This is a genomic window from Vibrio sp. 1F255 (assembly GCF_041439145.1).
Lineage (GTDB): Bacteria > Pseudomonadota > Gammaproteobacteria > Enterobacterales > Vibrionaceae > Vibrio > Vibrio crassostreae_C.
Genome location: NZ_JBGONQ010000008.1, coordinates 1 through 57671 on the forward strand (window position 1 = coordinate 1; position 57671 = coordinate 57671).

Annotated in this window: 46 protein-coding genes (1 of these 46 running past the window's edge); 17 read left to right on the forward strand and 29 right to left on the reverse strand. The window is 45.9% G+C overall.

The features are described 5' to 3' along the window. The first annotated feature begins 285 nt into the window (after positions 1 to 285). From secE to rpoC, 8 genes are all read left to right on the forward strand, one after another. A complete protein-coding gene (secE, locus tag ACED41_RS06770; RefSeq protein WP_010435558.1) occupies positions 286 to 663 on the forward strand; it encodes a preprotein translocase subunit SecE in 378 nt (125 codons plus the stop codon). Positions 664 to 676: 13 nt separating this feature from the next. After that, positions 677 to 1225: a transcription termination/antitermination protein NusG gene (gene nusG / locus ACED41_RS06775; RefSeq protein ID WP_010435556.1), complete on the forward strand. Its 549-nt coding sequence runs from the start codon at positions 677 to 679 to the stop codon at positions 1223 to 1225. 213 nt (positions 1226 to 1438) lie between these two features. Continuing rightward, positions 1439 to 1867: a 50S ribosomal protein L11 gene (gene rplK / locus ACED41_RS06780; RefSeq protein WP_010435555.1), complete on the forward strand. Its 429-nt coding sequence runs from the start codon at positions 1439 to 1441 to the stop codon at positions 1865 to 1867. Between the two features lie 4 nt (positions 1868 to 1871). Continuing rightward, a complete protein-coding gene (gene rplA / locus ACED41_RS06785) occupies positions 1872 to 2576 on the forward strand; it encodes a 50S ribosomal protein L1 (protein ID WP_017060523.1) in 705 nt (234 codons plus the stop codon). A gap of 250 nt (positions 2577 to 2826) precedes the next feature. Next, positions 2827 to 3321, forward strand: a complete 495-nt coding sequence (gene rplJ / locus ACED41_RS06790; RefSeq protein WP_017060524.1) for a 50S ribosomal protein L10 — start codon at positions 2827 to 2829, stop codon at positions 3319 to 3321. 57 nt (positions 3322 to 3378) lie between these two features. After that, on the forward strand, positions 3379 to 3747 hold the full coding sequence (gene rplL, locus ACED41_RS06795) for a 50S ribosomal protein L7/L12 (RefSeq protein ID WP_017060525.1): 369 nt from the start codon (positions 3379 to 3381) through the stop codon (positions 3745 to 3747). Between the two features lie 235 nt (positions 3748 to 3982). Then, positions 3983 to 8011 (forward strand): DNA-directed RNA polymerase subunit beta, encoded by a 4029-nt coding sequence (rpoB, locus tag ACED41_RS06800; protein ID WP_017065638.1) that lies wholly within the window; start codon positions 3983 to 3985, stop codon positions 8009 to 8011. Positions 8012 to 8103: 92 nt separating this feature from the next. Then, positions 8104 to 12306, forward strand: a complete 4203-nt coding sequence (gene rpoC / locus ACED41_RS06805) for a DNA-directed RNA polymerase subunit beta' (protein ID WP_017060527.1) — start codon at positions 8104 to 8106, stop codon at positions 12304 to 12306. A 330-nt stretch (positions 12307 to 12636) separates the two neighbouring features. On the opposite strand, the gene ACED41_RS06810 is transcribed toward rpoC, so the two are convergent. After that, entirely contained in the window at positions 12637 to 13134 is a 498-nt protein-coding gene (locus ACED41_RS06810; RefSeq protein ID WP_032546263.1) for an Rsd/AlgQ family anti-sigma factor, read from the reverse strand. A gap of 165 nt (positions 13135 to 13299) precedes the next feature. Here ACED41_RS06810 and nudC point away from each other — a divergent pair, with 165 nt between their 5' ends. Together nudC and hemE are read left to right on the forward strand one after the other, a co-directional pair. Next, positions 13300 to 14109 (forward strand): NAD(+) diphosphatase, encoded by an 810-nt coding sequence (gene nudC, locus ACED41_RS06815; RefSeq protein WP_371724702.1) that lies wholly within the window; start codon positions 13300 to 13302, stop codon positions 14107 to 14109. A gap of 299 nt (positions 14110 to 14408) precedes the next feature. After that, on the forward strand, positions 14409 to 15476 hold the full coding sequence (hemE, locus tag ACED41_RS06820; protein WP_017060530.1) for a uroporphyrinogen decarboxylase: 1068 nt from the start codon (positions 14409 to 14411) through the stop codon (positions 15474 to 15476). 103 nt (positions 15477 to 15579) lie between these two features. On the opposite strand, the gene ACED41_RS06825 is transcribed toward hemE, so the two are convergent. Continuing rightward, complete coding sequence (locus ACED41_RS06825) at positions 15580 to 16173, reverse strand: uracil-DNA glycosylase family protein (protein WP_017062697.1); 594 nt, start codon at positions 16171 to 16173, stop codon at positions 15580 to 15582. Continuing rightward, a complete protein-coding gene (locus ACED41_RS06830) occupies positions 16173 to 17099 on the reverse strand; it encodes a D-2-hydroxyacid dehydrogenase (RefSeq protein WP_017062698.1) in 927 nt (308 codons plus the stop codon). Before ACED41_RS06830 ends, ACED41_RS06825 begins: the two co-directional genes overlap by 1 nt. A 71-nt stretch (positions 17100 to 17170) precedes the next feature. Here ACED41_RS06830 and ACED41_RS06835 point away from each other — a divergent pair, with 71 nt between their 5' ends. After that, complete coding sequence (locus tag ACED41_RS06835) at positions 17171 to 17758, forward strand: YjaG family protein (RefSeq protein WP_017062699.1); 588 nt, start codon at positions 17171 to 17173, stop codon at positions 17756 to 17758. A gap of 104 nt (positions 17759 to 17862) precedes the next feature. Here the strand turns inward: ACED41_RS06835 and ACED41_RS06840 are convergent, their stop codons facing one another. Beyond that, positions 17863 to 19014 carry a CNNM domain-containing protein gene (locus ACED41_RS06840; RefSeq protein WP_371724703.1) on the reverse strand — a complete coding sequence of 384 codons (1152 nt, stop codon included), beginning with the start codon at positions 19012 to 19014 and terminating at the stop codon, positions 17863 to 17865. 270 nt (positions 19015 to 19284) lie between these two features. On the opposite strand from ACED41_RS06840, the gene hupA reads away from it, so the two are divergent. Then, positions 19285 to 19557 carry a nucleoid-associated protein HU-alpha gene (gene hupA, locus ACED41_RS06845; protein WP_004729753.1) on the forward strand — a complete coding sequence of 91 codons (273 nt, stop codon included), beginning with the start codon at positions 19285 to 19287 and terminating at the stop codon, positions 19555 to 19557. A gap of 47 nt (positions 19558 to 19604) precedes the next feature. Next, the gene (locus ACED41_RS06850) at positions 19605 to 20303 is read left to right on the forward strand and encodes a DUF1481 domain-containing protein (protein WP_017063655.1); all 699 of its coding nucleotides are present in this window, start codon (positions 19605 to 19607) and stop codon (positions 20301 to 20303) included. Positions 20304 to 20484: 181 nt separating this feature from the next. Here ACED41_RS06850 and purD read toward each other — a convergent pair whose 3' ends face one another. Next, on the reverse strand, positions 20485 to 21774 hold the full coding sequence (gene purD, locus ACED41_RS06855) for a phosphoribosylamine--glycine ligase (protein ID WP_017062702.1): 1290 nt from the start codon (positions 21772 to 21774) through the stop codon (positions 20485 to 20487). A gap of 133 nt (positions 21775 to 21907) precedes the next feature. Further along, entirely contained in the window at positions 21908 to 23518 is a 1611-nt protein-coding gene (purH, locus tag ACED41_RS06860) for a bifunctional phosphoribosylaminoimidazolecarboxamide formyltransferase/IMP cyclohydrolase (RefSeq protein WP_371724704.1), read from the reverse strand. A 325-nt stretch (positions 23519 to 23843) separates the two neighbouring features. Here purH and zntR point away from each other — a divergent pair, with 325 nt between their 5' ends. Then, the gene (gene zntR, locus ACED41_RS06865; RefSeq protein WP_017062704.1) at positions 23844 to 24284 is read left to right on the forward strand and encodes a Zn(2+)-responsive transcriptional regulator; all 441 of its coding nucleotides are present in this window, start codon (positions 23844 to 23846) and stop codon (positions 24282 to 24284) included. Between the two features lie 88 nt (positions 24285 to 24372). On the opposite strand, the gene fis is transcribed toward zntR, so the two are convergent. The 9 genes from fis to ACED41_RS06910 all read right to left on the reverse strand — a co-directional run bounded on the left by fis (position 24373) and on the right by ACED41_RS06910 (position 34161). Then, on the reverse strand, positions 24373 to 24669 hold the full coding sequence (fis, locus tag ACED41_RS06870; RefSeq protein WP_004729744.1) for a DNA-binding transcriptional regulator Fis: 297 nt from the start codon (positions 24667 to 24669) through the stop codon (positions 24373 to 24375). Positions 24670 to 24692: 23 nt separating this feature from the next. Then, positions 24693 to 25661 (reverse strand): tRNA dihydrouridine synthase DusB, encoded by a 969-nt coding sequence (gene dusB, locus ACED41_RS06875; RefSeq protein WP_032546269.1) that lies wholly within the window; start codon positions 25659 to 25661, stop codon positions 24693 to 24695. A 140-nt stretch (positions 25662 to 25801) separates the two neighbouring features. Next, positions 25802 to 26689 (reverse strand): 50S ribosomal protein L11 methyltransferase, encoded by an 888-nt coding sequence (gene prmA, locus ACED41_RS06880; protein WP_017055901.1) that lies wholly within the window; start codon positions 26687 to 26689, stop codon positions 25802 to 25804. Between the two features lie 170 nt (positions 26690 to 26859). Continuing rightward, on the reverse strand, positions 26860 to 28203 hold the full coding sequence (accC, locus tag ACED41_RS06885) for an acetyl-CoA carboxylase biotin carboxylase subunit (RefSeq protein WP_017062706.1): 1344 nt from the start codon (positions 28201 to 28203) through the stop codon (positions 26860 to 26862). Between the two features lie 15 nt (positions 28204 to 28218). Continuing rightward, positions 28219 to 28671: an acetyl-CoA carboxylase biotin carboxyl carrier protein gene (accB, locus tag ACED41_RS06890; protein ID WP_017062707.1), complete on the reverse strand. Its 453-nt coding sequence runs from the start codon at positions 28669 to 28671 to the stop codon at positions 28219 to 28221. A gap of 74 nt (positions 28672 to 28745) precedes the next feature. After that, positions 28746 to 29195 (reverse strand): type II 3-dehydroquinate dehydratase, encoded by a 450-nt coding sequence (gene aroQ / locus ACED41_RS06895; protein ID WP_010435475.1) that lies wholly within the window; start codon positions 29193 to 29195, stop codon positions 28746 to 28748. A gap of 322 nt (positions 29196 to 29517) precedes the next feature. Further along, positions 29518 to 31467, reverse strand: a complete 1950-nt coding sequence (acs, locus tag ACED41_RS06900; RefSeq protein ID WP_371724705.1) for an acetate--CoA ligase — start codon at positions 31465 to 31467, stop codon at positions 29518 to 29520. 218 nt (positions 31468 to 31685) lie between these two features. Beyond that, the gene (locus ACED41_RS06905) at positions 31686 to 32318 is read right to left on the reverse strand and encodes a 3'-5' exonuclease (protein WP_371724706.1); all 633 of its coding nucleotides are present in this window, start codon (positions 32316 to 32318) and stop codon (positions 31686 to 31688) included. Between the two features lie 10 nt (positions 32319 to 32328). Then, a complete protein-coding gene (locus tag ACED41_RS06910; protein ID WP_371724728.1) occupies positions 32329 to 34161 on the reverse strand; it encodes a DUF294 nucleotidyltransferase-like domain-containing protein in 1833 nt (610 codons plus the stop codon). 232 nt (positions 34162 to 34393) lie between these two features. Here ACED41_RS06910 and ACED41_RS06915 point away from each other — a divergent pair, with 232 nt between their 5' ends. Together ACED41_RS06915 and ACED41_RS06920 are read left to right on the forward strand one after the other, a co-directional pair. Then, positions 34394 to 35590, forward strand: a complete 1197-nt coding sequence (locus ACED41_RS06915) for a 3-phenylpropionate MFS transporter (RefSeq protein WP_017062710.1) — start codon at positions 34394 to 34396, stop codon at positions 35588 to 35590. Between the two features lie 118 nt (positions 35591 to 35708). After that, positions 35709 to 39140 (forward strand): PAS domain-containing hybrid sensor histidine kinase/response regulator, encoded by a 3432-nt coding sequence (locus ACED41_RS06920; RefSeq protein WP_136974344.1) that lies wholly within the window; start codon positions 35709 to 35711, stop codon positions 39138 to 39140. Positions 39141 to 39257: 117 nt separating this feature from the next. Here the strand turns inward: ACED41_RS06920 and ACED41_RS06925 are convergent, their stop codons facing one another. From ACED41_RS06925 to ACED41_RS06940, 4 genes are all read right to left on the reverse strand, one after another. Next, on the reverse strand, positions 39258 to 40643 hold the full coding sequence (locus ACED41_RS06925) for a lyase family protein (protein WP_017062713.1): 1386 nt from the start codon (positions 40641 to 40643) through the stop codon (positions 39258 to 39260). Positions 40644 to 40655: 12 nt separating this feature from the next. Beyond that, positions 40656 to 41042, reverse strand: coding sequence for a hypothetical protein (locus ACED41_RS06930; protein ID WP_371724707.1), 387 nt, complete (start codon positions 41040 to 41042; stop codon positions 40656 to 40658). Between the two features lie 200 nt (positions 41043 to 41242). After that, complete coding sequence (locus ACED41_RS06935) at positions 41243 to 42946, reverse strand: sodium:solute symporter family protein (protein ID WP_017062715.1); 1704 nt, start codon at positions 42944 to 42946, stop codon at positions 41243 to 41245. A gap of 10 nt (positions 42947 to 42956) precedes the next feature. Then, positions 42957 to 43223 carry a DUF4212 domain-containing protein gene (locus tag ACED41_RS06940; RefSeq protein ID WP_010435433.1) on the reverse strand — a complete coding sequence of 89 codons (267 nt, stop codon included), beginning with the start codon at positions 43221 to 43223 and terminating at the stop codon, positions 42957 to 42959. Between the two features lie 448 nt (positions 43224 to 43671). Here ACED41_RS06940 and ACED41_RS06945 point away from each other — a divergent pair, with 448 nt between their 5' ends. After that, a complete protein-coding gene (locus ACED41_RS06945) occupies positions 43672 to 45423 on the forward strand; it encodes a potassium/proton antiporter (protein ID WP_229647413.1) in 1752 nt (583 codons plus the stop codon). Here the strand turns inward: ACED41_RS06945 and ACED41_RS06950 are convergent. The 10 genes from ACED41_RS06950 to ACED41_RS06995 all read right to left on the reverse strand — a co-directional run. Beyond that, on the reverse strand, positions 45420 to 46049 hold the full coding sequence (locus ACED41_RS06950) for a response regulator transcription factor (protein WP_017062717.1): 630 nt from the start codon (positions 46047 to 46049) through the stop codon (positions 45420 to 45422). The genes ACED41_RS06945 and ACED41_RS06950 overlap by 4 nt on opposite strands. A 212-nt stretch (positions 46050 to 46261) precedes the next feature. Continuing rightward, positions 46262 to 48109, reverse strand: a complete 1848-nt coding sequence (locus tag ACED41_RS06955) for a protein-disulfide reductase DsbD (RefSeq protein ID WP_102333892.1) — start codon at positions 48107 to 48109, stop codon at positions 46262 to 46264. 175 nt (positions 48110 to 48284) lie between these two features. Continuing rightward, complete coding sequence (locus tag ACED41_RS06960) at positions 48285 to 48773, reverse strand: arginine repressor (protein WP_017063664.1); 489 nt, start codon at positions 48771 to 48773, stop codon at positions 48285 to 48287. A 327-nt stretch (positions 48774 to 49100) separates the two neighbouring features. Beyond that, positions 49101 to 49565: an aspartate carbamoyltransferase regulatory subunit gene (gene pyrI / locus ACED41_RS06965; protein WP_059021942.1), complete on the reverse strand. Its 465-nt coding sequence runs from the start codon at positions 49563 to 49565 to the stop codon at positions 49101 to 49103. 15 nt (positions 49566 to 49580) lie between these two features. Further along, positions 49581 to 50510 (reverse strand): aspartate carbamoyltransferase, encoded by a 930-nt coding sequence (gene pyrB, locus ACED41_RS06970; protein WP_017063665.1) that lies wholly within the window; start codon positions 50508 to 50510, stop codon positions 49581 to 49583. Between the two features lie 476 nt (positions 50511 to 50986). Continuing rightward, a complete protein-coding gene (locus ACED41_RS06975; protein WP_017062722.1) occupies positions 50987 to 51997 on the reverse strand; it encodes an ornithine carbamoyltransferase in 1011 nt (336 codons plus the stop codon). A 141-nt stretch (positions 51998 to 52138) separates the two neighbouring features. Next, positions 52139 to 53050 (reverse strand): carbamate kinase, encoded by a 912-nt coding sequence (arcC, locus tag ACED41_RS06980; RefSeq protein WP_017062723.1) that lies wholly within the window; start codon positions 53048 to 53050, stop codon positions 52139 to 52141. Positions 53051 to 53123: 73 nt separating this feature from the next. Beyond that, positions 53124 to 54347: an arginine deiminase gene (gene arcA / locus ACED41_RS06985; RefSeq protein ID WP_017062724.1), complete on the reverse strand. Its 1224-nt coding sequence runs from the start codon at positions 54345 to 54347 to the stop codon at positions 53124 to 53126. 805 nt (positions 54348 to 55152) lie between these two features. Beyond that, positions 55153 to 56601: a YfcC family protein gene (locus tag ACED41_RS06990; protein WP_017062726.1), complete on the reverse strand. Its 1449-nt coding sequence runs from the start codon at positions 56599 to 56601 to the stop codon at positions 55153 to 55155. A 510-nt stretch (positions 56602 to 57111) separates the two neighbouring features. Continuing rightward, on the reverse strand, positions 57112 to 57671 hold the end of the coding sequence (locus ACED41_RS06995; protein WP_016767972.1) for an anaerobic C4-dicarboxylate transporter. Its footprint extends 748 nt past the window's final position; the window shows 560 of its 1308 coding nt (coding positions 749–1308); the start codon falls outside the window, past its right edge — the gene reads right to left on this strand; its stop codon occupies positions 57112 to 57114.

Below are 57671 nucleotides of genomic sequence, written 5' to 3' on the forward strand. Positions count from 1 at the left end.
TCGCAATCCGCGAAGGTGGCCGTACAGTTGGTGCTGGTGTTGTAGCTAAAATCTTTGCATAAGATTTGACGAACCACTAGTAAAAAGGGCATCATTTGATGCCCTTTTTCTGCGCTAAAAAAAGAGTTGGATGTTTTGACATCGATTTTTGCTCTTAGCAAAGAATTAAACGGTCTTTTTGACTAAAATGACTGTTAGATGTGTTGTTTTGCAACGCAAAGGAATGTGCCCTGCAACAGCGGGGTTATTGTCGTCTATATTTAAGACTTATCACAGGTTGGTTTTATGAAAGCAAACGCTGAAACTCCTGATAGCTCAGGTGCAGCAGATACAATGAAGTGGATTGTCGCTTTTGTTCTGTTGGCTGCTGCTGTTGTGGGTAATTACCTGTATGGTGAATTGTCTGTTGTAATTCGCGCTGCAGGTGTAGTTGTGCTGATTGCTGCCGCACTAGGCGTTGCAGCAACAACAACTAAAGGTAAAGCTGCGATCGATTTTGCAAAAGAATCTCGTATGGAGATTCGTAAAGTTGTTTGGCCTACTCGCCAAGAAACTATGCAAACTACATTGATCGTTTTAGCTGTATGTATTGTTATGTCTCTAGTGCTTTGGGGAATTGACGGCATTATGGTCCGTCTAGTTTCTCTAGCAACTGGGGTGTAGAGGGTTCTGATTCATGAGTGAAGCTCCAAAAAAACGTTGGTATGTAGTTCAAGCCTTTTCTGGCTTTGAAGGTCGTGTTGCACAGTCGCTACGCGAGCATATTAAAATGCACAACATGGAAGAACTATTTGGCGATGTGCTAGTACCTACTGAAGAAGTAGTGGAAATGCGTGCAGGCCAACGCCGTAAAAGTGAACGTAAATTCTTCCCTGGCTACGTATTAGTTCAAATGATCATGAATGATGAATCATGGCACTTAGTACGCAGCATTCCGCGTGTTATGGGCTTCATTGGTGGTACCTCTGATCGTCCTGCACCAATCACTGATAAAGAAGCTGATGCTATCTTGAACCGTCTAGAGAAAGCGAGCGAGTCTCCACGTCCTAAGACAATGTTCGAAGCTGGTGAAGTGGTTCGTGTGAACGATGGTCCATTTGCTGACTTCAACGGTACTGTTGAAGAAGTAGATTACGAGAAAAGCCGCATTAAGGTATCTGTATCGATCTTTGGTCGTGCAACACCGGTTGAGCTTGAATTTGGTCAGGTTGAAAAACTGGACTAATACTCTTACCTTTTGAGCAAGTTGTGGATAAATAGTTCATAAGCTGTTCAAAATTAAAGAGTATAAAAAATCACCTTTTTAGGGTTGTTAAAGGCGCGAATTATGATTATAATTTCGCGCCTTTTTGCTTCTGTGGAAGTAAAAAAGAGTTAATTGAAATTATGGGGAGCTCGCCTTACGGCTGGCGCATGTACCCAAATATTAGGAAATATCATGGCTAAGAAAGTTGAAGCTTATATCAAACTGCAAGTTGCAGCTGGTATGGCAAACCCAAGTCCACCGGTTGGTCCTGCTCTAGGTCAACACGGCGTGAACATCATGGAATTCTGTAAAGCGTTCAACGCAAAAACAGAATCTGTTGAGAAAGGTCTACCTACTCCAGTAGTTATTACTGTTTACAACGACCGTTCTTTCACGTTCGTAACTAAGACTCCACCTGCTGCTGTTCTTCTTAAGAAAGCTGCTGGCGTTAAGTCTGGTTCAGGTCGTCCAAACACTGAGAAAGTTGGTACTGTTACTGACGCTCAAGTTCAGGAAATCGCAGAAACTAAAGCTGCTGATATGACTGGTGCTGACATCGAAGCAATGAAACGTTCTATTGCTGGTACTGCTCGTTCAATGGGCCTAGTGGTAGAGGGATAAGATCATGGCTAAACTTACTAAGCGTATGCGCGTAATCCGCGACAAAGTTGACTCAACTAAAGAATACGAAATCAGCGAAGCTGTTGCTCTTCTTAAAGAACTAGCGACTGCTAAATTCGTTGAGTCTGTAGATGTTGCTGTTAACCTAGGCATCGATGCTCGTAAATCTGACCAAAACGTTCGTGGCGCAACAGTGCTACCTCACGGTACTGGCCGTGACATCCGCGTTGCTGTTTTCACTCAAGGTGCAAACGCAGAAGCTGCTAAAGCTGCTGGCGCAGATATCGTTGGTATGGAAGATCTTGCTGAGCAAGTGAAAAAAGGCGAAATGAACTTCGACGTAGTTGTTGCTTCTCCAGATGCAATGCGTGTTGTTGGTCAACTAGGTACAATCCTAGGTCCACGCGGCCTTATGCCAAACCCTAAAGTTGGTACTGTAACTCCTAACGTTGCTGAAGCGGTTAAGAACGCTAAAGCTGGTCAGGTTCGTTACCGTAACGACAAGAACGGCATCATCCACACTACTATCGGTAAAGCATCTTTCGAAGCTAGCCAGCTTCAAGAGAACCTAGAAGCTCTTCTAGTTGCTCTTAAGAAAGCTAAGCCTTCTTCAGCTAAGGGTTCTTACCTGAAGAAAGTAAGCATCTCTACTACGATGGGTGCTGGTGTTGCTGTTGATCAAGCTAGTCTTGATACTCAAGCAAACTAATTTGCTTAGGCGCAGATTTAGTGTATACTTCTGCGCCTAATATTTGTGGTTGGGTGGTTTTAAAGCAATTTGAAATCATCTATCCCAAGACCGTAGGCGCTGTCGATTTTCATTAGATTATTGATAGCTTAATAAAACCTACGTAGGCGATGTTGTGGTTTGAAGTGGATTTATTCACTTTTAAATAACATCGTAAACGCTCAATACATTTTGTATTGGGTGCTGTAATCACAACCAGAGGTTAATCCAAATGGCTTTAAATCTTCAAGACAAAAAAGCAATTGTTGCTGAAGTCAACGAAGCTGCCAGTGGTGCACTTTCTGCAGTTGTAGCTGATTCTCGTGGCGTTGAAGTTGGCGCAATGACTTCTCTACGTAAACAAGCTCGCGAAGCGGGTGTTTACATGAAAGTTGTTCGTAACACACTAGCACGCCGTGCGGTTCAGGGTACAGACTACGAGTGTCTAGTAGACACTTTCACTGGTCCAACTCTGATCGCGTTCTCTAACGAGCACCCAGGTGCTGCAGCGCGTCTTTTCAAAGACTTCGCTAAAGAGAACAAAGATTTCGAGATCAAAGCTGCTGCATTTGAAGGCGCAGTTACTGATGCTGAAGTACTAGCGACACTACCAACTTACGACGAAGCTATCGCACGCCTAATGATGTGCATGAAAGAAGCTTCTGCTGGCAAGCTGGTTCGTACTATCGCTGCACTACGTGACCAAAAAGAAGAAGCAGCGGCTTAAGCCTTGCTTTTCACTGGTTGCAAATTAAACTTATTGTTGACTTAAAAGAGAATTGTTATGTCTATTACTAACGAGCAAATCCTAGACGCAGTTGCAGAAATGTCTGTAATGCAAGTTGTTGAGCTTATCGAAGCTATGGAAGAGAAATTCGGCGTTTCAGCTGCAGCTGCAGTTGTAGCTGGTGGCGCAGCTGGCGGCGACGCTGCTGCTGAGCAAACTGAATTCGACGTAATCCTAACTGCTGCTGGCGCTAACAAAGTACAAGTTATCAAAGCTGTACGTGGCGCAACTGGCCTAGGTCTTAAAGAAGCTAAAGGTCTTGTAGACTCAGCTCCTGCAGCGCTTAAAGAAGGCGTTGACAAAGCTGAAGCTGAAGCTCTTAAAGCACAGCTAGAAGAAGCTGGCGCTTCTGTTGAAATCAAGTAATTATTACTTAATTTCATAGCCGCAAGGCTAATGGCTGGTGGTTTATTAACCACCGGCCTTTTTGCGCTGTAGGGCTATGACGAAATTTCCGCTGTTTAACCGTCATAATCCGAGCAAAAAAACAGTCATTTTTTCGAAATGATTGTTCACTACCACTAAACAGCTGTTTGTCACCACCCCCTCTGAAGAGTGTTTTGGGTGGTTTGGGTCACTTATCAGCGAGCTGAGGAACCCCATGGTTTACTCTTATACCGAGAAAAAGCGCATCCGTAAGGATTTTGGTACTCGTCCACAAGTTTTGGACATTCCATACCTGTTATCGATCCAGCTTGATTCTTTCGACAAATTCATCGAACAGGATCCAGAAGGTCAATACGGTCTTGAAGCTGCTTTCCGTTCTGTATTTCCAATTCAGAGCTACAACGGCAATTCTGAGCTGCAATACGTTAGCTACCGTCTTGGTGAGCCAGTTTTTGACGTTAAAGAATGTCAAATCCGCGGTGTTACTTACTCAAAGCCACTACGCGTAAAACTACGTCTAGTTATCTTTGATCGAGATGCACCAGCAGGTACTGTAAAAGACATTAAAGAACAAGAAGTCTACATGGGCGAAATTCCGCTTATGACAGACAATGGTACTTTCGTAATTAATGGTACCGAGAGGGTTATCGTATCCCAGCTGCACCGAAGCCCAGGCGTGTTCTTCGACAGTGATAAGGGTAAGACCCACTCATCAGGTAAAGTTCTTTATAACGCACGTGTAATTCCTTACCGTGGCTCATGGTTAGACTTTGAGTTCGATCCTAAGGATAACTTATTCGTACGTATCGACCGTCGTCGTAAGCTACCAGCATCGATTATTCTTCGTGCACTTGGTAAATCGACTGAAGAGATCCTAGATCTGTTCTTCGACAAGGTGAACTTCGAAGTTAAAGACCAAACTCTTCTTATGGAGTTGGTTCCTGATCGTCTACGTGGTGAAACTGCGTCATTCGACATCGAAGCAAACGGAAAAACTTACGTTGAGACTGGTCGTCGTGTTACTGCTCGTCATATCCGTCAACTTGAAAAAGATGGCGTTGAGCACATCGAAGTACCAGTAGAGTACATCGTTGGTAAAGTTGCATCTAAAGATTACATCAATGAAGCAACTGGCGAGATCATCGTTGGCGCGAACCAAGAGATTAGCCTAGAAGCACTTGCTAACCTGTCTCAAGCAGGTCACAAGTCTCTACAAACTCTGTTCACGAATGACCTAGATCACGGTCCATTCATGTCAGACACTCTACGTGCAGATAGCACAGTAGATCGCATCTCTGCATTGGTAGAAATCTACCGCATGATGCGTCCTGGCGAGCCACCAACGAAAGAAGCTGCAGAGTCTCTATTCGAAAGCCTATTCTTCTCTGAAGAACGTTACGACCTATCAACTGTAGGCCGTATGAAGTTCAACAGCTCTATCGAGCGTGAAGAAGAAGAAGAGCGCGGTACTCTGGATGAATCAGACATCATCGAAGTGATGAAGAAACTGATTGGTATCCGTAACGGTATTGGTGAAGTGGACGATATCGACCACCTTGGCAACCGTCGTATCCGTTCTGTAGGTGAAATGGCAGAAAACCAATTCCGTGTTGGTCTAGTTCGTGTAGAACGTGCCGTTAAAGAGCGCCTAAGCCTTGGTGACCTTGATGCAATCATGCCTCAAGATCTTATCAACGCTAAGCCGATCTCTGCTGCAGTTAAAGAATTCTTTGGCTCTTCACAGCTTTCACAGTTCATGGACCAAAACAACCCATTGTCAGAAGTTACGCACAAACGTCGTATCTCTGCTTTAGGTCCTGGTGGTCTTACTCGTGAGCGCGCAGGCTTCGAAGTACGTGACGTTCACGTAACTCACTACGGTCGTCTATGTCCGATCGAAACGCCTGAAGGTCCAAACATCGGTCTAATTAACTCACTATCTGCGTTTGCACGTTGTAACGATTACGGTTTCCTAGAAACTCCGTACCGTCGTGTAGTAGATGGTGTAGTAACAGAAGAAGTTGATTACCTGTCTGCAATCCAGGAAGGTCAATTCGTAATCGCGCAAGCAAACACCATTCTTACTGAAGAAGGTACGTTTGCAGATGAGCTAATTACAGCTCGTCAAAAAGGTGAATCTGGTCTTCACCCACGCGATCACGTTGACTACATGGACGTTGCGACAAACCAAGTAGTATCTATCGCTGCTTCGCTTATCCCGTTCCTAGAACACGATGATGCGAACCGTGCATTGATGGGTGCCAACATGCAACGTCAAGCTGTACCAACACTTAAGGCTGATAAGCCTCTAGTAGGTACTGGTATCGAACGTAACATCGCAGTTGACTCTGGTGTTACAGCGGTTGCTAAACGTGGTGGTCAAGTTCAGTCTGTAGACGCTTCTCGTATTGTAGTTAAGGTTAACGAAGATGAATTGGTACCTGGCGAAGCTGGTATCGATATCTACAACCTAACTAAGTACACGCGTTCGAACCAAAACACATGTATTAACCAACGTCCAACTGTACTTCCTGGTGAACCAGTTGCACGTGGCGATGTTCTTGCTGATGGTCCTTCAACAGACCTTGGTGAACTAGCTCTTGGCCAAAACATGCGTATCGCATTCATGCCTTGGAACGGTTACAACTTCGAAGACTCGATCTTAGTATCTGAGCGCGTAGTTCAAGAAGACCGTTTCACGACAATCCACATCCAAGAACTATCTTGTGTGGCTCGTGATACTAAGCTGGGTTCTGAAGAGATCACAGCTGATATTCCAAACGTAGGTGAGTCTGCTCTGTCTAAACTAGACGAGTCAGGTATCGTTTACATTGGTGCTGAAGTTAAGGGTGGCGACATCCTAGTTGGTAAAGTAACCCCTAAAGGTGAAACTCAACTGACTCCTGAAGAGAAGCTACTACGTGCTATCTTCGGTGAGAAAGCATCTGATGTTAAAGATACTTCTCTACGTGTACCAAACTCTGTTTCGGGTACTATCATCGATGTACAAGTCTTCACTCGCGATGGCGTAGAGAAAGACAAGCGTGCACTTGAAATCGAACAGATGCAGCTTAAAGAAGCTAAGAAAGACCTAACTGAAGAGTTCCAAATTCTTGAGGGTGGCCTTCTTAACCGTGTTAAAGCTGTACTTCTGTCTGGTGGTTACTCTGAAGCTAAGCTTGATACTATCGGTCGTAAGCAATGGCTAGAGCAAGTTCTAGAAGACGATGCGCTACAAACACAGCTTGAGCAACTTGCTGAGCAGTGGGATGAGCTAAAAGCAGACTTCGATAAGAAGTTTGAAACTAAGCGTCGTAAAATCACTCAAGGTGATGATCTAGCGCCTGGCGTTCTTAAGATTGTTAAAGTTTACCTAGCGGTTAAACGTCGTATCCAGCCTGGTGATAAGATGGCCGGTCGTCACGGTAACAAAGGTGTAATCTCTAAGATTAACCCTGTTGAAGACATGCCATACGATGAGAAAGGTCAGCCTGTAGACATCGTACTTAACCCGCTGGGTGTACCATCGCGTATGAACATCGGTCAGATCCTAGAAGTTCACTTAGGTTTGGCTGCGAAAGGTATCGGTGACAAGATCAACCAAATGGTTAAGGAACAACAAGAACTGCATAAGTTCCGTGAGTTCCTACAGAAGGTTTACGATCTTGGTGATACTCGTCAGAAAGTTGATATTGCTGAACTGTCTGATGATCAAGTTCGTACACTGATCAAGAACCTACGTGGCGGTCTACCGATTGCTACTCCTGTGTTCGACGGTGCTTCTGAGTCTCTAATCAAAGAACTACTTAAACTGGGTGATCTGCCAGAATCTGGTCAGCTTAAACTGTTTGATGGTCGTACTGGTGATTCGTTTGAGCGTCCTGTAACTGTTGGTTACATGTACATGCTGAAACTGAACCACTTGGTTGATGACAAGATGCATGCTCGTTCAACTGGTTCTTACAGCCTAGTAACTCAGCAACCACTTGGTGGTAAAGCTCAGTTCGGTGGTCAGCGTTTCGGTGAGATGGAAGTATGGGCACTAGAAGCATACGGTGCTGCATATACTCTACAAGAAATGCTAACAGTTAAGTCAGATGACGTTAACGGCCGTACTAAGATGTATAAGAACATCGTAGACGGTAACCATAGCATGGAACCTGGTATGCCTGAGTCGTTCAACGTACTGTTGAAAGAGATTCGCTCGCTAGGTATCAACATCGAGCTAGAAGACGAAGAGTAATCCCTCCTTCTTTTTAAAAGAAGATAGGATTATTTGGTAAAAGGGAGCTTGCTACAGCAGTGAGCTCCTTTAACTCCTTACAGGAGCTGAATGTGAAAGACTTATTAAACTTTCTAAAAGCACAGCATAAGACCGAAGAATTTGATGCAATCAAAATCGGTCTATCTTCACCAGACATGATCCGTTCATGGTCTTTTGGTGAAGTTAAAAAGCCGGAAACAATTAACTATCGTACGTTCAAACCTGAACGTGATGGTCTGTTCTGTGCACGTATTTTTGGTCCAGTTAAAGACTACGAATGTCTTTGTGGCAAATACAAGCGCCTGAAGCACCGTGGTGTTATCTGTGAGAAGTGTGGCGTTGAAGTTACACAAACTAAAGTTCGTCGTGACCGCATGGGCCACATCGAGCTAGCTTCACCAGTTGCTCACATCTGGTTCCTAAAATCACTGCCGTCTCGTATCGGTCTACTAATGGATATCCCTCTACGTGATATCGAACGTGTTCTTTACTTCGAGATGTACGTAGTAACTGAACCTGGTATGACTGATCTAGAAAAATCTCAGATGCTTACTGAAGAAGAGTATCTGGATCGTCTAGAAGAGTGGGGTGACGAATTCACTGCTAAGATGGGTGCTGAAGCGATCAAAGATCTGCTTGCAACAATGGACCTTCATCAAGAAGTGGAAGAAATGCGCGAAGAGTTAGAAACGACTAACTCAGAAACTAAGCGTAAAAAAGTTACTAAGCGCCTGAAGCTAGTTGAAGCGTTCATTGCATCGGGTAACGATCCGCAATGGATGATTCTGACTGTACTTCCGGTTCTGCCGCCAGATCTACGTCCTCTAGTACCACTAGATGGCGGTCGTTTTGCGACTTCAGATCTGAACGACCTTTACCGTCGTGTGATCAACCGTAACAACCGTTTGAAGCGTCTTCTAGAGCTAGCTGCTCCGGACATCATCGTACGTAACGAAAAGCGTATGCTGCAAGAGTCTGTTGATGCACTTCTAGATAACGGTCGTCGCGGTCGTGCTATCACTGGTTCTAACAAGCGTCCTCTGAAATCTCTTGCTGATATGATCAAGGGTAAACAAGGTCGTTTCCGTCAGAACCTTCTAGGTAAACGTGTAGACTACTCTGGCCGTTCTGTAATCACAGTAGGTCCATACCTTCGTCTACATCAGTGTGGTCTTCCTAAGAAGATGGCACTTGAGCTATTTAAGCCGTTCATCTACAGCAAGCTAGAAACTCGTGGCATGGCTACGACAATCAAAGCTGCTAAGAAGATGGTAGAGCGCGAAGAAGCTATCGTTTGGGATATCCTGGACGAAGTAATCCGCGAACACCCAGTACTGCTTAACCGTGCACCTACACTTCACCGTCTAGGTATCCAAGCGTTTGAACCAGTATTAATCGAAGGTAAAGCGATTCAGCTTCACCCACTAGTGTGTGCGGCATACAACGCCGACTTCGATGGTGACCAAATGGCGGTACACGTGCCTCTAACTCTAGAAGCACAGCTTGAAGCACGTACACTGATGATGTCGACGAATAACATTCTGTCGCCAGCGTCAGGTGATCCGATCATCGTACCTTCTCAGGACGTTGTATTGGGTCTTTACTACATGACACGTGACAAGATCAACGTGAAAGGCGAAGGTATGTACCTTGCTGGCCCTGCTGAGGCTGAAAAGGCATACCGTACTAAGACTGCTGAGCTACACGCTCGCGTTAAAGTACGTATCACCGAAACTGTAGTAGACGAAGATGGTAACAGCACTACTGAAACGAAGATGGTTGATACAACTGTCGGCCGTGCAATGCTATGGCAAATCGTTCCAGCTGGCCTACCGTACAGCATCGTTAACCAAAAGTTAGGTAAGAAGCAGATCTCTACTCTTCTTAACGAGTGTTACCGTAAGCTTGGTCTAAAAGATACAGTAGTATTTGCTGACCAAATCATGTACGCAGGTTTTGCATACGCTGCACTTTCTGGTGTTTCTGTAGGTATCGACGATATGGTTGTACCTCAAGCGAAATACGATGAAATTGAATCTGCTGAAGAAGAAGTTCGCGAAATCCAAGAGCAATTCCAATCTGGTCTTGTTACTGCGGGTGAGCGTTACAACAAAGTTATCGATATCTGGGCATCTACGAATGACCGCGTTGCGAAAGCAATGATGGATAACCTATCTTCTGAAACAGTTATCAACCGTGACGGCGAAGAAGAACAGCAAGAATCGTTCAACAGCATCTACATGATGGCCGACTCGGGCGCACGTGGTTCTGCAGCTCAGATTCGTCAGCTAGCAGGTATGCGTGGTCTGATGGCGCGTCCAGATGGTTCAATCATCGAAACGCCGATCACAGCGAACTTTAAAGAAGGTCTAAACGTCCTTCAGTACTTTATCTCAACGCACGGTGCTCGTAAGGGTCTTGCGGATACAGCACTGAAAACAGCAAACTCGGGTTACCTAACTCGTCGTCTAGTAGACGTTGCTCAAGACGTTGTAGTACACGAACATGACTGTGGCACGCATGAAGGTATCGACATGATGCCTCACATCGAAGGTGGTGACGTTAAAGTTGCACTTTCTGAGCTTGCTCTAGGTCGTGTAGTAGCTGAAGACGTTCTTAAGCCTGGTACTGAAGATGTACTGATTCCACGTAATACTCTGATTGATGAGAAGTGGTGTCAAATCATGGAAGACAACTCAGTAGATAGCATGAAAGTGCGCTCTGTTGTTACCTGTGATGCAGACTTCGGTTGTTGTGCACAGTGTTACGGTCGTGACCTAGCACGTGGTCACCTAGTGAACCAAGGTGAAGCAGTTGGTGTTATCGCTGCACAATCTATCGGTGAACCGGGTACACAGCTAACGATGCGTACGTTCCACATCGGTGGTGCGGCATCTACTGCAGCAGCAGAGAACAGCATCCAAGCTAAGACAACTGGTACTGTGAAACTTCACAATGCTAAGTTCGTAGTTAACAAAGATAAGAAACTGGTTATCACTTCTCGTGCATCTGAGATGACGATTATTGATGAATTCGGCCGTACTAAAGAGAAGCACAAACTTCCTTACGGTTCGATGCTAACCAAAGGCGACAACGCAGCAGTTACTGCTGGTGAAGTTGTAGCTAACTGGGAAGCGCATACCATGCCAATCATCACTGAAGTGGCAGGTCGTATCCAATTCGTAGATATGATCGATGGTATTACAGTTTCTCGTCAAACTGACGATCTAACGGGTCTTTCTTCAAGTGAAGTTACAGACGCAGCAGCTCGCCCAGCAGCAGGTAAAGATATGCGTCCAGCTATCAAACTTGTTGATGAGCAAGGTAACGACGTAATGATCCCTGGTACTGATATGCCAGCTCACTACTTCCTACCTGGCAAAGCGATTGTAAACATCGAAGATGGCGCTGAAGTTGGCATCGGTGACACACTATCTCGTATCCCTCAAAAATCGAGCGGAAACAAAGATATCACCGGTGGTCTACCACGCGTAGCTGACCTATTCGAAGCTCGTAAGCCTAAAGAGCCTGCGATCCTTGCTGAGCACACAGGTACTGTGTCTTTCGGTAAAGAAACGAAAGGTAAGCGTCGTCTAGTAATCACTCGTGAAGGCGGTGACGCTTACGAAGAGATGATTCCTAAGCATCGTCAATTGAACGTGTTCGAAGGTGAGAAGATTGAACGTGGTGATGTAATCGCCGACGGTCCTGAGACTCCACACGATATCCTGCGTCTACGTGGTATCCACGCAGTAACTCAGTACATCGCGAACGAAGTTCAAGAAGTTTACCGCTTACAAGGCGTAAAGATTAACGATAAGCACATCGAGACTATCGTTCGTCAAATGCTACGTAAGTGTACAATCACTCATTCTGGTGACTCTCCGTTCCTACCTGGCGAACAAGTTGAGTACCACAATGTTAAGATTGCTAACCGTAAGCTAGAAGCTGAAGGTAAAGAACTAGTACGTTTCGAACGTGATCTACTAGGTATTACTAAAGCATCTCTTGCAACTGAGTCATTCATCTCAGCTGCATCGTTCCAAGAAACGACTCGCGTACTAACAGAAGCTGCGGTTTCTGGTAAGCGTGATGACCTTCGCGGTCTGAAAGAGAACGTAATTGTTGGTCGTCTGATCCCAGCTGGTACTGGTTTCGCATACCACCAAGAGCGTCAAAAACAACGTGAAGAAGAGCAAGAAGGTCCTTCAGCTGAACAAGCTACTGACAATCTAGCAGCACTTCTAAACGCTGGTTTCTCTTCAGAAGAGTAAGCTCTACGAGTAGTCTCTAAGAGATAAGAAAAAGGCACCTTCGGGTGCCTTTTTTGTATCTGGCGTATTGGTATTTAGCTATGACTTATAAAGTGATAGGTGTGCTTATCTAGCTGGTGAGGTTGGATTTATGTCCTGAAGAGTGCTCTTTGAGGCCAGTAAGATAAAGGGTAGAGATGACTAGGCTGATTAGGGCTGTAACCATATGCTTATGGCTAAAGGTCAGGGCGAGCGAGTAAGCTCTGTCTGAAAGGTTCTGGGTAGTTTGGATAACCTTACAGACAAAACAAAAAGCTTGCACAGAGGCAAGCTTTTTAAGGATTCGGCTAACTAAGCGCCTGGTGGAATCGCTAAACTGTCTGCAATAAGCTGGATAAGATTATCTTCTACTTCAAAACGTAGTTCGAGTAGTTCACCTACTTTGGACATATCTCCTTCGAAGTTAGGCAACTCATCGTCTGCATTTACTTTAACGTACTTATCATTGAATTCTAGAAGCGGCTCGGTTGTAAGTACGATCTTCGCGTAAGTTGTATCAATCTCGTCATTGGTTTTAAAGCCTGTTGCTTGCCATTTTTTCATGACCATATCGTAGATCTTAAAATGACCCTCTGAGATATAATCGACAACATGATCACAGAATGAGCTTATTTCTTTAGGGGAAGGGAGTTCAACAACGTTTGATTGCCCGTTGCTAGCTGGCTGCAAGGCACCTAGCTTACAATACTCAACGATTAGAGACTGTCGAGTTTCGAGCCAATGATCGATGACCTCATTAGAGCCACCCCATTGTTCTTGTATTTGTTTGAATTTATTTAGCATGACCATGTCCTCATGATCTGATCACAACCTTGTGATCAAGTAATTGCCTAAGCAGGGTCCGTTTTATTGGTAGCTACTAAAAGTAATAGCTTGAAATATTCTCTGCTACAACTCTAGTATGAAATTAGATTGCCAGTAAAATGAACGAACTGCAAGCAATGAGGCATAGGGATGTTTAAAAAAAGTGATAACAAAATGACAGAGCAAGCTTATTGGTGCGTCGTTTCTGGTAGTGATATTTGGGTTAATAATGATCAGTTTCCGTTTGGCTCTGCTGAAGAGCTTGGGCTGAGTGTGGAGCATGCAATCTGTATTGGTCAGCATCAAGGTCGCAAGGTGTATTGGCTCAACGATTGTGATGTGGAGAATGAGCTGAGCATGGTCAGCCTAAGAGAGTTACTGCACTGGCCTGAAGTGAGTTTCTTGACTGCAAGCAAAGCCATCCAATATGGGCATATGACTCAAAGTATGCGTTTTTGCCCTCAGTGTGGTGGTCGAAATCATCTCAACCATAACCAGGTGGCGATGCAGTGTGGAGATTGCCGCACACTTCATTATCCTCGTATCTTCCCGTGCATCATTGTCGCTGTACGAAACGACAACAAGATATTGCTTGCGCAGCACCCAAGACATAAGACAGGTATGTATACCGTGATAGCGGGCTTCCTAGAGGTCGGAGAGACCTTAGAGCAGTGTGTGGCAAGAGAAGTCAAAGAAGAAACGGGTATCGATGTCGATAATATTCGTTATTTTGGCAGCCAGCCATGGGCGTTTCCATCGAGTATGATGATGGGCTTTCTCGCAGATTATGCTGGTGGTACGCTCAAGCCTGACTACAGCGAGCTATCGGATGCTCAATGGTTTGACGTAACAAGCCTGCCTGATGTTGCTCCTGTTGGAACCATTGCGAGACAGTTGATTGAGAAAACCGTTGATGACGTGATGAAAGATGGTGTGACTGAGCAGATACTAGAGCACTAATTTGCCTGTGATAGTATTTGGCCTATGGGTGATCAAAAGCTAAAAAAAACCCTCCACAAGTGGAGGGGGTAAGTAAGATGTCGTTATGAGATGCTGAGTAGTGACTACTCAGATGTTATAATTGTAATTTTCGCTAGCGAACAAATTTTTAACATGCTCCCGTAATTGGGTGCAAATTAAGCATTGATTTAAAAGTTAATAACTTGATCTAGGTTGCAAAGCACAAAGCTTTTACCCTTCAATCAGTGTTAGAATACTTGCCATCAAAACTAGACAAGATTGAATTGGAATTTAACGGAATGACCGAATTAAAAAACGATCGCTATTTACGCGCACTTTTAAAACAGCCTGTTGATTACACACCGGTATGGATGATGCGCCAAGCTGGCCGCTATCTTCCTGAATACAAAGCAACGCGCGCTGAAGCGGGCGATTTCATGTCTTTGTGCAAAAACGCGGAACTGGCATCAGAAGTAACACTTCAACCTTTACGTCGTTTCCCGCTTGATGCGGCAATCTTGTTCTCAGACATCCTAACTATCCCTGATGCAATGGGCTTAGGTTTGTACTTTGAAACAGGTGAAGGTCCTAAGTTTGAGCGTCCTATCACGTGTAAAGCTGACGTAGAGAAGATTGGCCTACCTGATCCAGAAGGCGAGCTTCAATACGTAATGAATGCCGTTCGTCAGATCCGTAAAGACCTGAAAGGCGAAGTGCCACTGATTGGTTTCTCTGGTAGCCCATGGACTCTAGCGACATACATGGTTGAAGGTGGAAGCTCTAAAGCATTCACTAAGATCAAGAAGATGATGTACGCAGAACCACAAACGCTGCACCTGCTTCTAGACAAGCTGGCTGACAGTGTTATCGAATACTTGAACGCGCAAATTAAAGCGGGTGCTCAATCGGTAATGGTATTTGATACATGGGGTGGTGTACTGACTCCTCGTGACTACAACCTATTCTCACTGCAATACATGCACAAAATCGTTGATGGCCTAATCCGTGAAAACGAAGGTCGTCGAGTACCGGTTACTCTGTTCACTAAGAACGGCGGCATGTGGCTTGAGTCTATCGCAGCAACAGGTTGTGATGCGGTTGGTCTAGACTGGACAATCAACATCGCAGATGCAAAAGCTCGCATCGGCGACAAAGTTGCTCTGCAAGGTAACATGGATCCTTCAATGCTTTACGCTCAACCTGAACGTATTCGCGAAGAAGTGGGCAGCATCCTTGAAGGCTTCGGTGACGGTGGTACAGGTCATGTATTTAACCTAGGCCACGGTATCCACTTAGATGTACCGCCAGAGAATGCTGGTGTATTCGTTGACGCTGTTCACGAATTGTCTAAGCCTTACCACAAGTAATTCTGAGTAAGATTATTGAAAGCGCTGTTGGGAAACCAACAGCGCTTTTTTATTGCCTGAAATTGGCATTTGATGGCGGTTTAATCTTGTTGTGTGCAGTTAATTAGGTATTTGGATCATGGTAGGCCAAATGCTCAGAGATGTGTTTCCTGATATAAGGAATGACTTCACTTTCAAACCAAGGGTTCTTCTTGAGCCAGATATTATTGCGTGGCGAAGGGTGGGGTAATGGCAAAAACTCAGGCGCCCACCTTTGCCAATCACGCACGGTTTCGGTCAATGTGCTGGTGGTTTTGTTTGTTAGGTAATGGTTTTGTGCGTACTGGCCAATCAGCAGTGTCATTTGAATATTGGGTAGAGATTGCAGCACTTTGTTGTGCCAAAGCCCCGCGCACTCTTTGCGTGGTGGGAGATCGCCACTTTTCCCTTTCCCCGGATAACAAAACCCCATAGGCACAATCGCGACTTTTTGCTCGTCGTAAAAAGTATCGCTATCTACCCCTAACCATTCTCTTAGTCGTTCACCACTGGCGTCATTCCAAGGTATCGACGACTCATGCACCTTGATACCCGGCGCTTGGCCTATGATCAGCAAGCGCGCGTTTGGATGCGCTTGAATCACCGGGTTGGCACCGTGTGATAGGTGAGGCTTACAAGCTCGGCATTGTCGAATCTCTTTAAGTAACGAAGAGGACATCAGTAACCTTTTTCAAAATCGATGACATGATTAAGTGTAAAGCCATCTCGCCACTGTTTGTAATTCTCTGCGAAGATCTCGACTACTTGTCTTGGCTCACTGAGTGCAGCGATGTGTGGAGTGATGGTGACTTGCGGTAGTTTCCAGAAAGGATGTTCCTGAGAGAGGGGTTCACTTTCAAACACATCTAAAAATGCGTGTTCTACCCATCTGTTTTTTATGGCGAGCAACAAGGCTTTATTGTCGATGCTTTCCCCTCGACCGACATTAAACAGCAACACATTAGAGCAGTAACCTAACGTGGTTTGGTTCAACAGCTGATAGGTTTCAGCGGTTGATGGCAAGGTGTTGACCACAATATCGGCCTGCTTAAGGGCAGCCTCTATCTCATTGATGTGGAAAGTCTCTTTAAAGGTTTCTTGTTTGGATGGGATGCCGGTACGGTTGACACCTATGGTATGAATACCAAAAGCCGCCGCGGTTTTTGCCAAATGACTGCCGATTGAACCTGTTCCTAAAATCACCATAGTTTTGTCAGTTAGGCTAGTATAAAGCTGTGGCTGCCAGTTTCGTTGTTGTTGATGCTGGTGGTAATGAGGGAAGTGTCTACAGTGACTGATTGTGTAACCCAATACGTATTCTGCGATAGCCGGACCAAAGATGCCTTTGACGTTGGTTAGCGTATAGTCCTGACGCAGATCTGGCTGAGTGAGTTTATTGATTCCGGCATAGGTACTCTGTACCCAGTCTAGCTCTTTAAACTCGCCGAGGCGCTCTGCGATTAGAGGTGGTGACGCCAAGACAATCTGTGCTGATTTGGGGTTTTGAGTGATTTCTAGGTCGGGTAAATCCTGGTTTAGAATCAGTTGCGTATAGGTATCGTCATGCTCAGTAAGAATATAGAGCTTATTCGTAAAATTGTTCATCGGCTTACCTTTTCCCCCCAGGGTTTATCAAGTACACTTTCGCTGTCTTTTTCTGCAATTATTGAGTGACTATGCTTCAGAATCCACTGCAGGTTCGTCTTGAAAAGTTAGAACCTTGGCAACAAATTACCTTTATGGCGTGTCTATGTGAGCGTATGTACCCTAACTATGCCATGTTTTGTGAGAATACAGAATTTGCGGAAGCTCGAATCTATCGTGATGTTTTGGATAGCATTTGGGAAATCCTGACGGTTAAAACAGCAAAGGTGAACTTTGAGCGTCAACTTGAGAAGGTTGAAGAGCTATTCCCTAGCGGTGATGATTTTGATTTTTATGGTGTTTACCCAGCAATGGACGCATGCCAAGGCCTAGCAACGCTAATTCATGGTCTGCTTGACCGTGAACATATGTTGGAAGCGGTAATTAAAGTGAGTCAACAATCGGTGAAGACGGTTGCTGAGCTTGAGTTTGCTCAAGGCGCTGAAGAAGTGACGAACGAAAACCAGAAAGAAAACGAAGCGGTGTGTGAAGAGTGGGACGTTCAGTGGGCCATTTTCCGACCTCTACGTGAAACGACTGAGCGTGACTTAGAGCTGATCAAAGACCTACGCCACGAACTGCGTGAAGACCCAGTCAGTAACATTGGTGTTGCGCTATAATTCGCAATTGCACCAAGGTACGAATAAAAACAAAGGCTCCCTAGGGAGCCTTTGTTGTATCTGACGGTATCAAATTTAGATTAAGCGTCTTTTTTGTCTTCGTTCTACACTTTGTCTTTTGATGCCTTATCTTTTGATGCGTCGTCGTCATTCGTTGATTTTGCATCTGAAGAGTCGTTGTCTGCTGGAGTTTCTTCCTCGTCCTCGTCATCGCGGTTTTCGATAACACCGTGTGTCTCTTTCCACTTCTCCCAGCGTTGGAACGCCAGTTCTTGCATGTCAGTCGTCTTATCCGCTTCGTCGACAATCTCTTCGCCCACTAGGTGCTCAAAGATGTCTTCTAGGGTGATGATGCCCTGAATAGTGCCGTATTCGTCCACAACTAAAGACAGTTGCAGGCGGTTTGCCATCATCTGGTCAAAGGCTTTAGCCAAGCCCATGTTGTTCAGCAACACGTGGATAGGGCGCATTACTTCACCCAGAGCTTTCTCACCACAACCGGCTTGCTGCAATCTAAACAGCTCTAAGCGGTGAACAAAACCGATGATGTTGTCACTCTGCTCGCTGTAAACCAGCGGGCGTGAGAATGGCGTGTCTTTATGTTGTTCTAGGAAGGTATTGACACTCATTTCCGCATCAACACGGAATACCACTGGGCGCGGCGTCATTATTTGAGTCACGGGTACATCTTGAATACCCAGTAGGTTGCTCAGGATTTTTGATTCGCCTTCTGCAAACTCGCCGCTCTCTTTTGCCAAAATCGCCATTGCAGATAGCTCATCACGCATTTTTGGTGCTTGGTGGCCACGAGCAAGACGTTTGGTGATCTGTTCTGAGAACCAGACAAACGGTGTTAGGAAGAACACCATCCAGCGCAGCACGCTTGCCGAAGCAGGGGCAAGTTGACGCCAGTAGGTTGCACCAATGGTCTTTGGAACAATCTCAGATAATACCAAGATACCTAGCGTTAGCACGGCAGAGAAGACACCTAACCATTGGCTACCAAAAACGACAGCCGCTTGTGCACCTGCTGTCGCAGCACCGATAGTATGGGCGATGGTGTTGAGCGTTAAAATTGACGCAAGCGGGCGGTCAATATCTGTTTTCAGTTTGTCTAAAGACTCTGCTGCAGGGTGCCCATTTTGTTTTAGTTGAGCAATGTAGCTCGGACTAATACTCAAAAGTACAGCTTCCAAAACAGAACAAATGAAAGAAACTCCAATAGCAATGGAGACGTAAATAGATAGCAGCAGCATGTTTGCCCTTAAATTAAATTGTACGCTTTAGCAGCGATTCAGCGTGGATTATAGTGAAAAAGTAGTGGCTAGGTCATCATTAATTTTGCTCTCAGCCCCTTTTAAACAAGGGCTTGCTTAATAAAATCAGTAACAAATTGTGAGTTATTACTCATATTATGGCTAAAACTACGGCATTAGAGCTAAAGATCGACGACAAACCTTTGCCAGATGGGGCATTTATGTTTTAGAGTGAATTGAATTCAAAAATACAAAGAAGGGAAACCTAAAATGAACAAGACTCAATTAATCGACTTTATTGCTGAAAAAGCGGACCTTTCTAAAGCACAAGCTAAAGCTGCTCTAGAAGCGACTCTTGGCGGTGTTACAGATGCTCTTAAAGATGGCGATCAAGTTCAGCTAATTGGTTTTGGTACTTTTAAAGTAAACCACCGTGCAGCTCGCACTGGTCGTAACCCAAAAACTGGTGATGAGATCCAAATCGCTGCTGCAAATGTTCCAGCATTTGTTGCAGGTAAAGCGCTGAAAGATTCAGTGAAATAATCTAAACTGTACCGAGGTAGTCGTATTCCACCTCGGTACAGGTTTTTATGAAAAAAGCATTTCTTCTCGTTTCACTATTATCTACATTTCTTATTGGCTGTTCTTCAACAAGCCCTCGCAAAAACCTAGAGCAATTTGAAACTCACACTGGCGGCCAAGTCATGGGCGACGCGACGAGTTTCTACTGGGTTACAAACAAGCTAACACAACCTCATACTTCAGCTGACTACGTCACTGTCGGCGATTACGGCTGGTACCAAACTGATTATGCTTGGTCAGAAGGCGTGCTTCGTGAATTCATTCGTGAAGGCGAGCAGCGTAACTCTTCTAATGAGCTGGTTCCCTATCGAGTCCATGTGCGTTTCAATAAGTCAGGCGAAGCTGTGTATCAACAGTATCGTATTGATAGCAAAATCTTACCTATCCAAGCCAAGCAGCTTGAAAACTATCAGAAAGAAGCGACGTCGGTTCTAGAGACCACAACGAAGCAGCATGATGAAGGGCTTAGGCTGATTCAGGGTTACTGGAATGGCAGCTCTTTTAAAACGTGCGCTGGTGGTGAGTTTGATCGCATTGAATTTAACCAGACCTTGCCAGGCTTCGTGATTGACCGATTGGCGTCTGTGGAAAGCTATGCGGCGTTTCTTGGCAGTGATTCACTGGGTAAGATGAGCGTGGAAGAGTTACTGATGCTGGCTGAAGACAGCCATGATTGTGTCGTTAGGCCATCATTGTTGAAAGAATAGCGAGTAATCAAAGGATTGAGAGTATTTGGCCTACTGTAGGCCAAGTGCCTATTTGTCTGTACAAATACAGATTCTTGTGTAAATGAGATAATAAAAGGCGCCTATTGAGGCGCCTTTTTCTGTTATTCACTTGCTGTCATTTGCTTACTGTTATTGGAAAGTAAGCGAGCAACAAGATTGTTTACTGCTCTTGTTCGCGCGCAATCGCACGGTAACCAATATCATTGCGGTGGAACATACCATTCCAGCTAACTTGCTTCGTCAACGCGTAAGCGCGCTCTTGAGCCTCAGAAACCGTATTGCCCAGTGCTGTTGCACAAAGTACACGACCGCCGTTTGTCACAACGTCGCCAGCTTCATTATTTGTCGTACCCGCGTGGAAAACCTTTTGGCCTTCAACTTCGCTTGTTGGTAGTGAAATAACGTCACCTTTTGCGTAGTCAGCAGGGTAACCGCCAGCCGCAAGAACAACACCGATAGAAGCGCGTGGATCCCACTTCGATTCTGCTTCGTCGAGCTTCTCGTCGATAGCCATTAGGCAAAGTTCAACAAGGTCTGACTCCATACGCATCATGATAGGTTGCGTTTCAGGGTCGCCAAAGCGGCAGTTGTATTCGATAACTTTAGGTGTGCCGTCAGCATCGATCATTAGGCCAGCGTAAAGGAAACCTGTGTAAGGTGCGCCTTCTGCGTCCATACCACGTACCGTTGGGTAGATAACTTCCTCAAGGATACGGTTGTGGATTTCTGGAGTTACAACCGGCGCAGGAGAGTAAGCACCCATGCCGCCCGTGTTTGGCCCAGTGTCTTTGTCGCCAACACGTTTGTGATCTTGGCTGGTGGCCATAGGAAGCACGCTAGAGCCGTCAACCATTACGATGAAGCTTGCTTCTTCGCCTTCGAGGAACTCTTCGATAACAACGCGGCTGCCTGCTTCGCCAAAGGCGTTGCCCGCTAGCATGTCTTTGATTGCGTCTTCTGCTTCTTCAAGGGTCATCGCAACGATAACGCCTTTACCTGCCGCAAGACCGTCAGCTTTCACTACGATAGGAGCGCCTTGCTCGCGAACGTAAGCGATAGCTGGCTCAATCTCAGTGAAGTTTGAGTAGTAACCTGTTGGGATATCATGACGAGCTAGGAAGTCTTTAGTGAATGCTTTAGAGCCTTCAAGCTGTGCTGCAGCTTGAGTAGGGCCGAAGATTGGCAAACCTACTTCGCGGAATGCATCAACCACACCGATAACCAATGGTGCTTCAGGGCCCACGATAGTCAGTTCGATTTTTTTATCTTGAGCAAACGCGACTAAACCAGCGATGTCTTCAACGCCGATGTTTACGTTCTCTAGTTTTGGCTCAAGTGCAGTGCCTGCGTTACCTGGAGCGATGAATACTGTTTCAACGTTTGGGTTTTGTGCTGCTTTCCAACCTAGTGCATGCTCACGACCGCCAGCACCAATAATCAATACATTCATGTTTTAAACCTTCAATCAAAATTGATAGTAGTAGAACTAAAAAATGTCTGAGCAACACTAAATGATAGTGTTGCTCATCTCGGAGCGCAGCGTTCTCGTTTCCCGTAGCGAAGCGCTCTCGTATCTTTTCTTTCTAGTGGCGGAAGTGACGCATGCCCGTAAAGATCATCGCCATGCCGTGTTCGTCTGCTGCTGCGATAACTTCGTCATCACGCATAGAGCCGCCCGGTTGGATAACACACTTGATTCCAGCCTCTGCAGCCGCGTCGATACCGTCACGGAATGGGAAGAATGCATCTGATGCCATCACACAGCCTTCAACCTGTAGACCTTCGTCTTCAGCTTTGATGCCTGCAATTTTCGCAGAATAAACGCGGCTCATTTGGCCAGCGCCAACACCAATTGTCATGTCGCCTTTCGAGTAAACGATAGCGTTAGATTTAACGTATTTCGCTACTTTCCAGCAGAATAGAGCATCTTTCAATTCTTCAGCTGTTGGTTGACGCTTAGAAACCACTTTCAGGTCATCTTCAGACACCATGCCTTGATCGCGGTCTTGAACTAGCAAGCCACCGTTAACGCGTTTAACGTCAAAGCCAGTCGTCTTAGTTGTCCACTCACCACACTCAAGTAGACGAAGGTTTTTCTTAGCCGCTACGATTTCTACTGCCTCAGCAGAAACTGATGGTGCAATGATAACTTCAACGAATTGACGCTCAGTGATAGCCGTTGCTGTTGCTGCGTCTAGTTCACGGTTGAAAGCGATGATGCCGCCAAATGCAGACGTTGGGTCTGTTTTGAATGCACGGTCGTAAGCTTCTAGGATGTCTTCACCTAGTGCAACACCACATGGGTTAGCGTGCTTAACGATCACACATGCTGGCTGGTCGAACTCTTTCACACACTCAAGTGCTGCGTCGGTGTCAGCGATGTTGTTGTAAGAAAGGGCTTTACCTTGAATTTGGCGAGCAGTAGAAACAGATGCTTCTTCAGGGTTTGCTTCAACGTAGAATGCGGCTGCCTGGTGGCTGTTCTCACCGTAGCGCATGTCTTGCTTTTTCTCGAACTGTTGGTTGAACGTGCGAGGGAATTTAGACTCTTCGTCAGCCTTCTTTCCTTCTTCATCAAGTAGAGAGGCACCGTAAGATGGAACCATAGTGCCGAAGTAGTTTGCGATCATGCCGTCGTAAGAAGCGGTGTGCTCGAATGCTGCGATAGCGAGGTCGAAGCGAGTCTCTAGTGTTAGAGATTTATCGTTCGCGTCCATTTCAGCGACAACGCGCTCGTAGTCGTGTGCGTTAACAACGATCGTTACGTCTTTGTGGTTTTTCGCTGCAGAGCGAACCATTGTAGGGCCGCCGATGTCGATGTTCTCAACAGCATCAGCAAGGGTACAACCTTCTTTAGCAACGGTTTCTGCGAATGGGTATAGGTTTACAACAACCATATCGATAGGGTTGATACCGTGAGTTTCCATCACGTCATCATCTTGGCCACGACGGCCTAGAACACCACCATGAACTTTTGGGTGCAGAGTCTTAACACGGCCATCCATCATTTCTGGGAAACCAGTGTAGTCAGATACTTCTGTAACAGAGATGCCTTTTTCAGCAAGCAGGCGAGCAGTGCCACCGGTAGATAGGATATCTACACCACGGTTAGCAAGAGCTTGTGCAAATTCAACGATACCAGTTTTGTCTGATACGCTGATTAGAGCGCGGCGAATTGGACGAGCGTTATTCATGCTTCCATCTTCCTCAAATTCATGGGGTTAAAATAAAGATATTTGCCAAAAAAGAACTTGTTTCTATCTTCTTAGCGTGGATTATCTTAGATACCAGTAAGAGATAAAATATTGGCCAGTTTTGGTAAAGACCTTTTGGGTTAGTCTTATGATTAAGCTATAAGATAACCAACTCCAAATTTGATGGCGCAGATTCTAACTAATTTATTACAAAAAAGCTCGCGCAATCGTTTGGCATCTCAAAATTAATTATGAAAAGTGCCATTTCAGCCTGAAAAGTAACGATAAGGTTAATTGTGGAATGGACGAAACAGTAGGAAAAAACATGTTTCAGATCGGTGAATTAGCGAAGCGATGCGGTGTGACAGCCGATACCTTGCGATTTTATGAGAAGAATAACCTGATCGCGCCAGCCAGTCGCAGTGACTCGGGTTATCGCCTATATGATGAAAATAACCAGAAACAGGTGACGTTTATTCTCAAATCTAAAGCGTTGGGGCTGAGTTTGGACGAGATTAAAGAATTGCTTGAGATTCGCCTCGAGGCCACACAGCACAGTTGCGCTGAAGTGAAGTCGATTACCTCAGCAAAGCTAGAGATGATTGATGAGAAGATTACCGAGTTAACTAAGATTCGCACCGCACTTAAGAAGATTAATGATGCGTGTTGCGGCCACGTAGACGACGATGCAAGCCATTGTTCGATTCTGGCAGCCTTGGATTCCGCAAACGTCGACAAAGGGCGCTGTTGTCGCACTGGAGAGTAATCAGCCACTATCACGGATCGACAAGCCAAAAAAAAGCCAAACTCAACAATGAGCTTGGCTTTCAATTCAATAAATTACGAAAGAACGATTAGTTCATGCCGTATTTTTTAAGTTTCTTGCGAAGAGTACCGCGGTTAATACCCATCATGGTTGCTGCGCGAGTTTGGTTACCGCGAGTGTACTGCATGATAGTGTCTAGTAGTGGCTGTTCAACTTCAGCTAATACTAATTCGTATAACTCGCTGACTTCTTGACCGTTTAATTGAGCAAGGTAATTTTTCAATGATGCTTTAACTGAGTCACGTAGTGGCTTCTGCGTGATTTGGTCTTGTGATGTAACTGTAGTTACTGTCAATGCTTCTGAAGTCAGATTTTGTTCGAACATATTCGGTCTAGCTCTTCTCGTAATTATGGTGCAACGTTATCAAAAAAACCTTCTAGCGCTTCAAGCTGCAGATCACCTGCTTCGAATGCGTTGAAGGTACGGCGAAACTCACTCGCTTGTTCATGTTCTTTTAGATACCAACCCACATGCTTACGAGCGATGCGAGGGCCTAAAAACTCTCCATAAAATTCATGTAGAGCGTGCACATGACCAAGCATGATGTCTTTCACTTCCGAAATCGGGAGTGGGTCCATCGTGGTGCCGTTTTCCAAATAGTGTAGGATTTCGTTAAAAATCCAAGGACGTCCTTGGGCAGGTCGACCTATCATTAAAGCATCAGCGCCGGTGTACTCCAGCACAAACTTCGCTTTTTCCGGACTATCGATATCACCGTTAGCGATAACCGGAATAGATACTGCTTGTTTCGCTGCTTTAATGTGTTTGTATTCTGCCTCACCTTTGTACATACAAGCGCGAGTTCTTCCATGGAGCGCAAGAGCTTGTATGCCGCAGTCTTCGGCTATTTTCGCGATTTGGACACAGTTTCTATTGTCTGTATCCCAGCCTGTGCGCGTTTTCAACGTTACTGGAACGTCGACAGCATTTACCACCGCTTTCAGAATGTCTTCAATGAGTTCTGGATGCTGCAGTAAGGCTGAGCCCGCAAGCTTCTTATTCACTTTTTTGGCTGGACAACCCATGTTGATATCGATGATTTGCGCACCGTTATCGACATTAAATTGAGCAGCCTCGGCCATAAGCTGTGGATCTGCACCAGCGATTTGTACTGAACGAATGCCCGATTCGCCTTCATGTACCATACGCTGCTGAGACTTTGACGTTTTCCAAACTTTCGGATTGGAGGACATCATTTCACTGACTGCCATCCCCGCACCGTAGCGAAGACACAACTCACGGAATGGTCTATCCGTTACGCCAGCCATAGGAGCGACGATTAGATTGTTCTTAAGTTGATAATTTCCGATTTTCAAAAATGTCATCACAGTTCTGTACCAGCAAGGGCGCGCATTTTACGCATTTTTTCGCTGCGTGAAAAGACTAATATTTGAGCATTTACAATTTGTTTTTGTAATTTGTTTAAATTTCAGTCAATTAGCGCCCAAAGTCTTGTCTAGCCTTGCTTGCGACCTGAGATTCGACACCATTCTTGTTGTTCGATGATCGGATCAATGTGAAGCTCATCACGATAATAAGTGGCAACATCTTCTGCTTGTGTATCTAAAACACCCGACATCGCAAGTACACCATTTGGCTTAACTAGGCCCTTGATGATGCCAGAAAGGTCGCGTAATGGACCCGCAAGAATGTTGGCAACAACAACGTCTGCTAGCAAACCTTCCGGTTGATCTTGTGGCAAGAACACCTCTAGTTGCTCAGCAACGCCATTGCGTTGTGCGTTGTCTTTTGATGCAAGCAGAGCTTGAGGATCAATGTCGATCCCGATAACTTTTGCTGCGCCTAGTTTGATCGCAGCGATCGCTAGGATGCCTGAGCCACAACCGAAGTCGATCACGGTTTTGCCTGCAAGGTCTAAGCCTTCAAGCCACTCAAGACACAATGCCGTTGTCGGGTGAGTACCTGTACCAAATGCAAGGCCAGGGTCTAGCATTACGTTAACAGCGTCAGGTTCAGGGATATCGCGCCAGCTAGGGCAGATCCATAAACGCTCACCAAACTTCATTGGGTGGAAGTTGTCCATCCATTCACGCTCCCAATCCTTGTCTTCAATTTGCTCTACTTTATGAGCAAAGTCTGCAGGGAACATGTTGCTTGCTTTAATCTGCGCTAGAACGACACCAGTATCAGTCTCAGCGTCGTAAAGCGCGAGAATGTCAGTATCACCCCAAAGGCGAGTTTCGCCTGGCAGAGGCTCAAATACAGGGGTATCTTGTGCATCCAGGAAAGTTACAGAAAGAGCACCAGTCTCTTCCATTAACATGTCGCCGATTTGTTCGGCATTTTCATTGGTAGCATTAAGCTTGATTTGAATCCAAGGCATGGCTGCATCTTCTATATGAGAAAAATTGGATGGCGAGTCTAGCAGAAAATATGAGCAAATTCACCAAAACCCCACGGAATATAATGGGGATTAAAGATTGATTTTTTCGGCGGTTCAAAAACAAAAATGCTCACCGAAGTGAGCATTTTGACTGTTCTTAAACGAACGGATTATGACAAACCAAGTTTCTTCTCAAGGTAGTGGATGTTTGCACCACCGTGTTGGAAGTTTTCGTCGTTCATAATAGACAGTTGAAGCTCAGTATTAACGTTAATACCTTCAACAATCATTTCACCCAATGCGTTCTTCATACGAGCGATAGCAACATCACGGTTCTCACCGTAAGTGATCAGCTTACCAATCATTGAATCGTAGTGTGGTGGCACTGTGTAACCCGTGTAGATGTGAGATTCCCAACGTACGCCCATGCCGCCTGGTGCGTGGAAACGTTCAATCTTACCTGGTGAAGGTAGGAAACGAACTGGATCTTCAGCATTGATACGACATTCGATTGAGTGGCCACGCAGCTTAATGTCATCCTGAGTGAATGATAGAGGCTGACCAGCTGCAATACGTAGCTGTTCTTTCACTAGGTCGATACCCGTTACCATTTCAGTAATCGTGTGTTCAACCTGGATACGAGTGTTCATTTCGATGAAGTAGAATTCACCGTTCTCGTATAGGAATTCAAATGTACCTGCACCGCGGTAACCGATCTCAATACATGCACGAGTACAACGTTCGCCAATGTACTTACGCATCTCTTCAGTGATACCTGGAGCTGGCGCTTCTTCCACAACTTTCTGGTGACGACGTTGCATTGAACAGTCACGCTCACCTAGGTGGATAGCATTACCTTGGCCATCTGCAAGCACTTGTACTTCAATGTGACGTGGGTTTTCTAGGAATTTCTCCATGTAAACCATGTCGTTGTTGAAACATGCTTTTGCTTCAGCACGAGTCATCGCGATAGCTTCTGTTAATTCTGCTTCAGAACGAACAACACGCATACCACGACCGCCGCCGCCGCCAGATGCCTTGATGATAACTGGGAAGCCAATGCGTTTAGCGTGCGCTTTGTTTTTTGCTTCGTCGTCGTCAAGAGGGCCGTCAGAACCTGGTACACAAGGTACGCCAGCTTTCTTCATTGACGTGATAGCTGACACTTTGTCACCCATCATGCGAATGGTTTCAGCTTTAGGGCCAACGAAGATAAAGCCACTGCGCTCTACCTGTTCTGCAAAGTCTGCATTTTCAGATAGGAAGCCGTAGCCAGGGTGAACAGCTACTGCACCTGTAACTTCAGCTGCGCTGATGATACGAGGGATGTTTAGGTAGCTATCGATACCACGAGCTGGACCGATACAAATGGTTTCGTCTGCAAGCAGTACGTGCTTAAGGTCACGGTCAGCAGTTGAGTGAACCGCTACCGTTTTAATGCCAAGCTCTTTACATGCACGCAGAATACGTAGTGCAATCTCACCACGGTTCGCGATTACTAATTTATCTAACATAATGAGTGCTCTCTATTATTCGATAATTACTAGAGCTTGGTCGAATTCTACTGGTTGACCGTCTTCAACTAGGATAGCTGTTACAACACCAGATTTATCAGCTTCGATTTGGTTCATCATTTTCATTGCTTCAACGATACATAGCGTTTCGCCAGCAGTTACAGATTGACCAACTTTAACGAATGGTTTTGCGTCTGGGCTTGGAGCGCCGTAGAAAGTACCAACCATTGGAGAAAGAACTTGGTGACCAGCTGGAACTGCAGGAGCTGCTGCTTCTGCTGCTACAGGTGCCGCCGCAGGAGCTGCTGCCGCTACAGGTGCTGGAGCAGCTGCATATTGAACAGGTGCTACAGGTGCAGTGCTGTTACGACTGATTCGTACTGACTCTTCACCTTCAGAGATTTCTAGCTCAGAAATACCAGACTCTTCAACCAATTCGATTAGCTTTTTGATTTTGCGAATATCCATTGTTTCTTTCTCTTTATCTGTTAATTGAACTTACTCTATGACTGAGTAGGTTAGTAATAGTTCGTTGTTTATGTTTACTTTGAGTTGAGCTTGCTGAGCGCAGCGGTCAAAGCAAATTGATAACCTTGGGCACCTAAGCCACAAATCACACCTTCTGCTTTATCAGATAGGTAAGAGTGGTGACGGAATGGTTCACGCGCGTGAACATTCGATAGATGAACCTCAATAAATGGTATGGCAACGCCAAGTAGTGCATCACGCAGTGCCACACTGGTATGTGTAAAGGCTGCTGGGTTGATAATAATAAAATCAACATTTTGATAAGCACTATGGATAGCTTCAATCAGTTCGTACTCACGATTTGACTGTAAGTGAGATAGCTCAACATCGTGTGCTTTCGCTTGCTCGGTCAGTGAGCTAATAATCTGGTCAAGTGTTTGAGAACCGTAGTGTGCGGGCTCTCTAAGGCCTAACAGGTTAAGGTTTGGGCCATTTAAAACTAGAATGCGAAACTTTGTAGACATCGTGGGGCTATCTTCCTTTATCGTGTTTACGAACGTGAATGTTGCCATTTTATTGAAAATTTGCGGTTAATTTCCAGTGAGAAAAACCCAAATTTAAAAATTAGAACCAGATTATAGCTAATTCAGCGCAAATCGCAGCAATTTACTGGTCTAATCTCCTATTGATACAGCTTGGAATTGTTACCAACTTAACAAAAAAGCGTCTTAGCCTTAATTTGGGGCGGGATATTTGAGATCAAGATCAGCCATAAAAAAACCGCCACATAGGTGACGGTTTAGAAAGTGCTGTTTTAAACAGTGATTAGCTGCTGTGACTGGTTGCTTATGCCAGTTCTGCTTTCTCGGCAATCAGCTTATCAACCACACTTGGGTCGGCCAGTGTCGAGGTATCACCTAGGTTACCTGTATCGCCAGTCGCGATTTTACGCAGGATACGACGCATGATTTTACCCGAACGAGTTTTTGGTAGAGAGTCGGTCCAGTGCAGTACATCTGGCGTTGCAATTGGGCCAATCTCTTTACGTACCCAGTCTTTTACTTCTTTATGAAGCTCTGCGGTTGGGAACTCACCATCATTCAGCGTGATGTAAGCGTAAATCGCTTGGCCTTTAATATCATGAGGGATGCCCACAATCGCGGCTTCTGCAATCTTATCGAACGCGACTAGAGCCGATTCAATCTCAGCAGTACCCATACGGTGACCTGATACGTTAAGTACATCATCGACACGCCCCGTAATCCAGTAGTAACCGTCTTCATCACGACGAGCGCCGTCACTGGTGAAGTACATGCCTTTAAAGGTCGAGAAGTAAGTCTGTTCGAAGCGGTCATGATCGCCATGAACGGTACGCATTTGGCCTGGCCAAGAGTCAAGAATCACTAGGTTGCCGTCTGTTGCACCCTCAATGATGTTACCCATGTTATCAACCAGTGCCGGTTGCACACCGAAGAATGGACGAGTTGCAGAGCCCGGTTTCAGGTCTGTTGCGCCTGGTAGCGGTGCAATCAAGATACCGCCCGTTTCTGTTTGCCACCATGTATCAACAATTGGAGATTGCTCATTACCGATTGTTTTGTAGTACCACTCCCACGCCTCTGGGTTGATAGGTTCACCCACTGAGCCCATGATTCTTAGGCTGTCACGAGAAGTACCTTCAACGGCTTCATTGCCTTTCGCCATCAATGCACGAATAGCCGTTGGCGCCGTATAAAGAATATTAACTCGGTGCTTATCGACCACTTCGCTCATGCGGCTGGTGTTCGGGTAATTTGGCACGCCTTCAAACAGAATCGTTTTTGCGCCATTAGCAAGCGGTCCGTAAACAAGATATGTGTGACCGGTAATCCAACCCACATCGGCTGTACACCAGAAAGTCTCGCCTTCTTGGTAATCGAATACGTATTTGAAGGTCATCGCAGCATAAACAAGGTAGCCACCTGTGGTGTGCATAACGCCTTTAGGTTTACCTGTTGAGCCTGACGTATAAAGGATGAATAGTGGATCTTCTGCGTTCATCTCTTCTGGTGGGCAATCTGCAGATACATTAGCAATAGCATCGTGCCACCACACATCGCGATGTTCGTGCCATGCCACATCACCGCCAGTGCGTTTGAATACAACAACCTTCTCGATGTTTTTCACTTCAGGGTTCGTCAGTGCTTCATCGACATTCTTTTTCAGTGGAACAGCACGGCCGCCACGCACGCCTTCATCGGCAGTGATAACGACTTTAGAATTTGAATCGATAATACGACCAGACAGTGCTTCTGGTGAGAAACCACCAAATACGACTGTGTGAACCGCACCGATACGGGTACACGCCAGCATGGCTACTGCCGCTTCTGGCACCATTGGCATGTATAAACAAACCACATCACCTTTGCGCACGCCTTGCTCTTTTAGAGCATTCGAAAACAGGCACACTTCTTTATGCAGTTCATTAAAAGTTAGAGTTTTATCATCTGCCGGGTCATCGCCTTCCCAGATGATAGCGACTTCATCACCGCGCTCAGCAAGGTGGCGGTCGATACAGTTAGCCGAAACGTTAAGCGTGCCATCTTCAAACCAGCGAATATCAATGTGGCCAGGGTCGAAAGAGGTGTTTTTTACTTGTGTGAAAGGTTTGATCCAATCAACGATTTTTCCGTGTTCACCCCAAAAGCCTTCAGGGTCAGAAACAGATTGCTGGTACATGGCTAGGTAAGTGTCATTATCCGCGTGTGTGGTTGATTTAATATTTTCTTTTACCGGATAAACGTGGGCTTCACTCATTGCATCTCTCCTTGTGCCTACATTCCTAATGAACTGGCAACTTCCTTTGTGTTCAGTTTCTAGGTCTATTACAGAACCGTCTTTGTGTTATCACTCTCGGCTAGGACGGCGATTTCCACAATTAGACTTTAGGATGAGACGCTGCTTTTCACTTACAAAATAGCGAGTTAAGTTCAATTTTGAGATGTTGCTCTCTATGTGAAGCGCCAGTGGTTGAATTAAGAATAAGAAGAGTTGAAACGGGGAAGGTCACCATGTTTCAGGCGCACAAAGATCAGCGCAGCGGAGATAGCGTCTTGTAATGCATCATGTTTATTGACCGGGATAGGTAAATCGAGTTGGCGACAGATGGCGTCCATACTGAGATCAAAATAGGCATTGGGCAGCTGTCTTTCGAGTTTGTCTTGATAGAGTTGGCTCACTTCGACTAATCGGTTAGGCAGTGGAAATCCAAGCTGTTTTAAACAGGCGCGGTCGAGAATTTTTTTATCATAGCGGATGTGATAGCCGACTAAAGGACGATTTCCAATGAAGTTCAGTAGCTCGATTAAAGCCTGTTTTTCTTCGATGCCGTGCTTTAGATCTTGATGACGGATACGGTGGATTTTTATTGAATTGCAATCGAGCGATTGGGGGGCGCGCAACCGGACTTCAAAAGGTTGGCTGGTAATGATTCGGTTACCGATGATCTTGGTCGCGGCAATGGTAACTAATTCTGCCTGATTGGGATCTAGGCTGGTGGTTTCACAATCGAGCGATACATATTCATTATCAATAGGCGCGGTAAACAGAGGCTGATAGAGGGAGCCTTTGAGCTTGTGATGCCAGTAATAGCGAACCAACCTATTCATCGTTCAATGCCTAATCCCGTATCTGATAGTGGTAGCCGAGCCATTGCTTGAATTTCTTCACCACGTGCAGGCTATGACGAAGCAGATCCCTGTCTGCTCGTTCCATCAGTTTGACGTTAATCTTGTTGCTGCTGTGCTGCTGAGAAAGCCTTTGGGCTAAGCGCCACTTAAAGAATTGCTTGAGTGCTTCACTGAGATTATCGGCAGTACTTTGCTCTAATACTTTCTTGCTGACCAGCTGCTCAATGCGTTCGAAGGTGTTGTTGACCGTGACACCATGTTCTAGGCAAAGCGCTCTCACACCATGCACGATAGGGAAAATACCGCCTTGTTTGATATCGAGTCCGGACTTGGATTGCTTCACATTACCAAACAGGGTCAGGGGAACTGAGAAGTTCAGCGCCGGGCGGCAGAACTCCGTCAGAATCAATTCTTGTCCGAGCATTAAATCACTGAGGTGCTGCTTTACAGGTTTTAATAACTCTCTATTCCCCGCTACTGCGTGTGCATCTGCCATGATCGCGATATCCATCACGGTGTCTGGCGTGGCTTTTTTTACCCAATGGGTAAGGGTTTGTTTCCACTCTTGCTCTGAATGCACCCATTTCGGATTGTTGACCATCACGTTGCCCGGGCACAGTGGGTAACCCAATTGTTGAAGGGTATGAGTGAGGTCGTTCATGGCACTTTGGCATTGATGCCATTCCAAACCATCTTGAATAATCAGAGCGTTGTCTTGATCGGTTTTGAGAATTTGTTCCCCACGGCCTTCGGAACCCAACACGATTAGGCAGCAATGATTATGCAGTGCAGGTGGGATCACCAACTCAAAAGCCTTCTCTATGATCTGTTCGTTGACCGCAGAAATCAGCTCCATGATAAAGCGTGTGCGAATCCCATTACTGAGCAAGCTCTCGACCAGTTGACGTTGTTTGTTGGATGCCATTGCCAATTCTTCAACGCTGGTGGCGCGCGCAATACGCAAAGTAAGAACGTGGGAGTGTGTGGAGAATGCACTGAGAATCTGTGTCATATCCACCATGCCGACCGCATTTTTACCATCACAAACCATCAACCTTTTTACTCGATTTCTGGTCATGGTAATCATGGCGTTAAATAAGAAATCGCCTTGGTTCACGTGCATCACCGGAAACGTTGCGATCTCACCGACAGGCGCATCCAGTGTGAAATTATCGAGCATCACAGCATGCAATAAATTGGTTCGAGTGACGATTCCATACGACAAGGAACATGATGATCCAAAAGCTTTTGGATCATTATGTTCCAAATGGACTAGGGCCGAGTCTAACCCTTGTTCTTTAAGGGTTTGAGTGACTTGGTTGATCGGTTGGTTTGGTTCAAGTATCAGTGGTGGGTGATAGATAGAGTCATCCACTTTGGTTAATATAAACTCGGCAAGATTCTGTTGCTGCTGAGCGGCCTCAATCAGAGCTTTCCGTGTCGACAGGTTACTATCAAAGTAGGCGGCAAATTGACCATTGGCGTGATAAAGATCGAGAAAAACATCGGTAGGCAGTAGGTAGCTTAAGGTGTCTTCGAGTGCGATATATTGATGTTTGGTGTGAGGTTCAAACTGGCTGCGCACATCAAAAATATCGTCATTGGCGTAATGTGCGTAAATCTCACCATCACTGCTCGCGCGCTCTTCAACGGCTCCTTTGATCAGGATGTGCAGGTGTCTGCTCGGCCTATCTGCTTCCAGTATCACTTCTTGAGAGCGGTAATACACCACGTCTAATGAAGAGCGAAGCTTCAACTGTTCCGTATCGGACAGGCTATCGAAGGGCGGGTGCTGCATATTAAATTTGTCAGGCATAAGCATCACAAGAAGAAATGGGAGTCTTTAATCAGTCTGACAAAATACCAGCGAAGCTCCAGACGACTTTAGTCTAAATGCGAGTATGAGTATTGATGAGCGTGAAATCTCTTGTTGAAATGCGATATCCAGACCCATTGAATATGGGAATACTATCCCAGTAATAATTCCCTTTTTCATCGTATGCGAGATAGGCATAATTGGTGCTGCCTTTTTCCGCACACTTTATAGGTCATTTATGTTTAGCCCTTCACCCTATGGCTGGATCTCTCAGTATTTTCTTGGTTTCTTTTTTGCGTATGGCGTGTATTTGCCATTTTGGGCGTTGTGGTTTGAAGACCAAGGCGTGTCTGCTGGTGATATTGGCGTATTGATTGGTATCGGCTTTGCGACTCGTTGTGTGGCCAACTTAGTGATTACGCCGCGTATCCATAAAGTGGAACACTTGATGCCAGCGCTACGCTGTTTGAGTTTCGCTGCGCTGCTGTTTGTCGGTTTCCACTTCTTCACCGGTGGCAGCTTTATACTGATGTTGTTGGCAACGGTACTGTTTAACCTCTGTTGTGGGCCGATCATTCCTCTTTCTGATGCGATGGCTAACCATTACAGTCGTTTGAAAATGCTCGACTACGGCCGAACTCGTCTTTGGGGATCAATTGCCTTTATCGCAGGTTCAACGGTTGTTGGCTATTTGGTGGCACAATTCGGCACTGACATGATTTTGTATACTGCGCTTGCCGGTGTGTTGCTGTCATTGATTCTTGCGATGAGAAACCCCAATGTGATGCCAGTAACACAATCTGAGCAACAAGCGGCGCGACCAAAACTAGGTGAACTGCTGCGTGAGTCGTCAGTGGTAAAGTTTTTAGCCTTGATGGCGCTGCTGCAAGGTAGTCATGCGGCTTACTACAGTTTTAGTGCGATTTATTGGAAAGAAGCGGGTCACTCAGAAGCTATCATCGGTTATTTGTGGAGTTTAGGTGTTGTTGCTGAAGTGGCCGTATTTGCTCTGAGTAAGCGATTATTCTCAGGCTGGTCACTGCGTACTTTGTTTGTCGTCGCGGCTATTGGGGTGATGGCGCGTTGGGGTATAACCGCATCAACCACGGCGATTTTTGCACTGGTGATGGTGCAGTTGCTGCACGGTGTGACATTTGCCATGGCACACATCGCCGCGATTCAATACATCCAATCTGAAGAACAAAACAAGATGGTTGCGCTACAAGCCCTGTATAACGCGATTCCATTAGGTGCCTTTATTGCACTGATGACCACCTTAAGTGGTTGGGGTTATGAGCTTTGGGGCGCAAATATCTTCTGGGGCATGGCTGCAATGGGTGCACTTGCTCTGTTCATTAAGTTGGATGAAAGAAGTTCAGTGGTTGAGATTAATCAATCAGATTCGGAACAGTCAGAATCTCACAGCAAATGCTGATAATTAGAGTCTAAAGCACAGAATTTAAGCGATGCGATTGAGTTAATCACCCATCCTTAGTTAAATGAAACCTCTCCCTTATGGAGAGGTTTTTTTATGGATGAAAAAAGGGTTTTCAATGCAAGGATGGATAGTAATTCCAGTCTCTTTAGCCTACTTGGGCGTGTTATTTCTGATCGCTTGGTATGGAGACAGGCAGGTTCGTTGGCTATCGCGTTGGCGCCCGTGGATCTATAGCCTTTCGATTGCCGTGTATTGTACCTCTTGGACCTTCTATGGAACGGTCGGGCAGGCGAGTAACAACCCTTGGTCTTTTTTACCCATTTACCTCGCCCCGATTCTAGTCTTTACACTAGGCTGGCGGATCTTGGCGCGGCTGATCCTGATTGCGAAGCGGGAACATATCACCTCCATTGCCGACTTTATCGCGGCTCGTTATGGAAAATCTCAGGGCTTAGCGGTGGCGGTGACGGTTATCGCCGTGGTTGGTATCCTTCCTTATATTGCTCTGCAACTGCGTGGTATTACCATGGGGTTGGATATTGTTGCACCCAACCTAGCGGCTGACTTCGGTTATCAGGACTATCATGTGTCTTGGTTTGTGGTCGGTGCTTTGGCTATTTTCACCATGCTGTTTGGTACAAGACACATTGATAACACAGAGCATCACCGTGGCATGATGATGGCGGTGGCGTTTGAATCCATCGTTAAGCTCGCGGCATTCCTGATCGTTGGCCTATTCATCATGTATCTGGCGATGAGCAGCGACAAGATCGACTTGCTTGATGTGGCGGCTTCCACCTACGAATCACCCAATATTCCGACCTTAATTATTCATACCGTTTTGACCATGTTGGCGATTGTCTGTCTGCCACGCCAGTTCCATACCATGGTGGTAGAGAACGAACGTCCTCAAGACCTGCATACCGCTCGTTGGTTGTTTCCGCTTTACCTGATTTTGATGGGACTGTTCGTGCTGCCAATTGCTTGGGCAGGACAAGGACTACTTACTGGTATGCCAGCGGATACCTATGTGATCAGTGTGCCAATGTCAGAAGGCGCTAATCACATTGCCTTGCTGGCTTTCCTTGGTGGTACGTCTGCGGCAAGTGGCATGGTGATAGTGTCGACCATCGCCTTGGCGATCATGGTGTCGAATGATTTAGTGATGCCATTGTTACTGCGCCGTATGCGCCTAACTCAAAGAACCCATCGACACTTTTCTGGCCTGCTATTGGTGATTCGCCGCGGGCTAATTTTACTGCTGTTACTGGGTGCTTGGCTGTTTTATCAGGCGCTCGATACCATCCATTCACTGTCAGCGATTGGCTTTCTTTCCTTTGCTGCGATTGCTCAATTCGCGCCAGCACTTATTGGTGGTTTGTACTGGCGCCCGGGTAACCGCAAGGGCGTGTATGTCGGCTTAATGGTGGGCTCGTTGATTTGGCTGATTACCTTGATGAGCCAAACCAGCATGTTGGCTGGCGACAGTGAAAGTAACCTTTTACTGTGGATTATCACGCCGCCAGAACTGCTCAGTAGCTGGAATATCAGCAGTTCAAACTGGGGCATTGTGCTGAGTATTGTACTTAATACCTTGTGCTATGCCGTGGTTTCGATGACGACTCGCCCAAGCCTAAGTGAGCGCTTACAATCAGCAGCATTTGTTGGCACGCCGCTGCCTGAAAACGAGAATATCAGCCTTTACCAGAACCGAGTGACGGTCGCTGAATTAGAGATGCTGGCGTCGCGTTTTGTAGGCCGTAAGCGTGCGAAAAGTGCCTTACACAGCTATTGGCAACAACACGGTCAGCCGCTGCTTCCTAATCAACAAGCGCCTGCAAGTCTGATTCGACACGCAGAGCGCGTGCTCGCCGGAGTATTCGGTGCTTCGTCTGCTAAGTTAGTACTTACTTCCGCTTTACAGGGAAGAAACATGCAGCTTGAAGAAGTCGCGACCATCGTGGATGAAGCTTCGGAACTGTACGACTTCAGCCGTGGTTTACTGCAAGGAGCGATTGAACATATTGGCCAAGGCATCGCAGTAATCGACAAACAAATGAGGCTGGTGGCATGGAATCAGCGTTACCTAGAGTTGTTTGAGTTCCCTGCTGGCTTGATTCAGGTTGGGCGACCCATTTCAGATGTGATTCGTCATAATGCTGAACAAGGTTTGTGTGGCCCGGGTGACCCAGAAGATCATGTGCGTCGCCGTGTTTATCATTTGGAGCAAGGCACTCGACATACCTCTTCTCGCATTCGTCCTGATGGTCGAGTGATTGAAGTGCAAGGTAACCCGATGCCAAGTGGTGGCTTTGTGATGAGCTTTACCGACATCACGGTATTCCGACAAGCAGAGCAAGCGCTAAAAGATGCCAACGAAAGTTTGGAATCGAGAGTGCATGAGCGAACTCAAGAGCTCGAAAAACTGAATCATCGCTTGGTAAAAGCCACGCAGATTTCGGATCAAGAATCACAATCTAAGAGTCGTTTTCTAGCCGCGGTAAGCCACGATTTGATGCAGCCGCTCAATGCCGCACGTCTATTTGCTTCGTCACTGTCTGAGGTGGCAAAAGAGCAAGAGGTGAAGCAATTGTCATCTCACATCGAGAGTGCACTTGGCGCCGCAGAAGATTTGATTGGTGACTTGCTAGATATCTCTCGATTGGAGTCCGGAAAGTTAGAAACCAACATTCACGCGATTGCCGTGCATGACGTATTAACCAATTTGAACGCGGAATTTAGCGCTCTAGCGAGACAACAGAAAATTGAGTTTAAGATGATTCCGTCGTCATTGTTCATTCATTCAGACCCTAAGCTGTTGAGGCGTGTGATTCAGAACTTTTTGACCAATGCGTTCCGCTACAACCCGGAAGGGAAAGTGGTACTGGGTGCGAGAAGAGTCAATGGACAGGTTCGAATTGATGTGTGGGATAATGGAACCGGTATCGATGAAGACAAGCAACAAGAAATCTTTGAAGAGTTTACTCGTGGCAGCCAAGTACGAGCCGATCAAGGATTGGGGTTAGGGCTGGCTATCTCGAAAGGTATTGCTCATGTGCTTGGCCATCAAATTTCGATGCGCTCATGGCCGGGGCAAGGCAGTGTCTTTTCCATCACTTTAGCTAGAGCGGAAAAAGTGGCTCCAGTTGTGCAAGCTTCGACGCCAATGGCGACCAGCGACATCGAACATCTCAAGATATTGTGTGTCGATAATGAACGAGAAATCTTAGTCGGTATGGAAAACCTGATCGGACGTTGGGGCTGTGAGGTTAAGACGGCGGTTGATTTGGTCGAAAGCTTGCAGTGCCTAGATGAGGGTTGGCTACCTGATGTGATTTTCTCTGATTACCGTTTAGATAATGGCAGAACGGGTCTCGAAGTCCTGCAGCAGTGTCGCTTGCGCCTCGGAGACTCTTTTGAAGGGGTCATCATTAGTGCCGATAGAACCGATGACATGTTGGCAGCGATAAAGGCCAACAGCTTTCGCTTTATTGCCAAGCCAGTGAAGCCACTTAAGTTAAGAGCGGTCTTGAATCGAGTGAGCTAGTTTGGGTTAACAGGCTCGGATTAGTACGTTCGTGAGCGGATAGTGAAAAGGCCTCAGATGAGGCCTTTTTTGTCTCTGTTTTTTTTGCGAACGCCGATTCGCTTGTTAATTCAATAACTAACCAGCAATGCCACCTTGTGTCAGTGTGGTTGGATCAAGCAGTTTACTGAGCTCTTCTCGGCTAAGATCGGTTTCTCTTTCTGCGACATCCAGAATTGGTAAGCCTTCTTTGTAAGCTTTCTTGGCAATATCAGCCGCCTTCAAGTAGCCAATCACAGGGTTAAGTGCGGTCACTAGGATTGGGTTCTTTGACAGTGCCAAATCGAGATTGTCTTGGCGTACCGTGAAGGTCGCGATGGCTTTGTCCGCTAAAGCGACTGAGCTGTTTGCCAATAACTCAATACTTTCCAACACGTTATGAGCAATCACTGGCAGCATCACATTAAGTTGGAAGTTACCTGATTGTCCGGCTACGGTAATGGTGGTGTCGTTGCCAATGACTTGCGCCGCCGCCATAGCTGCAGCTTCTGGAATCACAGGATTTACCTTGCCAGGCATGATCGATGAGCCTGGTTGTAGAGCCTGTAATTCAATTTCCCCTAAGCCAGCCAACGGCCCAGAGTTCATCCAGCGAAGATCGTTTGAGATCTTCATGATCGCAACTGCTGCCGTTTTGAGCTGACCTGACAGCGCAACGATCGCGTCTTGACTGCTGAGGCTAAAAAAGAAGTTTTCACTCGAGCTAAAACTGATCTTTGTCGATTGAGACAGGTTACTCGCAAACTTATCGGCAAAGCGTGGGTCAGCATTGATCCCTGTTCCAACCGCAGTACCACCTTGTGCTAAAGCCTTGATAGCGGGCAGGGTGTTCTCTATTGCTTGCTTAGCGTGTTCTATCTGAAATTTCCAACCACCTAGCTCTTGAGCAAAGGTCATTGGCATCGCATCCATTAGATGAGTGCGGCCGGTCTTCACGACCTCCGCAAGTTCCTGTTGTTTGATGGTGAGTGCTTCAGAAAGGTGAGTTAATGCAGGTAATAGCTTATTTTCAGCCATCAAAGCAACGCTCACTTGAATTGCGGTTGGCACCACATCGTTACTGCTTTGGCCCATGTTGACGTGATCATTGGGGTTCACGTCGCCTTGCAAGCTTCTTGAGGCAAGCGTAGCAATCACTTCATTGGCATTCATGTTGGAACTGGTACCTGAACCGGTTTGGTAGACATCGATAGGGAATTGATCGAGGTGTTTACCCTCAATGATCTCTTGGCTGGCTTCGGCTATCGCGTTGGCAATATCACCTTCCAGTAGACCTAACTGAGCATTGGTATCTGCCGCTGCCTGTTTAATTAACGCCAGTGCTTGAATAAAACTGGTCGGCATCTTGTGAGAGCTAAACGCGAAGTTATCCGCTGCACGCTGAGTTTGTGCTTGGTATAGCGCATCGGCAGGGACTTTCACTTCGCCCATGCTGTCTTTTTCAATCCGAAATTGTAGGGTCATGTTCTATCCTTGTTAGCCAAGTGGGACTTGGACTTGTTGTAGTGTTTGGCTGAGATTCAAAAAACGCGCTTGGCCTTGAGGTTGCTGGCAGTAGTGGCGCTTCAAATAAAATAGTGGTGAGTGAATAGAGTCTAGGCAGATATGACGAAAGGCGAAACTGCGCTGAGGAGACTCAATCGCTTCAATCAAATGAAAGAAAACTTGGCGTAGATACAGCTCGCACAACAAGATGTTTTCTTGAGCGGCATGCTTTTCATAGTAAGCCGAAAGCGTCAGTGCACACTCGATATACTCTCGAATTACAAACGGCTCATGGCCTTGAACTTGTTCTAATGAAGCAAAGCGATCCTGTGCTTTGTAAAATCTCGAATAGAGAACCTGCTGCTCTTTCATCATCATCTGCATCTCTTTATTGGATGTTAATGATAATTATTATCAAATAAAATTTTAAAAACAACCCTTTGTTTATCTTTTTATAAAGTGAGCAGAAAAAGAAAAAGCCGATACACGAAGTATCGGCTTTCTGGAGTCAGTACCTAATCCCTACAATGTAAGTACTGATTCATTTTTTGCTAAACATCTTTGTTTAATGGTCGTGCTTAGTGGTCGTGAGCTTCACCTGCACCTTTCGGGTAACGGATGTTCTCAACCATATCTTGTACATCTTGTGGTACTTCAGCAGTTACTTTGTTTACAGCAATCGATACTACGAAGTTTAGACACATACCTAGCGTACCGATGCCTTCTGGGCTGATACCAAACCACCAGTTTTCAGGTGTGCTTGCTGCTGGGTTAATGAACTTGAAGTAGATGATGTAGCTTGCTGTGAAGGCAATACCTGACAACATACCTGCAATTGCGCCTTCCTTGTTCATCTTCTTGTAGAAGATACCTAGGATAATCGCTGGGAAGAAGGATGCTGCGGCTAAGCCGAAGGCAAACGCTACTACCTGTGCTACAAAGCCTGGTGGGTTAATACCTAAGTAACCGGCACCGACAATCGCGACCATGGCTGCCAGACGAGCGGCTAACAGCTCCTGCTTGTCGGTCATGTTTGGTCTGAAGCCTTTCTTCAACAAGTCATGTGAAATCGACGTTGAGATGACCAATAGTAGACCCGCGGCTGTTGATAGTGCGGCTGCTAGGCCACCGGCTGCAAGCAGTGCTACAACCCAGTTTGGTAGTTTCGCTAGCTCTGGAGAAGCCAGTACGATGATGTCACGGTTAATCTTCATCTCGTTGCGCTCATCGCCCGAGTAGAACATTTTGCCATCGCCGTTCTTATCTTCCCAACCTACTAGGCCAGTGCTTTCCCAGTTTTTGTACCAGCTTGGTGCGTCCGCTGCAGCGACACCTTGCATGTCAGGGCCGTTGATTGTTTCGATCATGTTTACACGAGCGAATGCTGCAACGCCTGGTGCTGTTGTGTATAGCAATGAGATGAACAGTAGTGCCCAACCCGCTGAGATACGAGCATCACGTACTTTTGGTACCGTGAAGAAACGAATGATTACGTGTGGAAGACCCGCAGTACCGACCATTAGAGCCGCACAGATGAAGAATACATCTACCATGCTCTTGTTACCTTCGGTATAGGCGGTAAATCCGAGTTCTTCGGTCAGTCCATCCAGTTTATCAAGAAGGTAAACATCTGTGCCTGATAGCGTAGAGCCCATACCAACTTGTGGAAGTGGGTTACCTGTCATCATGATTGAGGTAAAGATTGCTGGAACAAGGAAGGCGAAAATGAGGACACAGAATTGAGCTACCTGCGTATAAGTGATGCCTTTCATGCCACCTAGTACTGCGTAGAAGAACACAATACCCATACCAATGATGATGCCTAGGTTAATATCAACTTCTAGGAAACGAGAGAATACAACGCCCACACCACGCATCTGGCCTGCAACGTACGTAAACGATACGAAGATTGCACAGAATACCGCTACCATACGTGCCGTTTTCGAGTAGTAACGCTCACCGATGAAATCAGGAACCGTAAACTGACCGAACTTACGTAGGTAAGGTGCTAAACATAGCGCAAGTAGTACATAACCACCTGTCCAACCCATTAGGTAAACCGCACCGTCGTAACCAACGAATGAGATGATACCTGCCATTGAGATGAATGATGCTGCCGACATCCAGTCAGCGGCGGTCGCCATGCCGTTTGCTACTGGGTGTACACCACCGCCAGCAACGTAGAACTCACTAGTAGACCCTGCACGAGCCCAGATTGCGATGCCGATATATACCGCGAAAGTAATACCGACGAGAATAAACGTCCAAGTTTGAATATCCATGTTCTAGCCTCTAGTCTTCCTGTACGTTGTATTTTTTGTCGAGCGCATTCATGCGGACAACGTAAATAAATATCAGCGCCACGAAGGTGTATATCGAACCTTGCTGAGCGAACCAAAATCCTAGCTTGAACCCGCCAAACTGAACGGTATTGAGGGCATCCACAAATAAGATGCCAGCGCCGTAAGACACCGCAAACCAGACCGCGAGCAGTGTTCCCATAATTCCCAAGTTTTCCTTCCAGTAGGCTTGAGCATGTTCCGTAGATTCGAACGCCATTGCCTTCTCCTTTATTCCGTTTTCGTAGAAACTGTTTTTGTGAAACCGTTTTGTAAAATAGCGTGTTAACGTAATGTTACGATTTAGAATGTAGCAAGGATAAGTCAAGGGATCTGTGCAACTTTAGTCGGGATGGTATTAGCGCTAATGTACTGAAATATGGGAGCTAGGAGACATAACCATAGAAAAATGTGATGTTACAATGTTGTTAAATTAGCCAAAGGTCTAACAAAAAGGGATGAATTAGACTGCGAGTCATAAAATTTAACAACTAAATGACCGAGAAACGGTATTTAGCCCTGCTTATGACACGAAGCGAAACATAAGTTTGTTATAGTAACAACGGCACTTTCACCGACCGTGCCTTGCTAAACGGCAGAAGATCAACAAGCTAGTGGTAAAAGATCAACAGGCTTAAAGCTCGGATTTTATTCTTTGGGGGAACGAATTGGACGCAATAACCATTAACCACTTATTCTTGACTGGTGCCGTACTCATCGCCATCAGCGTGCTTTTCTCACAAGTGTCCTCTCGATTGGGCGTTCCTATTCTTTTGATCTTTTTGTTCGTTGGTATGTTAGCGGGTGAAGATGGACCCGGTAATATTCATTTCGATGATTACTCACTGACCTACTTGGTGAGTAACCTTGCGCTTGCCGTGATTCTGTTGGATGGCGGTATGCGAACCAAGGTGGCGAGCTTCAAGGTCGCTTTCTGGCCTTCGCTCTCGCTGGCGACGATAGGTGTCGCATGTACAGCAACCTTAACCGGATTAATGGCGGCTTGGCTGTTTGACTTGTCATTAATGCAGGGCATCTTGGTCGGGGCGATTGTTGGTTCAACCGATGCGGCAGCGGTATTCTCTTTGCTGAAAGGACAGAGTCTCAATGAGCGTGTTGGCTCAACCCTAGAGATCGAATCGGGCACTAACGACCCAATGGCGGTCTTCCTGACGGTGACCTTAATTGCGCTGTTAGGTAACCCTGACGCTGAGATGGAAATGAACTTCCTACTGCAAAGTTTTGCGATGCAGTTTGGTATCGGTACTCTTGTTGGTATTGGCGGCGGCTGGGTTCTATGGAGCTTAATCAATCGAGTACAATTGGCTGATGGCCTTTATTCCATTCTGGTACTCAGTGGGGGCGTGGCTCTGTTTGCGTTCTCTAACATGCTTGGCGGCAGCGGCATCTTATCGATTTACTTAGTGGGCTTGTTCATTGGTAATCGTCCGACGCGCTCGCGACACTCGATTCTTAATGTTCTTGATGGCATGACGTGGCTAAGCCAGATCGTGATGTTCTTGGTATTGGGTTTATTGGTGACGCCATCAACGTTGATGGACATTGCTCTGCCTGCGCTGGCACTGGCCTTCGGTATGATTTTGTTTGCTCGTCCGCTGTCGGTTTGGTTGGGTTTGCTGCCGTTCAGAAGCTTTACCACCAAGGAACGTTGGTTTGTTTCTTGGGTCGGTCTACGCGGCGCGGTACCGATCATTCTGGCGGTGTTCCCGATGATGGCTGGCCTGCCTAATGCTCAGCTTTACTTCAACATCGCGTTCTTCGTGGTTATGGTGTCGCTGATTGTTCAAGGCGGCAGCTTGATGAAAGTCGCGAGATTGGCTCAAGTGACGCTACCTCCAACGCCGACACCGATTTCTCGTACTGGCATTGAAATTTACCCTGCTAGTGAGTGGGAGATGTTTGTCTACAAGCTGAAAGAAGAGAAGTGGTGTGTGGGCGAACCACTAAAGCGTTTGTCTATGCCGGAAGGAACGCGAATTACTGCACTGTTTAGAAAGGATGCCTTGCTTCACCCATCAGGCAGCACCGTGTTAGAGGCGAACGATATCTTATGTGTGCTTGGTCAAGACAAAGATTTGGACAGCTTAAGTTCGTTGTTCAGTGAGGCGCCTCTAGCAGAAGAGGCGGCACGATTCTTTGGTGACTTCTTCTTGGATGTTGAGCTATCAGTTGCGGCAGTGAGTGATTGTTATGGTATTGAACTTGGCTCGGAAGAAGAGCGAGAAATGACGCTAAAACAATTGGTTGCTCAAGAGCTTGGCGCACACTCTGTATTGGGTGATAGCTTTGAGTGGCATGACATCACTTGGGTGGTTGCAGAGATAGATGATCATAAAGTCGTCAGGTTGGGTTTATGTTTACCTAAGACGACTTTAGAAGAGGATATCAGTGAAGCTTAATTGTGGACTTCTTGTAGCAAGATAACCGCTTGAGTACGATTTTTCACATCCAGTTTACGGAAGATGGCCGTCATATGTGCTTTGATGGTCGCTTCCGAAACATTCAATTCATACGCGATTTGCTTGTTAAGCAAGCCGTCAGAAAGCATCCCTAATACCTTGTATTGCTGAGGCGTCAGTGTGGAAATCTTTTCTGCAAGGTCGCTACACGCTGCATTATTGGTGATAAGCCCTTCAGGGAAGAACGGGTCGCCATTCAGCACTTGATTCAGTGCACTCACCAACTCACGCATATCACTCGACTTAGGAATAAAGCCAAACGCACCGTGGCTCTTCACCTGAGTGACCACGCTGGCATCTTCACTGGCAGAAACCACCACAATCGGTAGATCTGGGTATTCAGCGCGCAGTTGAATTAAGCCTGACATGCCATTGGCGCCCGGCATTTTCAGATCGAGCAGTAATAGATCCGGCTCGCCTTCTTTCTTTAGCAGAGTCAGTAAGGCATCGAGAGAATCGGCCTCAAGCAGGTTCGCACCACTGATCGCCATATGAACTGACTGAAACAGGGCGTTGCGAAAGAGAGGGTGGTCATCAGCAATGATGATGGTATAGGTCGAGTCCATGACGTTCATACTTTTAACAATTTAGTTAATATTTATTATCATCCTGATTGAGTATGTGGACAATATCTATGCATTAAAAGTCTGAACCATATCGACTTTTATCCCCGGAATAAGAAAGCGTTACTCTGAATAGCAAAAAAGCCGCACTGCCATCTCGTTACGGAGGGGCGGTGCGGCTTTCGATTCGGCTTATATTTTAGTGAATATTGCCGTTATAGCTGGTGGTTTTGCATGTGTTTTAAGAATACATCGGCAGGCATAAAACCGGTTACACGAGCATTTGGAACATGGTTACCCTCACCATCCCAGAACTCAATCGTAGGTAAGCCAAGTACCTGTAATTGTTTAAGCAGTTCAATGTCTTGAGGCATGTTTCTCGTTACATCGGCTTGTAGCAGTACGAAGTCAGAAAGCTTGTTTTCCACATCAGCTTGATGGAAGGTGTACTTCTCGAATTCTTTACATGCCACACACCAATCGGCGTAGAAGTCGAGCATCACAGGCTTACCGAGTTTCTTCGCTTCGATGAGCTGGATTTCTAGTTCTTCAACCGTGTTGATGCGTGCAAATTGGATGTGTTGTTCTACCGTCACGCTCTTTTCTGCAAACCAGTAATTGAGCGCAGGTTGAGCTGATGCGAACAGGCCAAGCATCGCAATGATGCCCACAGCGCTTTGCTTCCAGCCACCAAATGGCAGTGCATTCTTACTGTGGTAAAGCCAACCAAAGGCGATGAAGCCAAGGCCAGACCAAAGCACGGTTGCCCACAACTCAGGAATGATTCGCTCTAGCAGGAAGATAGGCGCGGCAAGCAAGATAAAGCCGAATACGATCTTCACCTTGTTCATCCAGCTGCCCGCTTTAGGCAATAGCTTATTACCAAACACTGCCACTAAAATCAGTGGGATACCCATACCCATAGCCAACGCGTACAGAGCAATTGCACCGGTAAATAGGTCACCACTCTGAGCCACATACAGCAGTGCGCCTGACAATGGCGCCGTGGTACAAGGTGAACACACCAAGCCAGAGATAGCGCCCATTGCGAATACGCCCAAGGTATTGCCACCTTGCTGCTTGTTGCTTTGGTTGTTGAGCCAAGTTTGGATGCTGCTTGGCAGTTGCAGGTTATAAACGCCAAACATCGACATTGCTAACGCCACGAACAGAACACTCAGCGCGATCAGCACGTAAGGGTGCTGCATAGCGGCTTGGAATTGCATGCCTGCTGAAGCAACCACTAAACCTAATAAGGTGTAGGTTAACGCCATGCCTTGCACGTAAATAAAGGACAGCATCAGCGCGCGACCTTGGCTGAGTTTGCCACCACCTAAAACGATACCCGTTAGAATCGGATACATAGGCAGCACACACGGCGTAAAGGCTAAACCAACACCGAGTGCTAAGAATAATAGAGGGGTCCACCAACTGTCACCGAGCTTATCGGCTAAGCCTGCTTCTTTTGAAACAGGGGCATTTGGCTGTTGAGTCGTGTTACTTACAACGTCTGCTTTCGGAGATGTTGGTTGCGTAGAAACATCGGTTTCGTTGCCAGCAGAAGATGAAGCTTGTGAGTCACTACCTTGCGAATTAGCAGAACCTGTTGCTGTGAAAGGTTCAATGTCGATGATACGAGTCTCTGGTGGGTAGCAGAACCCTGCGTCCGCACAGCCTTGATACTTAACGATCAGCTGTGAGCCATCTTGGTAACTCTGCAGAGGAACTTGCACGAATAACGGCTGAGTATAAATGCTCACCTCACCGAAGAATTCATCTTGGTGCGGCTTACCATCTTCTAATTCAACATTACCGATAGCGAGATTTTGCCCGGTGAACGAGAGGCTATGTTGATAGAGGTAGTAGCCCTCTTTTACTTGCCAGTCGAGAAGGACTTTGTCGTCTTGCTGGTAGTAATTGAAAGGGAAAGCTTGGTCTACAGGGACAAAACCATTGTTATTGCCTCCGAAGCTTGGCTCGGCGTTGTCGTTCCCAAATAGCGCCCACGCAGGCTGGGTGAATAGGGAAACACAAACAAAAAGTAATGTGGCAAGTCGTCGCATACTATTTAGTCATCAAAATGGAGTTGAAGGTATCTTAACTCAATCAGACCGTAATAGTTTGCTATTAGTTTCATCGGCAAACAAATATCCCCTAAGGCGGGATAGCGATTTTATTGGGTAATCGAGTGGGGAGCTGCAATTCAACTTGAGTGACTTGCCTTTGTAAAAGAGACATTTAAGCTACACCCAAGCGTGCTTTTACGACTTGTTCGCAAGCATCAATATTCATCGTATCTTTTGGAATAATAAGCACGGTATCATTACCGCCAACGGTGCCGATAATCTCAGTATGTGGGTCGATATCGACTAATCTTGCGACTAATTGAGCACAACCTGGATGAGTTTTTACGATGACCATCGCTTGGTTATGAGTGATGAATTCGATTTGCGATGAGATGGATGCATCGACACGAACCGGTGCACTTTCAACCGTGATGCAGTAAACCTTTTTACCGCAAGCATTCTGAATTTTGACAACACCAAGCTGTGACAAAATACGAGAGACGGTCGATTGGCTGATACCTGTATAGCCAATATCGACAAGTTTCTCTCGCAGTTGATTTTGGGTCGAGAAGCTTTGTTGTTGTAGTAAGCGTTTGCACGCTGCAGTCAGTGTTTTATCTTCAGCTGAATACAAGCAACCGTGCTCAGTGATTGGGTTCATGAACAACTCCTTAAGGTCAACATGTGGTTATCGCTTGTCCGTAGCGCCGAGCGTACTCCCAAAGCCGTAGAGTACGATTGTTAAATAGGGCTTACCGATGAATCCCGAAATAGAGAGGGAAGGTATGCGTGATGTATGATCGTCTATCCATTGAGTCTACCACTAAAGAATAGTTATCTTTTTGAAGGGGATCACCAAATAAAATTCTAGTTAATTGCTTTTATTTTGGAGTTTTATTCTTTTGTTAAATGGATATTTATTCCAAGTTTGGCATAAATATCCATCGGTATTAGGGTGCTTTGGAGACCGTGATAATGGCGCTAAGGGTTAGCGAATTTCACTCATGATCTCGCGAGAGAATACTTTTTCACAGTAGTGACATTTTAGCTGCACGTTTTCCTGTTTTAGCTGCACTTTAAAGCTGCTTTCGACTGGCTCACCGTGCGAAATACAGTTGCTATTCGGGCAAGAGTAGACACTGTTGATTTGGTCTGGCAGCACTAATGTTAGCTTGTTAACCACCTTGTACTCTTCAATCTGATTGACCGTCGCTTGCGGGGCGTACAGAGCCAATTGGTTGGCTTGTTCCTTGGTCAGAAAGATGTTCTCAATCTTGATTAGGTCTTTGTTGCCGAGCGCTGATGATGGCAGGTTTAACCCCATAGTGATGCGCTGTTCTGTTTTATGCAGCTTGAACAGTTTGAGAATTTTAATCCCAAGATGAGCAGGGATGTGGTCAATGACGCTGCCATTACGGATCGCTTCTACTTGTAGCTGAGTTTGTTTAACCATGACTGTTTCTCCTGCTTATAAAGTGTCGTTAAGAACTAGGGCCAATAGGGCTTCGCGAGCGTATACACCGTTTTCAGCTTGTTCGAAGTAGTAAGCGTGTGGCGTTTTATCAACGTCGGTGGTGATTTCGTCGACGCGTGGCAGCGGGTGAAGTACCTTCATGTTTTGACGAGCGTCTTTCAATGTATCGGCGGTGAGGATGTAAGCCGATTTCATGTGTGCGTATTCCGACGCATCAAAGCGCTCTTTCTGCACGCGAGTCATGTACAGAACATCCAGTTCCGGCACGACTTCTTCAATGCTGCTGTGAGTGCTGTATTGGATGCCCATCTCTTCCAATTCTTCACAGATGTAATCTGGCATCTCTAAGACTTCTGGCGCGATAAAGAAGAAACGCACGTTATTGAATTTCGATAGTGCTTGGGTCAATGAGTGCACGGTACGGCCATATTTTAGGTCGCCGACGAACGCCACATTGAGGTTATCGAGCGTGCCTTGTGTTTCGTAAATCGAGAACAGGTCCAGCAAGGTTTGCGTCGGGTGCTGGTTAGCACCGTCGCCGCCGTTTACTACCGGCACACCGTTAGAAAATTCAGACGCTAAACGTGCTGCCCCTTCTTGTGGGTGACGCATTACAAAGGCATCGACGTAGGATGAAATAACCTGCACTGAATCGGCAAGTGTTTCGCCTTTCTTCGCCAGTGAGGTGTTACCGCCATTATCAAAGCCAATGACCGTGCCGCCAAGGCGTTGAACTGCGGTTTCAAATGAAAGGCGAGTTCGAGTTGAAGGTTCAAAGAAGCAGCTCGCGACAACCTTATTTTTCAGCAACTCTGGATTTGGCTCTGCTTTGAGTCTTGCGGCAGTATCGACGATAAGCTCCAGTTCATCACGAGAGAGCTCAGGTATGGAGATGATGTGCTTGTTAAATAACGAATGCGCCATAACGGGTCTTCCTTTTTCTATGCATACAGTCAAATTGCGGACAAAAAAAAGCCCCCTAAAAATAGGAGGCTTTGAAACGATCAATAGAGCAAAATAAAAATGACACCACCGCCACTCTTTGGCGTGTAGTTTGACAATTATGTGCGACAGAATTGCGGTTCATTTTTTGCTCTCTTTAGACAAATTGCGGAGGATTATACTCAGATAAAAATGCCATGCAATACTTTCCGTAAAGTATTCATTTAATGGATTTTTATGCGAAATTACGTCCATTTCTAGTTTCCATTTAAGCCTTTGTTGGAACTGAGAATCTCAGGCTTTTTCAGGTAATAATCTTTTCTAGTACATGAAAAAAAATGCGGGTTTTATCCAAGGTCAAAATCCCAAGAACGCCACCCGCATTTCCCTGTTATTGCACTTAGCTTGTCAATTTATTGCGAACAAGTGCGTGCTTAACTTCTTAACTTCTTAACTTCTTAACTGCCTAGTGTCGCAACCATTACTGCTTTGATGGTGTGCATGCGGTTTTCTGCTTCATCGAACACGATTGAGTATTCAGACTCGACCACTTCGTCCGTCACTTCTACGCCATCTTTAAGCTGCGGATATTCAGCAGCAAGTTGTTTGCCGACGGTTGTATCTTCGCCGTGGAAAGCCGGTAGGCAGTGCATGAATTTCACATGTGGGTTGCCTGTTGCTTTGAGCATTTCCATGTTCACTTGGTAAGGCATCATTAGGTTAATACGCTCAGCCCATGCTTCTTTTGCTTCGCCCATTGATACCCAAACGTCGGTGTATAGGAAGTCACAACCTTGCACGCCTTCTTGAACATCTTCTGTTAGCGTGATTTTGCCGCCAGTGTGTTCTGCGATTTCACGACATTGAGCCAGTAGCTCTTCTTGTGGCCAGAACTGTTTTGGAGCAACAAGGCGAATGTCCATGCCCATTTTCGCTGCGCCAACCATCAGAGAGTTACCCATGTTGTTGCGAGCATCACCTAGGTAAGCAAAGCTGATTTCATGCAGTTGTTTACCACGGCCGTATTCCGTCATGGTTAGGAAGTCAGCAAGAATTTGTGTAGGGTGGAATTCGTCAGTCAGACCATTCCATACTGGAACTCCAGCGTAAGCGCCTAGCTCTTCAACAATCTCTTGACCGAAGCCGCGGTATTCAATGCCATCGTACATACGGCCAAGAACGCGAGCGGTATCTTTCATTGATTCTTTGTGGCCAATTTGAGAGCCAGATGGGCCTAAGTAAGACACGCGAGCGCCTTGGTCGAATGCCGCTACTTCGAATGCACAGCGAGTACGAGTTGAGGTTTTCTCAAAGATAAGCGCAATGTTTTTGCCAGTTAGTGTTGGCTGTTCGTAACCGTTGTACTTCGCTTTTTTTAGCTCCATAGAAAGATCTAATAAGTGTTGAATTTCGCGTGGAGTGAAATCTAGTAGTTTTAGGAAGTTACGATTGCGTAGGTTAAAAGCCATGATGTATTCCTTCTTAGATTTAGGCGCTTTCTTGTTACAGGGAAAGAAAATTCAAGAAAGCGCGATTCAATTTTTGTGTATTAATTTCAGTTCAAACGGTGATTCAGTTTTCTCGCAAGGTTTGAAAAGCTCGCGAGTAGATTAATCTTTGGTGATGTTGGTGCCCGCCAAGCCTTGCAGGATTTGCAAACCATCTTCGAGTGCACCAATACCGACGACTTTGCCGCCTTGCTGAATGAATTCGCACGATGCTTCAATTTTTGGTCCCATAGAGCCTGCATCAAATTCGAATTTCGCCAGTTCACTTGGTGTGGTGCTGCGCAGTGCGTGTTGAGTCGGTTTGCCCCAATCAAGGTAAACAGCGTCCGCGTCGGTCAAAATAAGCAGTGCATCCGCATCCAGTTGTTTCGCTAAGAAAGCCGCTGACATGTCTTTGTCGATAACCGCTTCAACACCCACTAATTTGCCGTTCTCTTTTTTCACTGGGATGCCACCGCCGCCAGTACAAATCACTAGGTGGCCTGCATCGATAAGTTGGGTGATCGCTTCGTGCTCAACAATGCCAGTAGGGCGTGGGCTTGGCACAACGCGACGGAAGTGTTGGCCGTCTGGTTTGACGATCCAGTGGAATTTCTCCGCCAATTCACGCGCTTCCGCTTCTTCGTAGATCGGGCCAATCGGCTTCGTTGGATCGGCGAATGCAGGATCGTTTGGATCAACGGTCATTTGCGTCAACATGCACGAGATGTTGCGGTTAGGTAGATAGTTCTTGAACTCTTGCATCAGCATGTAGCCGATCATGCCTTGAGTCTCACTGCCCAATACATCTAGCGGATACGGGTTTACTTTTTTGTATTCCAAACCTTGCAGAGCCAGTAAACCAACTTGTGGGCCATTACCATGTACTAGAACCACGTTGTACACTTTCGCGATTTCAGAGATGGTTTTAACCGCTGTTTCAATATTACGGCGTTGAACATCGGCTTCTAACGGCTCACCGCGACGAAGTAAGGCATTACCGCCGAGTGCAACAACAACAGTTTGCTTAGTCATAATTGTGTTCTCTCATTTTGGCCAAGCTGAGATTATTTAAGATCATTCAACTTGGCCGTTTTCGTCTTAGTGATTAGATACCATCACGCTCAATTGGGCAGCTCATGCAGCGTGCGCCACCGCGACCGCGGCCAAGTTCATCTCCAGGGATAGGAAGAACTGTGATGCCTGCTTTATCGTATTTTTCATTGGTGTAGGTGTTGCCTTCGTAGCCAATCACAACGCCAGGTTTAACCGTTAGAACGTTGTTTGCATCGTTCCACTGCTCACGTTCTGCATGGAAGTTGTCACCACCGGTCGTGATTAGGTTTAGCTTGTCTACGCCAAGTGCTTTTTCGATAGCTGTTACGAAGTAGCCTTCTTCTTTCACTTTCACTGCGCCAGACTCATCACCAGTTAGGTTCCAGCACTGTACGTCTTTACTCACCACTTCAGGGTAAACAGAGAACGTATCTTCGTTCATGTGCGTCATAACGGTGTCTAAGTGCATGCAAGAGCGGTGTTTTGGTAGCTGCATTGCGATAACTTGTTTCGCTTGACCGTGTTTGAATAGGCTAGATGCTAAGTGCTCAACACCTTGTGCTGTTGTACGCTCAGACATACCGATAAGAACCGTACCGCGACCGATTACAAGAACGTCACCGCCTTCAATGGTTGAGTTGTCGTAGCTGATGTTTTCTTCATCGCCGAAGTACTTAATGAAGTCTTGGCCAGCAAATGTTGGGTGCCAGCGGTAAATAGCGCGAACGTGGTTGGTTTCACGTTGACGAGCAGGTTTCGCCATCGGGTTGATGGATACGCCACCGTATACCCAGCAAGATGTGTCACGAGTAAATAGGTGGTTTGGTAGCGGTTCGATAATGAAGTCGGTTGGTGCGTGCATGCCTTGCATCATTGAAGATGATTTCATTGGCATCTCAGCGTAAGACAGACCACCCGTTAGGATTTTTGCTAGTTCTAGGTTTGGTAAGTCGCCCAAGTAGCAGCGCACATCGTTAGCAAAGGTTTTGCCTAAGCGGTAATCAGAAACTTGATGATTCAAAAGCCAATCTTTCGCTTCTGGCACTGCTAGCGTGTCTGCTAGTAGGTCAGTAAGAAGAAGAACTTCAACACCTTGATCACGCAGCGTTTGAGTAAATGCGTCATGCTCTTTACCAGCACGTTCAACAGCCAGTACGTCATCAAATAGTAAATCGTGACAGTTAGAGGGTGTTAGGTGAGTCAGTGCGCGTCTTGGACGGTGAACTAGAACGCGGCGTAATTGACCTATTTCAGAACCTACATAGAACTTACTCATGATCGTCTCTCTCTTATATATTTGAATTACTTTTATCGCTAAGAGTAATTATTTATTTTCAGTTGAGAAGAATGAATTATTTATTCATATCTCTTGTCTGGAATTAATATTACGCCTGCTAGTCAGGTATTCTTAGAGATCTATCACAAATCGTTTTTTATCCCGCAGCCCTTTAAAATTAAGGGTTTTAACAAACTTTATGCACTTTCAGTTATGAATAATACATTCTAAATAGTTAGCAGTTAGGGAACTTTATGCACGCTTTTTTGACGAAACTTACTAGAATCTAATTTACGAGGGATTATATGCAGAATAGTTTTATTGATAAGAGTGTACTTAGCTTGGAAGTATGCAGTGTTTTTATTTAGATATTTAATTTTGGATGTGGAATTAATTGTTTATTAACAAAGTAAATGCGAATAAAGCTGTTGCGATCACATTTTAAAATCGGCTGTTTAAGTGTGTTTTTTGATAGAAAAGGGCATTAATCCTCGTCTGTTTATTAGGCTATTAATTACTTTAAATATAATTAACGCTAATAAGTGACTAACTATTTGTTTAAACATCATGGTTGAAAATAGAGTGTTATTTCATCAAGAAAATTAGATGTTTAAAAGTAGGATTGATTCTTCTATTGCGAGTGCTTTGAGTTTGGTTGAGCTTGGCTACGAACAGAAGAACCTTGAATATCGCGTGTATGGCTTTGAGGAGCTGTTTCAGTGGCAGAGGGTTACATTGAGAGGGAACAATAAAAAAGCCGCTGTGAGAAGCGGCTTTGGATGAGAAAGGAGTGAAGTGCTGTTAGTTAGATCAGCGCACCAATACTCAGTACAACAATGCAGAACACCATCAATATACCGACTAGTGGCATCACCCATTTAACCCAGCGCACGTAAGGGACACGAGCAATCGCCAAACCACCCATCACCACCGCGGAGGTTGGGGTGATTAGGTTCACCAAGCCAGATGCAGATTGGTACGCAGTGATAACCAAGTCACGACCTACGCCAGCAAAGTCGGCCAGTGGTGCCATGATTGGCATGGTCAGTACCGCTAAGCCAGAGGTCGATGGCACTAAGAACGACAGTAGAATCTCTAAGAAGAACATCACGTTAATGAAGATAACCGAAGAAAGCCCCGTTACCATCTGTTCTGCTGAGAAGAGAATGGTATCGGTGATCATACCGCGGTCCATCACCACTACGATACCACGTGCAATACCTATGATGAGCGCAACGCCAAGTAGGTCGCGGGCACCATCAATGAAGCTGGTGGTAAACTCTTCTTCGCTCATGCGAGCCACAATACCAACGATGATGGTTGCTGCTAAGAACATCGCTGAGATCTCAGCCATCCACCATCCAGCAACGGATACACCATAAATCATTACAGCGAACGAGCCACCAAAAATGGTCAGAATCAGTTTGCGAGTCGCGGTGAATTCAAGTTTTTCGCCGCTCGCATTACCTAAGAAGTGCGCTTTGTTCTCTTCGTATTTGTCGTAGACAATTGATGTTGTTGGATCGGCTTGAACCATTCTTGCGTAACGCATTACGTAGGCAACACAAATACCCCAACCAATAATCAACATCGCAATGCGCAACACGATACCGTCTGTAAATGGAATACCAGAGGCGTTGGCAGCGATCACGGTTGCGAATGGGTTAATCGTTGAACCCAGCACCCCAATACCTGCACCAAGCAGTACGGTCGCAGCGGCAACAAGAGGGTCAAAGCGAGCTGCCATCATTACCGGCACTAGCAATGTATAGAAGGGCAGTGATTCTTCCGCCATGCCGTAGACGGTACCACCTGCGGCAAATAGCGCCATCAGTATTGGTATCATCAACTCTTCTCGCCCTTCTAAGCGGGCGGTGACGCGCTCGATACCGGCATCAATGGCACCCGTTTTGGTTACTAGCCCTAAGAAGCCACCAATGATTAAGATGAACAGCGAAACGTCGATAGCCGCCGCTTCATAGCTATTGTGGTCATAGAAGCCGTCAATAGGCGCGAGCAGTACATCAATCACGCCTTGAGGGTTACCTTCTACCGCTTGATAGGTTCCGGTTACGGGTACTTCTCGGCCTAGCTCTTCATTCATTGCACGGTCGTATTGGCCTGCTGGAACAATCCAGGTAAGCAGTGCGACGAACGCAATCAGAATAAATAGAATGGTGTAGGCAGAAGGGAATTTAAAGTTGGCAAAGAAGCCGCCCTTTTTTTTCTCGCTTGGTATCGTTTGAGTTGTCATGGCTATCTCCTTACATCATCTTAAATAGAAGTGATGTGAATTAGCGACTAATGATTTATAGATTGTAAATACACGGACACTTATAAAGCACTCAACGATATAAAGTTGCTGACTTTAAATTAAGGTTGTTTTTATATTTACTAATCCAAATGAAGTTAGATTTAATTTAGCTGCGGTTATTTTATTCCTTACTCCGGTATTTAAGTTTGGTGCTGTTCACAAAAATAATGGCTAATGAAAGGGCTAAAAAATGGCAGAAAATCGTCAAGGTTTTTTGGTTAGTTAGCTTGGATTAATATTCGATGTGGATTAGGTGGAAGCGAGGGGGGATTGATTTGGTAAGTGTTGTTATTAGTTGGGTTGAATAATCTTGGAATTTTATTCAAATTTTATTTTTGGGCGGATTTTAAAGTTTATAATAGTTATTTGATGTGTATCAAATAACACATTGAGTAGAAAACAAAAAAGGAAGCCGAAGCTTCCTTTTAAAGTTTTAATCATCAGCGAATGTTAGATAAACAGACCGCCGAATGCGAAGCCGAGTGCTACCGCAGTACTGATTGTTGCCACACCAGGAATGAAGAATGGGTGGTTAAATACATACTTACCAATACGCGTTGAACCTGTGTCATCCATCTCAACCGCTGCTAGTAGCGTAGGGTAAGTTGGAAGTACGAACAGCGCACTTACCGCAGCAAAAGAAGCAACGGCTGTTAGTGGTGCTACGCCAATCGCTAGTGCTGCAGGCATCAGTGCAACTGTTGTTGCGCCTTGAGAGTAAAGCAGCATAGAAGCGAAGAACAGAACAAGAGCCAGCATCCATGGGTAGTCAGCCAGTAGAGCGCCTGCTACGTCTTTGATTTCAGCAACGTGTGCGTTTACAAACGTTGAACCTAACCAAGCCACACCAAGTACACATACACATGCCGTCATACCAGAACGGAACGTTGGTGCTGAAGAAATCTTCGCTGCATCAATCTTAGTGAACATCACGATAGCCGCTGCTGCTGCCAGCATTACAGACATGATCGCTTCGTTACGACCTAGCGCCGGGTTTTCAATTAGGCCAA

Bases quoted from the DNA above. Each gene is read 5' to 3' on its own strand.
- fis (WP_004729744.1), bottom strand. From the start codon at position 24,669: ATGTTCGAACAAAATCTGACTTCAGAAGCATTGACAGTAACTACAGTT.
- prmA (WP_017055901.1), bottom strand. From the start codon at position 26,689: ATGCCTTGGATTCAAATCAAGCTTAATGCTACCAATGAAAATGCCGAA.
- purD (WP_017062702.1), bottom strand. From the start codon at position 21,774: ATGAATGTATTGATTATTGGTGCTGGCGGTCGTGAGCATGCACTAGGT.
- rpoB (WP_017065638.1), top strand. From the start codon at position 3,983: ATGGTTTACTCTTATACCGAGAAAAAGCGCATCCGTAAGGATTTTGGT.
- arcC (WP_017062723.1), bottom strand. From the start codon at position 53,050: ATGACTAAGCAAACTGTTGTTGTTGCACTCGGCGGTAATGCCTTACTT.
- hemE (WP_017060530.1), top strand. From the start codon at position 14,409: ATGACCGAATTAAAAAACGATCGCTATTTACGCGCACTTTTAAAACAG.
- ACED41_RS06955 (WP_102333892.1), bottom strand. From the start codon at position 48,109: ATGCGACGACTTGCCACATTACTTTTTGTTTGTGTTTCCCTATTCACC.
- purH (WP_371724704.1), bottom strand. From the start codon at position 23,518: ATGAATAACGCTCGTCCAATTCGCCGCGCTCTAATCAGCGTATCAGAC.
- ACED41_RS06810 (WP_032546263.1), bottom strand. From the start codon at position 13,134: ATGGTCATGCTAAATAAATTCAAACAAATACAAGAACAATGGGGTGGC.
- ACED41_RS06975 (WP_017062722.1), bottom strand. From the start codon at position 51,997: ATGGCTTTTAACCTACGCAATCGTAACTTCCTAAAACTACTAGATTTC.
- ACED41_RS06920 (WP_136974344.1), top strand. From the start codon at position 35,709: ATGCAAGGATGGATAGTAATTCCAGTCTCTTTAGCCTACTTGGGCGTG.
- ACED41_RS06925 (WP_017062713.1), bottom strand. From the start codon at position 40,643: ATGACCCTACAATTTCGGATTGAAAAAGACAGCATGGGCGAAGTGAAA.
- hupA (WP_004729753.1), top strand. From the start codon at position 19,285: ATGAACAAGACTCAATTAATCGACTTTATTGCTGAAAAAGCGGACCTT.
- arcA (WP_017062724.1), bottom strand. From the start codon at position 54,347: ATGAGTAAGTTCTATGTAGGTTCTGAAATAGGTCAATTACGCCGCGTT.
- ACED41_RS06930 (WP_371724707.1), bottom strand. From the start codon at position 41,042: ATGATGATGAAAGAGCAGCAGGTTCTCTATTCGAGATTTTACAAAGCA.
- zntR (WP_017062704.1), top strand. From the start codon at position 23,844: ATGTTTCAGATCGGTGAATTAGCGAAGCGATGCGGTGTGACAGCCGAT.
- ACED41_RS06990 (WP_017062726.1), bottom strand. From the start codon at position 56,601: ATGACAACTCAAACGATACCAAGCGAGAAAAAAAAGGGCGGCTTCTTT.
- accB (WP_017062707.1), bottom strand. From the start codon at position 28,671: ATGGATATTCGCAAAATCAAAAAGCTAATCGAATTGGTTGAAGAGTCT.
- rplL (WP_017060525.1), top strand. From the start codon at position 3,379: ATGTCTATTACTAACGAGCAAATCCTAGACGCAGTTGCAGAAATGTCT.
- rplK (WP_010435555.1), top strand. From the start codon at position 1,439: ATGGCTAAGAAAGTTGAAGCTTATATCAAACTGCAAGTTGCAGCTGGT.
- acs (WP_371724705.1), bottom strand. From the start codon at position 31,467: ATGAGTGAAGCCCACGTTTATCCGGTAAAAGAAAATATTAAATCAACC.
- pyrI (WP_059021942.1), bottom strand. From the start codon at position 49,565: ATGGTTAAACAAACTCAGCTACAAGTAGAAGCGATCCGTAATGGCAGC.
- rplA (WP_017060523.1), top strand. From the start codon at position 1,872: ATGGCTAAACTTACTAAGCGTATGCGCGTAATCCGCGACAAAGTTGAC.
- nusG (WP_010435556.1), top strand. From the start codon at position 677: ATGAGTGAAGCTCCAAAAAAACGTTGGTATGTAGTTCAAGCCTTTTCT.
- nudC (WP_371724702.1), top strand. From the start codon at position 13,300: ATGTTTAAAAAAAGTGATAACAAAATGACAGAGCAAGCTTATTGGTGC.
- ACED41_RS06950 (WP_017062717.1), bottom strand. From the start codon at position 46,049: ATGGACTCGACCTATACCATCATCATTGCTGATGACCACCCTCTCTTT.
- ACED41_RS06940 (WP_010435433.1), bottom strand. From the start codon at position 43,223: ATGGCGTTCGAATCTACGGAACATGCTCAAGCCTACTGGAAGGAAAAC.
- rplJ (WP_017060524.1), top strand. From the start codon at position 2,827: ATGGCTTTAAATCTTCAAGACAAAAAAGCAATTGTTGCTGAAGTCAAC.
- ACED41_RS06835 (WP_017062699.1), top strand. From the start codon at position 17,171: ATGCTTCAGAATCCACTGCAGGTTCGTCTTGAAAAGTTAGAACCTTGG.
- ACED41_RS06840 (WP_371724703.1), bottom strand. From the start codon at position 19,014: ATGCTGCTGCTATCTATTTACGTCTCCATTGCTATTGGAGTTTCTTTC.
- ACED41_RS06830 (WP_017062698.1), bottom strand. From the start codon at position 17,099: ATGAACAATTTTACGAATAAGCTCTATATTCTTACTGAGCATGACGAT.
- ACED41_RS06905 (WP_371724706.1), bottom strand. From the start codon at position 32,318: ATGAATAGGTTGGTTCGCTATTACTGGCATCACAAGCTCAAAGGCTCC.
- ACED41_RS06825 (WP_017062697.1), bottom strand. From the start codon at position 16,173: ATGTCCTCTTCGTTACTTAAAGAGATTCGACAATGCCGAGCTTGTAAG.
- ACED41_RS06910 (WP_371724728.1), bottom strand. From the start codon at position 34,161: ATGCTTATGCCTGACAAATTTAATATGCAGCACCCGCCCTTCGATAGC.
- pyrB (WP_017063665.1), bottom strand. From the start codon at position 50,510: ATGGCGCATTCGTTATTTAACAAGCACATCATCTCCATACCTGAGCTC.
- aroQ (WP_010435475.1), bottom strand. From the start codon at position 29,195: ATGTCTACAAAGTTTCGCATTCTAGTTTTAAATGGCCCAAACCTTAAC.
- ACED41_RS06935 (WP_017062715.1), bottom strand. From the start codon at position 42,946: ATGGATATTCAAACTTGGACGTTTATTCTCGTCGGTATTACTTTCGCG.
- ACED41_RS06850 (WP_017063655.1), top strand. From the start codon at position 19,605: ATGAAAAAAGCATTTCTTCTCGTTTCACTATTATCTACATTTCTTATT.
- secE (WP_010435558.1), top strand. From the start codon at position 286: ATGAAAGCAAACGCTGAAACTCCTGATAGCTCAGGTGCAGCAGATACA.
- ACED41_RS06915 (WP_017062710.1), top strand. From the start codon at position 34,394: ATGTTTAGCCCTTCACCCTATGGCTGGATCTCTCAGTATTTTCTTGGT.
- ACED41_RS06960 (WP_017063664.1), bottom strand. From the start codon at position 48,773: ATGAACCCAATCACTGAGCACGGTTGCTTGTATTCAGCTGAAGATAAA.
- accC (WP_017062706.1), bottom strand. From the start codon at position 28,203: ATGTTAGATAAATTAGTAATCGCGAACCGTGGTGAGATTGCACTACGT.